Origin of the sequence: Desulfobulbus alkaliphilus, from assembly GCF_016918545.1 — a bacterium.
GTDB classification, from domain to species: Bacteria; Desulfobacterota; Desulfobulbia; order Desulfobulbales; family Desulfobulbaceae; genus Desulfobulbus; species Desulfobulbus alkaliphilus.
Genome location: NZ_JAFFQC010000029.1, coordinates 1 through 46,148, shown reverse-complemented (window position 1 = coordinate 46,148; position 46,148 = coordinate 1). Strand labels below are relative to the sequence as shown.

Here is a 46,148-nt window from a genome sequence, read left to right as displayed (position 1 = left end):
GTCAGGGAGGGCGGGGGGAAAATCCCCCGGCCAACGACGCGACAGCCGGCACGGATACCCATGGGCGACGCCGATGTCGTCATTGTCCACGGCACTCCCCATCATACCCGTTCCGTGATCAGTTCTTCCTTTCGCCTGGCCATGGCGGGTGCTCTTCGCGGAATCTGCATCATGACACCCTATTTTGTACCCGGCCCGCGGATCGTGCGGTCCATGCTCCGAGCGGTTCGGAGTGGTGTCAGGGTACAGCTGATCATACCCTCGGTCAGTGATCTCCCTCTGGTGCAACTGGCGAGCCATGCCTATCTGGCTCCGCTGCTCCGGGCTGGTGTGGAGATTTTTGAACGTCAGGGAACTATTCTCCATGCCAAGGTGATGCTCATTGACGACTGCTGGGTTACTATGGGCTCGGCCAATCTCGATTACCGCAGTTTTCATCGCAACCATGAAATCAATGTCATCATCGACAGCCGGGACTTCGGGACGCAGGTGCAGGCGATGTTTGCCGAGGATCTGCGGCAATCCCGGCGGGTCATCGGGGGCGAGTATGAAGGGAGAAGCCTGTTGGAACGGGTGCTGCAATGGCTCCTCAGTCCGTTGAGCCGTTTTCTTTGACCTGAATACGTGAGCGAACGTCCCGAAGGGCGGCTGGTGAAGGGTATTGACACGGATTCCGCGGCAAATATAATTTGAGGACAGCAAGATATATCCAAAAATAGATCCAAAACAAGAGTCCAGTCGTCACGGATTCAAGGAATAAGGAACAGAATGACAACATATAGCCTTGGCATCGATACCGGCGGCACATACACCGATGCCGTTCTCATGCAGACAGAGAACGGTGAGGTCGTTGCCTGGAGCAAGGAGCGGACCACGCCCCATGACCTCAGCATCGGGGTAGGCCGGGCTCTGGCCGCAATCTTCCGGCAGGAAGTCAAGCCGGAGAATGTTGCGCGCGTGGCCGTCTCAACGACCCTGGCAACCAATGCCGTGGTCGAGGATCGGGGGGCCAGGGTCGGGCTGTTTGTTTTTGGTCATGTCCGTCATTTCAAGTTGCCGGTGGTGGCCAATATTTTTCTCAAGGGTGGGCACACCATTACCGGTGAGGAGGATGAAACGCTCGATCTCGAGGGGTTGGTGGACACCTTGGCCGGCCTGGCCGGTGAAATCGACAGTTACGCGGTCTGTGGGGCCATGAGCATCAAAAATCCTGCCCACGAACTGGTCGCCCGGGAAGCGATTAATCTGATTGACCCTAAACCGGTCTTCTGTTCCCATCAGGTCTCCAGTCATCCCGGGATGCTGGAACGCTCGGCCACCGCCTGCCTCCACGCTAAACTGATGCCGCTTATGACCGAATTCCTTGCTTCGATTCAGCGCTCGATGCTGGCGGTCGGGTTGTTCTGTCCGGTCACCATCATCCTTGGCAATGGTCGCGGGGCGGATCTGGAGCAGGTCGTCGACCGGGCAGCGGTCACCATGGCCAGCGGGCCGGCGGCCACCGCCCGTTTTGGCGCTGCTGCCGTTCAGGGCAATGCTCTGGTGGTTGATGTCGGCGGTACCACCACTGATGTCTGTCTGATCCGGGAGGGTGTGCCGCAGCTCAATCACGAGGGTTGCGTCATCGGTGAATGGAGGACCCATGTTGAGGCGGTGGACATGTACACATCGGGGACAGGTGGAGACAGTCAGGTTGTCTGCCAGCGGGATGGCACCATCAGCTTGAAAAAGACCCGGGTGCAGCCGCTGGCTATGACCGCGAATCTTCCAGATCCCAGTGAGTGGCTGGATGGGGAGTTCGAGGCCTGCCTGATCTTACCGGTTCCGGGCCTGGACAGGACCCTGCTTGCCGGCGACCAGGTGCTGGCGTATCTTGATCGGCAAGGACCAGCAACACCGCGTCAGCTGGCACAACAGACAGGTCTTTCTCTGATATATCTGGAAAAAAAACTGGAGCGTCTGGCCTTTCTCCAGCAGATTGTGGTGGCCGGCTTCACACCCACGGATGCCTTGCATGGGCTGGGCATCCTCACCATTGGCGATGGCAGGGCCAGTTGCACGGCGGCCTCGATCCTGGCCCAACAGGCCGGGCTGACAGCGGAGAGGTTTTGTCGGCACGTGGTGACGGAAACCGAAAAGGCGATTGAAGGGATTCTGCTCACGTATCTCTGCCGGACGATCTGGGCGGGTGACCAGGCGGTTCCCCTGCTTGATCGTCGGGACAATGAGCTGTTCTCCATGCACTTTTCTCTGAAGCTGCCCCTCATCGGCATCGGGGCCGCGGCCCGGTGTTTTCTGCCCGGAGTGGCCCAGAGGCTGGGCACGACGGTTTCCTTTCCCCGGTACTGTGAGGTGGGCAACGCGGTGGGAGCGGCCCAGATCGGTCTGGATGCCTGAAAAAAAGAGGTATGACCGGTAGGTGGTAGGTTGCGGGTGAGGAACGAACCCCAACAGAAAGACCGTTGTTTATTGCCGCCATTATCAGGGCTCCTCGTCTTCTGGGATCACCTCATAGGCCTGGAGCACTTCCTCGGGAATGGACACCGGCCGGCCGCTGTCGATATCGCAGAAAAGGAACAGCGTGGCCGCGGTCGCCAGGACGGTCGCATCGTCGGGTCGGTAAAATTTGAATTTTCGCAGGGATCGGATTCGGGCAAAGGAAGACACCCAGGTGTGGATACGGATGGTCTCGCCGGCATAAGCCGAGTGACGATATTCAATGCTGTGGGAACGGACGATCCAGGTCCTGCCCATCGTGGCATACCGTTCCTGAGGCCAGCCGAGTTGTGCCGAATGGAAGATGGCCGCTTCCTGCATCCACTGCACGTAGCGGACATTGTTGACATGCCCGTTGCTGTCGATGGCGTCCACCGGCACCACCAGTTCCATGGTTCCGATAGCGGGCATGGCTACTCCCTGGCGGCAGGGGGAAAGGCATCCAGATTGCGTCCCGTGGCGGCCAGCAGCTGCTGTTCGGCGAGGTTATAGGCGACCAGCGACAGGGCCAGGCGTCCGAGGGTCGTGTTGAGGTCACGCTGCGCCTCGTTGAGCCGGACCAGGGACGCCTCGCCGGCTTCAAATTCGCTTTCAGCCAGATCACGATTCTGCTGCACTAATTCCACCGTTTCTCGCTGCAGATGGACCTGTTCCCGGGCCGAGGCCAGCAGGGCCAGATCCTGCTGGATTTCCGCGGCCACTGCATGACGTAATCCTGCCAGGGTATAGGCAGCTTCTCTTTTTACCTGTTCCGATTCCACTCGCCGGGCGGTGTCGGCCCCACCGGAGTAAAGATTCCAGCGGAGCCGCACCCCTACCAGGCTGCCGAAATCATCGCTGGTTAAACCGGTATCTCCCTCACGCAGACCCTCGACGGCGCCGACAAGCTCTAGATTGGGATACAATGGGGCTTTGGTCTGGCCGGTGACAGCCTCGGCCTGTTTGATCGCCAGCTCCAGGCTGCGGATATCCGGGCGGATGGCCAAGGCCTCAAGGATCAGTGGGGCAGGATCTTCTCCCAGCTCCGATACGCGGATCTGCTGTTCCTGGTCCAGGGGTTCCAGGCGGACATGGGCTGGGAGTCGGGCATCCGGCAGTCCCATGAGGGCGGCCAGTCCATAGCCGGCAGCCTCGAGTTCGCGCTGAAAGCGAATCAAATCGTTGCGGGCGGAGTTGAGCTGGATTCTGAAATTGAGCACATCTCCCCAGCGGCCGGCACCGACCTCGTAGCGATGTTGCGCGTCTTCGAGTTGGCGTAGATAAAAGGCCTCGTCGGCCCGGGCGATATCGATATTGGCCTGGGCCAGCTGGGTGTTGAGATAGGCCGTGGCCACGGACGCGACCAGCAGGCGGCGAGTGTCGAGCAGACGTTCGTCGGCGGATTGGGCGCCGTAGGAGACCTCCCGATCCTTGAAGGTCCGGAAAAAACCGTCAAAGAGAACCCAGGTGGCCTGAAGACCGGCGGCGTAGGTGTCCGTGGTTCGGTCGGCGCTGCCACCCATCAGCGCGGCCAGCGCCTTATTGTCTTCGTAACGTGCATCGGCCAGCCGTTGCCAGGTTCCGGATCCGGAAAGATCGAGACTTGGCCGCCAGGCGGCCGAGGCCTGGCGGACTCTGGCCCTGGCCTGTTCGATCCTTGTCCTGGCGGCGGCGATGTCGGGATTTTCCGCCAGGGCAAGGCGCTGCGCGGTATGGAGATCAAGCAGCTCCACCTCGGCAAGCGCCGCTGCGGCAAGCGTTTCTTCTTCGGCCTGGCCCGTTGTGGTCAGGCAGCAGAGCAGCATGGTCAGTGCTGCCAGTAACCGTTTCATGATAATCTCCGCTTGAGGTGGTCTTGGGCTGTGCCGTTTGAGGATGGCTGGTACAGGGTATTGTCAAAGGGTTTTTCGGGAACTATAATTTTAAAACAGTGCTATATGCCCAAGACAAGCGCCCAGTCGTCACGGATCCAAGTGGTTCTCTCGATTTCAGTACAGGTCGAATTTTTTCAGCAGGTAGATGGCTGTAAAGAAGGAAATGATGATAACAGCCACCCAGGTAACAGATAAAAAGATGCTCATTGTTCCCTCCGAAGCGGGCGGTGAAAAGTTCACACGAACTGCCCGGTGCGGCAGTCCGTGCGGATTCAGTTTATCCTGAATCCGTGAGCGTTCGTCCGTGCGTCAGCTTCGTTGTACGTGACCGTTCGATTAAAGTACACTTTATCGGACGGTTACGGGCAATGAAGATGGCGTGCGGACGGATGCCCCGAAGGGCGGCTGGAGAAAATTTTTATCAAGGGTTTATCTGCAATTATACTATAATTACAGCAAAATATGCCCAAAACAAGCGTCCAGCCGTCACGGATTCAGGTCAACGTCAATACGAGGAACGGTCCTCGGTATCCTCGATGGTCATTTTCTTTCTGTCCATGAGCCACCAGACATAGCTGATATAGGCGAGGACCAGGGGAATCACCATGGCCACGTAGGTCATCACCGTCAGAGTGTACGGGCTTGATGAGGCGTTATAAATAGTCAGGCTTGATTGCGGGTCGGCAAGGGAAGGATAAAACGGGGTGCGATTCAGGGCCGGCAGGAGGAAAACCGTCAAACCGATGAACACTGTCCCGGGACCGCTGAACCAGATTCCTCTTGTTTCGCCGACAATACTGGTCTTCCAGGCACCGACGAGCAGCAGGCCCACGCCGCCGACCAAGAGCAGAATGAGCCACGGATTGGCGATGAGATTACGCAGAAACTTGAAGGAGATGCTTTCGATGGTGCCCTGATCGTCAACGATTCCATATCCGCGCATGAACAACAGGGAGCCGACAATGACGAGGAGAAAGGGCAGGGAAATGAGACAGTTCAGCCGGCAGGCAGCCCGCAGTCGGCCGGCCATTTCCGGCGCATGGCCGAGTTCGATATTGCTCACCAGGTACATGGCGCCCAGGGTCCGGGCATTGAAAACCAGAAACAGGCCCAGGGAAATATTGAAGACACTGGCCAAAGACAGGCTGAAAACGGCTTCAAGTCCTCGGTACGGATGGGTCCAGGTGACAAAGTTATTGGCGTCGAGGACAAAGTTGGCCCCGGTGTACAGGGTGCCGACCGCCGCGCCAATGAGCAGAATGCCGAGGACCCCATTGATGAACAGGAAAAATTCGTAGACGGAACTGCCGAAAATGTTCCATGGCTTCTTGCGGAATTCGTAGCTGACCGCCTGGATGATGAAGGAGAAGAGAATCAGCATCCACACCCAGTACGCACCGCCAAAAGAGGTCGCGTAAAATTTGGGAAAGGAGGCAAACAGAGCCCCGCCGAACAGGACCAGCGTGGTAAAGGCCAGTTCCCATTTGCGGCCCAGGGAATTGATCACCAGGTTTTTTTCGGTTTCGGTCTTGGCAACCTGCCAGAGCAGGCTCTGCCCACCTTGGACAAAGGTGAGAAAAAGAAAGAGGGAACCGACCACGGCCACGATCAGCCACCACAAATGCTGCAGCGTTGTGTACTCGAATGCAATCATGTTATTTTTCCTCCGGGCCGATGATGATCTGTTTGGTCAGGATGCTGATCTTGGCAAGAAACAGCAGCGTGAACAGGGCAAGAAACAGGAAAAAGGTGGTCTGTACCGTTCCGGTGGTCAGGTTGGTCCGTGCTATGGTTACCGGCAGCAGGCCCTGGATGGCCCAGGGCTGACGACCGACCTCGGCCACGATCCAACCGGCCTGGGAAGCGATCATGCCGAGGACATAGGTGATGGTGCCGAATCCCAGCAGCCATTTCCTGGTCTCCAGGGTCCCCTTGTAGGAAAAATACAGATAGGCGAGGAAAATTAGCGGGAACAGGGTGCCGAGAGCCACCATGATATGGAAGGCATTGAAGGTGAGTGCCACCGGCGGGATAGCGTCTTCCGGTCTGTCGAGATACCCGTAGCCAAGGAATTCCTTGAACTGGTTGAATTCGGCGAGGTGGACGGCGGCAGCCTCCGCGTCGCCGTTGGCCCGGGCTTCTCTCAAGGCGTTCAGGCTGGCGACCGCCTGCTTGCCCCGGTACATCTTCTGCGCTGATCCAAGGATGTTTTCCTCGGCATTGCCATACACCAGATCTTTCATGCCTGGCACAAAGGAATCAATGGAGCGGTTGGCCAGGAGTGACAGGGCCCCGGGGATTTGGAGTGTCCGGCCGACAAAGGCTTCCTGCTCGTCGTATACCTGCTTATCCCGGTTGATGATGCCGAAGGCCACCAGACCGGCTCTCCGTTCGCCCTCGTACAAGCCCTCGAATGCCGCCAGTTTCATCGGCTGCACCTGGGCAATTTCATAGGCGGATTCGTCACCGTTGAAGATGGTGAAGGCCGAGGCGAAGAGACCAAAGATCGCGGCTACCACAATGGAGCGTTTGGCCAGCAGCACATGACGTCCCCGCAGCAGGAACCAGGACGACACCGAGAGGACGAACAGCGAGCCCATGATCATCGAAGAGCTGGTGGCGTGGACGAACTTGTTGATCGCATAGGGAGAAAAGATCACGGTGAAAAAGCTTTCCATTTCAAAGCGCGCTGTCTCCGGATTGAAGACCTGGCCGATCGGATACTGCATCCAGGAATTGGCTATCAGAATCCACACCGCGGACAGGCTTGAAGCTGCAGCCACCATCCAGGTGGAGAAGAGATGGAATCCTTTGGAAACCCGGTTCCAGCCGAAAAACATGACCGCAAAGAAGGTGGCTTCCAGGAAAAAGGCGACAATGCCTTCAATGGCCAGCGGGGCACCGAAGATGTCGCCGACCATCCAGGAGTAGTTGGACCAGTTGGTGCCGAACTGGAATTCGAGAATGAGGCCGGTGGCAATGCCGATGACAAAGTTGACGGCAAAGAGTTTCATCCAGAATTTGGTGAGCCTTCTCCACTCCTCACTGCCGGTTTTGAAGTAAATAGTATGATAAAAAGCCAAGATCCATGACAAGCCCAGCGTCAATGGTACAAAGAGCCAGTGGTACATGGCGGTCATGGCGAATTGCGCCCTGGCCCAGTGAACCATGCTCGGATCAATATTTTCGACCATAATTACTCTCCTTCCCGGGGATAGATGGAACCTTGGACTGATTGATGGTATTGATTCTTCGGTCGTATAGTCGGTCGTATAGTTGGTCGCCGGTGGCCACCGGTTCGGTATGGGATCAATAGACTTTCGTATATTTGATTCGATTCAGGCTGTCAAGGAGTAACCGTTCCCTTGTATCCGTGAGCGTTCATCGGCACCACAACTGCAGACAACCAACGTGTAAATGATAGTCACCTTGCCGCGTTCTGTCCACTCATGGCCCCGAAGGGCGGCTGGTGAAAGGTATTGTCAAGGGTTCAGCTACAAATATAATCTGCTGACAGCAAGATATATCCAAAACAAGCGTCCAGCCGACACGGATTCAGGGTATCCAAAACAAGCGTTTAACCGTCACGTATTGAGGATGACCGCGATGGTCAGGCGGTTTGTACCCGACCTTCCTTTTTGAGCATTTTTTTTCGTACTCTGCCCATCTCTTCCATGTCAAGCAGGTAGGTGTCGGCCCGGTCGAGGTAAAAAGACAGGGGCCTGGCAAAATTTTTCCCGACCAGACCATCGACGAAAATCCGGCTGATTTCCTTCTGCCGCTTGAGGATCAGTTGTGAACGATAGAAAATGAGCCATTCCTCATTAGACATTTTCGCCACGGTCATTTCAAGGGCCTTGCGCGCCCTGGGCTGATACATCCAGATATACATGAGATCCAGTGCGTTGACGATGAACACTTTTTTCAGATCGCGAGCTTCCTGGCGAATGGCAGTGATCATGTCTCGTGGTGATTGCAGTCGGTCGAGCACATCTTCCTCGGGAAAAAGGACTTCGAGTCGGGCGTACACGGCAAACAACCGGGAGATTTTCTCCCGGTAATCCTTGAGACGAATGCGGATATTGGTCTGGCGGTCAGCCAGGCCCTCAATCACCCCGGCCACACAATCAGAGGCCAGTTTGGAAATTACCGCGGCCCACTTCTGCAGTTCCTGCTCCACTCCAGGAACCGAGGCCATGTGCAGCAGGAAACCGATGGTGGCATTAAAGAGAATCGCCAGGGGGATGGAAAGGATTGAGCGGAAAAAATTGCCCACGGCCGCACTCTTTGGTAATCCGCGGAGGATATTGTGGCTGGTGATGTAGATTCCGTTGACCAGGGCCATAACCGAATAGAGCAGTACCGGGTTGGTGGCGGTGGTGACCGCGAACTGCTGCTCCAGCAGCAGGGTTTTTACCAGATAATCGAGCAGGGGGACGGAAAACCCTGTGAAAAAGAGGGATTCGGCAATCCGGCTCCAACTGACCAGAGAATTCCAGGGGAGCAGGGGCGAGCGTTTCAAGCCGCCACCACCAAGAATGGACTGAATGATGTTCCGTCCCCCGGTGATACCGAACCAGATGAAAGCTCCCATATAGGCGAGCACCCACCAGTCCTTGGTGAGGCTGAAGGTGAGGAAGGCTGGAATGAACCCGATGATCACCAGCAGTATATTGCGGAGGTGGGTGTTGAGATATTTGTCGGGCCGATCGATTTTTTCCGTGGTCCGTCCGGACAACGGTATCTCCTCGGGATGGACACTGGTGCGGAGGCCCCCCAGGGTCGCTATGTTGCCGTCAACCCCGGTATGGATATCAAATCTGTCCAGGCTCCAGTCCTGCCAGTGACTGCCGGCCCGTCCTCTCAGCGAAAATCGGTTGCGGATTTGTTCCAGCCATGACAGGCTCACCGTGTTGCCGGTGCGGACATGGTGGTGGCTGATCATATGCGCCGTCACCGGAATGAGTTTGCGCTGACCCTCCCGATGAGCCGAGAGCACCCGTTTTCGGGCCTGTGGGGGCAGGGTATTGAGGACTACCAGGCCCATGCCGAATTGAAATTGCGATTGTCCGGTGGACCCGGTGCCGATACGGCTGCCAAGATATCGCTCGTTGTAGTAACTATGAAACGATTCGATATTGAGCAGAATGTCGACCAGCAGATCCTTGCGTTGATTCATCTCTGCCAGTTCCACTCCTCTTCTCTCCCGTGACTCGTCATCGCAGGTCGCGTAGAGTTTCTCCGCCCTTTCCCGGGACTGTTCAAAATCCCAGATGATCGAGCGAATCACGCTTTTGAGACTGATGACATTGTCTTGGTTGAGGGCTTTCTGCAGGGCATGGATTTGCTGATAATTGTGCTCCGGATTGGTAATATCCACGGCGCTGCCGGCGAAGCCGCTGTTCTTGACCGCTGCCTGCGAGGTCATGCCGTAGGCGAAATCCTTGAGGTTGAACGCTTCGACATGGGTGATCCGCCCCTTGCAGGTATACAGCAGTTCCAGGGTGTCCTCGATGGTGAGATTACTCAGGTTGAGCGTAAAACGGGAGCTGGAATGCATGGCCGCCAATCGGCTGAGCAGTTCGGGAGGCCTCAGCTGCATGAGGGCCGGCATCCCTTCTTCGTGGGGGACGGAGGGGTCGTGCAGGCTTGGATTGCGGCTGGGATGGAGGAATCGGCTGATCAGTGTTTCCTGAGCAAGAGCGGCCATCTTGGTGGCAGCAGCGTTCAGCAGCGCTTGCCGTTGTCCGGCTTGGTCGGGATATCCGGTCTCGACCTGCTGGAACTCTTCCTCAAGCAGGGAACGGAAGTTGTTCTGGATAAAGGTGGCCAGGTGAAGGAGCGAGGGTTGGCCGGTGCCGACGAAGTGGATGAAATCCTTTTCCTTAAGTTCACCACACTGCAGGGAAAGCTCCCTGTTCAAGACCGGACGGTGCGTGGTGTTGAATTCCTGAAGCACGTCAAAGACGTAGCGTTGCTGGTAGAGCGAAATCCGCCTGCCCTGTTCCATCATCTCCTCAACCACCGCTTCATTGAGAAACTGGAGGAGATTGCTGGAGTTATAAAAACCATCCAGCTCCCAGATGAAACGAACAAATTTATTGCGGAACGGGGCAGGTAATTCAATGCCGATGCGGACATGGATATCAAGGATGGCTGCGGCTTCCAGCAGTTCCTCGGCCACTTCCCGGTCGATATGATTGTAATAGACGACCGTCAGTTTACGAATGCCCTTGATCCAGGCGTCCATGATCAGGTGGGTCGGTGATTTTCTTCCCTTGGTATTGGCATCGTGGACATGGTCGTCAAAGGCAAACTGGTTCCATTCTTCAGGCATTTCAAGCAGATGATATTTTTCCAGTTCTGCCCGCACCAGTCGTGGCTTGCCCGTGCAGACCATACGGAAGTCATGGGCCAGTTTGAGCTGCCGCAGTTCGTTGCCCTTGCTGCGCACCAGTTCCTTCATGATCTGGGTCAGTACCCGGGCGGTATTCTGGGCATAAAAAGTGGTGGCGGAACTGAACACCTCGGCGCGCAGGGCACGGAGGGCTATCAGGCGGTCCCTGGCTTTGTCGGCCTCAAGCGACCCCAGCAGTCCGGCAATGGCATAGGCCACACGCAGGCCGATGGGCGCCGCCATCTCCTTGATGCCGTGGGGATGCATGTACGGTGCCATCAGTTTGCTCACGGACCGGGGTTTTGCCTCCCGTTTGAGCACGTCGTTGACGATGTCGAGCAGTTTATGGTCGTTGAGGTCAAAAAAGAGCCGCGAAGGCTTTTGGTCCATGAAAAACAGCTCCTGGAGTGAAACGAAGGATCTCGGGTTTATGTCAATATCCTGGATCCGTGAGCGTCCAGCCGTCACGGATTCAGGAATGTGTTACAAATGATCACAGCATAAATACAACCCAAACAAAAGTCCAGCTATCACGAATCCAGGGCGCCTGAAGCCGCGCACGGTGGGGGCCTGAATCAGCAGGCATCCCGCTCGGTTACGAGATATGCTAAGATGGAGTCGGCGGGGACCGGGCGGGAAAAGTAATAGCCCTGGGCCTCCTGGCATCCCAGCGCAGCCAGATTGTTCAGCTGGGATAGGGTTTCCACGCCCTCGGCCACGACATTGAGATGCATCTGGTGGCTGATGGCAATGATGGTGGCGACAATACCATTGTTGGATTCCAGATCATCAATGAACTGTTTATCGATTTTCAGGGTGCTGACCGGCATCTTGTTGAGGTATCCCAGCGAAGAATACCCGGTGCCGAAATCGTCAATGGAAAAGAGGATGCCCATACTGCGCAGTTTGTGCATGATGTTCAGGGTATGCTCGACATCCTTCATGGCCGTGGTTTCAGTGATTTCAAATTCGATGAAGCTGGGGTCGACCTGATAGCGTTTGAGCAGATCCTCGACAATGTCGATAAAATCGGCATTGAGGAATTGGCGGGGGGAAATATTGACGCTGATCGGCACCGCAACCCGCTGTGCGCGCATGATGGCATGGAAGGCACAGCTTTCCTCCATGACAAACAGGCACAGGTCATCGATGAGGCTTGATTCCTCGGCTATGGGGATAAAGACGGCGGGACTGATGATTTTGTTGCCTTTTTGCCAACGGATAAGGGCTTCCAGAGAAGAAGTTTTCCCTGTGGCTATGTTGACTTTGGGTTGATAGTAGACGATAAATTCCCGGTGCTGCAGGCCAAAGCGGATGCCGTTTTCGGTGCGTAATTTGTGGTACAACTCGGCATGCATCTCCTGGGTGAAGAGGACGTAGCGGTTCTTTCCCTCCCGTTTGGCCCGGTGCATGGCCATGTCGGCGCTGCGAATCAGCTGCATGCTGGTTTCGCCATCACCGGGATAGATGGAGACCCCGATACTGGCGTTGATATAGATTTTTTTAAAGTCGAGGAGAAAAGGTTTTTTCAGCAGCCCGAGGATGCGGTTGGCGGTTATATAAATCAGGGCGTCATGATCGACCTTTTCCAGCAGGAGAATGAACTCATCACTGCCAAGGCGGCATAGGGTGCCGTTTTCACCCAGTAAGGCGGATAATTTCTGGCTGACCTGAATGAGCAGATCGTCGCCCAGGTGGTGGCCAAAGACATCATTGATGTTTTTAAAATTGTCCAGGTCGATGAAAAAAATGACCACCTTTTCACCTTCGGTCCTGGCCTTGATCAACGCCTTGCCCAGTTTGTTTTCGAGAAAGGTTCGGTTGGGCAGGCGGGTGAGCAGGTCGTGGTAGGCCATGAAGGCAATTTGCTTCTCCCGTTTTTTCAACTCGCCGATTTCGAAAAAGGTGGCAAAGTAATAGAGAATCTCCTTACGTTCGTTGCGGATGGAATTGATGGCCAACCACTGCGGATAGACGGTGCCGTCCTTTTTTTTATTCCAGATTTCTCCTTCCCAGCGTCCTGTTCTGGTCAGGTTGTGCCACATCTGGTGATAAAAAGCGGCGTCATGATGGTTGGACTTGAGCAGGTTGGTGTTCTCTCCGAGCGCTTCACTGGCCTCATATCCGGTTATGGAGGTGAAGGCGGTATTCACCGCCAGGATTTTAGCGGTGTTATCGGTGATGAGGATCCCTTCAGTGGCATTGTCGAAAATGGTCTTATAAATCCGCAGGAAGCGTTCGGCGCTTTTGCGGAACTGAACTTCCGTGTCCAGTCGGGCGTTGGTTGTTTGCAGTTCGCGGACATACTGGTCGAATCGGGAGACCAGAAAGGTGGTTTCGCAGCCGCCTTCATAGGCGGTGTGCGCGTTTGTATCCGGCACTTCAAGCCGTTGCGCAAACCGATGCAGCGGGGCGGCGATCAACCTGCTCAGAAAGAGAGCAGCGTAGATCGACAAAGACGCACCGGTCAGCAACATCAACATGATCATGGTCCTGGCAGAGAACAGTCCCGGCTCGATTGCACTCTTGGGAACGGTCAGGCCGACGACGAGACCGAACTGGGGTATGGACCGGACTAACAGTACGTTCTCCTCGTGTCCTGGTTGAGTTGGTTCCTGCCATTGAGAGGGGAGCAAAAGGGTGTTATCGGCTGCCAGGACGATATTGTCAGTCTGCATCCGCGCTGTCCACTCGATTTCGTTGGTGGGGCGATCGCGGTGCGGATGGGCAAGCAGTTCGCCTTGATCACTGAGCAGGAAGGCGTATCCGGATCCGCCATAGCGAAAATCGGTAATCCGTTTTTCGATGGCCTGGAAGTCGACCATGTCGGCGAATTCTTTCCGGTAGCAGGCAACGGCAATGATCCAGTCCCACGGTTTGAAATGGACCATCTGCACAGCCTTGGGTTGTTCCGTGCCCTTCGACGGGTGCTGCCATGCATATTCGAGATAGCCGTTTTTTGTTGCAACCAGCAGGGAGATCAAAGGCTGGGCGTACTTGTATTCCTCATGCTCAAAGACGTTTTTGCCTGTCAGTTCAGTCATGGGATGCAATTGGATGACACCCTGGGAATCAAGACAGTAGATATATCCGGAAGGGCCTATTTGCTCAGCGCGGAAAAGGTCGATGACCATCCGGCGAGCCTGATGTTCACTGATCTCTCCCTCCAGGTATTGCTGATGATACTTTTCGGCGATGTGCAGGTTTTTTTGGGCAACAGCGGAGAGATATGCGTGGATAGATGCGTCGATCGATGCCTCGATCATGTCAACGATGGCTGTGCCTGCGGCTTCCATGCCCGTCCGAGTTCCGGCGTGGAGACGGTCAACGATATGGTGGAGCGTGAGACCGGATAACAGCAGCAGCGGCAGGATAAGGAAGAGGATATTGCCAACGACTATTTTTCTGCCCAGGGACCATTGGCGCAGACTCGGCATGAAGAGGGCAAATGGTGAGAGTCGCATGATGGGTGATCTTGCCTGAAAAAGGAACACAGAAGGCCGGATGCTCAGCAGCCGAAAAAAGAGACCTTCTTTTAAAAAAAGTGTATCGCACCGGCATACGGACATGAAGGATTTTTTTGACAAAGAACACACTCATCCGAATCCATCACCATTGAGGCCCATCATTCACCGGGTGAGCAGGGATGCAAAGACCTTGAAATCCGTGACAGCGGGGTTCTTGTTTTGGATATATTTGTCTGTAATCAGGGTATGAGTGGAGATGGATTGCTCATGGTACGCTTTCACCCGCCGCCCTTCGGGGCGTCCGTCCGTCCGCCATCTTCATTGCCCGTGCCCGTTTGATGCAATCTACTTTGATCGAACGGTCATGCACCACAAAGCTGACGTACGGATGAACGCTTACGGATTCAGGAAAAAGGATTACTTTTTTTCCGGATACCGGGCCATGAAGCTTTTTTCCGCCTCAGCCGTACCGATGAGAATCATTTTATCCTTGGGATCAAGGATTATGGTGGGTTCGGGATTGATGATCAGATGACCGCCCCGGAACAGGGCGATAACACTGCAGCCGGTGGTTTCCCGGATATCGCTGGCGATCAAGGACTTGCCGGCCAGGTGGGGGTGGACTTGGCTCCGGAAGATATTCAATCCTTCGGTGAGCATGAGAATCTTGCCCGGGGTGAGGACATTGATGATGATATTGGCGGCCATGGAGGCGTGGGACATGACCAGGTCAGCGCCGGCGGCGTGGAGGACGCTGATGTTCCGGTCCATGGTGGCCCGGCTGATGATCTGGATATCCGGACGCAACCGCCGGCAGTAGATGGTCAGATAGATGTTCACCTCATCACTGTGGGTGGTGATGAAGACCGAGGGCGCCTCGTAGATCCCGGCTTTGGCCAGGGTATTGAGATCGGCGGCGCTGCCGATGATGTAATTTCCAGCCTCGTCGCCCAGACGCCGGTTTTTCTCGACAATGCGGTAGGCGATCCCTTGTTCACGCAGGGTTCTGGCGGCTGCCCGGCCCACCCGGCCGCCGCCGAGGATAAGCACCGGAGCTTCGGTGCTGTCGGATTCACCGGCATAGGCATCATAGGCGGCCAGCTGTTTTTCCGATCCGGCCAGGACGAGAACAGAACTTGATTCGATCCGGGTCTCGGCGGTGGGCAGGCTGAAGCGGCCTCGGTCCCAGAGACCGACCACGGTGATGCCGGTGGCCTGGCGCAACTGGATTTCCCGAATGGTTTTGCCCACCAGAGGGGTGCGCATCGCCGGTGCCTCGGCAATGACCAGTTCTTCAAAGCGGCCGACAATGTTGGAGCGGGTTCGAGCGCCCAGGGTCCGCCGTGCCAGGGACTGGCCCAGTATTTTCATGAACTGGAACACATGGCTGCAGCCGGCAAGATGAAGGATGTCCACCGATTCATTCTGATCGGCATTGGCGGCGATGGGGACTCCGGGGGCCGTTTCCCGGACGGTGTAGGCAATGCTGGTGTTGCGCATGTCGTCGTTCATCGCCAGGACCAGGGCGGCCCTGGCCGAATGGGCCCGGTGATAGGTATCCGGATCATCAAGGTCCCCCACCAGCACCTTGTATCCCTGGTCGACCAGGTCAAGGGCTTGCTGCACTTCGGCAACAAGAATAATATAGTCATAGTTGTATTGGCGCAGGCGCTCGACCAGGGCGATGGTGACGGGGTCAAAGCCGGTGATGATCACATGGTTGCTGACGCTGTCGGCTATCTGCCTGGGAACCCGGGATTTACGCTGAGCCTCAAGCCAGGGTGCGTAAAAGAACTGGATAAAGGTGAAGGGCAGCATCACCAGCAGAAAAATGATGCCGGAAAGCAGCACCAGGACGGAAAAAAGTTGGCCAAGGTCGCTTTCAAAGACGATATCACCAAACCCCAGGGTGGACATGGTGACCAGGGTCCAGTAAAATCCGGTGATCACCGAGTATTCCCGCCCTTCCTGGGCCATGAGAATATGGAAAATGATGTTGTACACGGTGACCATAAAGGCCAGCGCCAGCAAAAATTCGCACATGCCGCGGATGTTGCGCTGTGCTCGCTTGTTGCGGAGGAGCAGACGCAGCTGGGTGGGGAGCATTTTCATGGCTGCAGAGACATCCAGGCCTCAATACGGGCGCCCTGTTCGCTGGTGACTTCGATCAGTGCGGTTTTCTTCTTGGTTGGCCTTGCCGGGGCTTCAGTGCTCCAGGCAAGGAGGAGCAGGCTGCAACCGCAGCCGATACAAAGGATCAGACGCAGCACCAACAGCATCAGGTGTCTGAATTGACGGCAGTAGTGATCCATGAGAGTTGATGACGGAAACAGAAAAAGAAATTGCGACAGCGGCCACTGTAGGGGAAAAAAAAATATTTGACAAGGATATACCTGTTACCTGAATCCGTGAGCGTTGGCCAGCGCTCACGGATTTAAGGATTGTCGCAACTTCACCGTTAACTCGTTCTGCTGGCGAGACGATTAACCTGGGTCATGGTTTCGGCAAGGTCGATGGTCAGCAATTTTCGTTCGTGAACCACCAGGCGACCGTCGACGATGACGCTACGGACAGCCGCGGCACAGCCGCTGTACACAAGGAGATCACTGCTGTACCAGGGCTGGAGATTCGGGCGATTGGTATCAAGCAAAATCAGATCGGCGGGACTGCCCGGGGCCAGCATGCCGGAGCCCGGATGCAGGCCGATGACTTCGGCGGTGCCGCGGAGGGCAAGGTCAAGGATGCGCTGGGCCGGGACCGCCACCGGATCCGGGGGCAGGATTTTGTACATTTTGGCGGCCAGATCCATTTCCCGGAACAGGTCGAGGCTGTTGTTGGAGGCTGCTCCATCGGTGCCCAGGCCTACCCGGATGTTTCTGGCCAGCATGGATGGGAGCGGTGCCCGACCGGAGGCCAGTTTAAGATGACTCTGCGGGCAGATAATCACTCCTGCCTCCCTCCGGGCAAGAAGGTCAAGGTCCTCTTCATCCGCCCAGACACAATGGACGCAGACAGTCTCCCGGTCGAGCAGACCGAGGGCATCGAGATGGCGGATCGGGGAGGCGGCAAGGGGAGTGCTGATCTGCTCGATCTCACCTTTTGTTTCCGCAACATGGATGAAAAGCGAAGTCCGGTATTGGCGGGCCAGTTCCTTGGCTCGGGTAAGGGTGCGGGGCGAGCAGGTGTAAGGGGAATGGGCGAAAAGCGCTGGTTTGATCAGGGGGTCTCGACCCTGCCATTGGTCGAGAAATGTGGTTGCCACGGCGATATTGTCTCTTGGATCGGCCACACCGGGGGCAGGGAAGTCAATGATTCCCTGGGCGGCAACGCAGCGGAGTCCGACTTCGGCACAGGCCTGGGCAACGTCTGCTTCGAAAAAATACCCGTCGGCTACGCAGGTGATTCCGGCCAGCAGCATCTCGGCGGCGGCCAGTTTAGTGCAGGGATAGACCATGGCCGGGTTGACCAGCCGCGCTTCGGCGGGGAAGATGTGGTCCTGCAACCATGAGGACAGGGCAAGGTCATCGGCCAGGCCGCGAAACAGGATCATGGGGGCATGGCAATGGCCGTTGACCAGACCGGGCAGGACCAGTTGTCCTTGTCCGTCGAGCATTGTCCCAGTGCCGACTGGAGGGCATTGGTCCATCGGTCCGATGGCGGTGATGTCGCCGCCGGTGATGGCGACAAAGCCCCGGGCAATGATTTCCTGCGTTCCCGGGAGGGGCAGGAGGGTGCAGTTGGTGACCAGCAGGTCTATTTTCATAACTTCTTGCACTGGCAGGGAGTGATGGTGTATCACAGGTGGACCGGCCCATGGAGCCGGAAGGCGGAGCCACTATACTCGAAAGACGGCAATGAGCCAAGGGTACCGTACAGAAGCATAAAGCTGACGCACGCACGGATGAATTTTCATGGACCCAGGGCCGATTCAGGGGGGGCAGGTGCACCCTGATGAGTACCCCGGGAGCGGTTGACCGGATCGGTAGGCAGATGGAGGAAAAGGAAGCAATGGACAGAAACAATGAAAAACATATTTTTGTTTCCCAGTTGACCGCCGGGCAGCAGCTTGAGGAGGTTTTTCTTGTTGCCAGGAAGACCCTGGCCGAGACCAAGGCAGGCAAACCGTACCTTGCCCTGGGGCTTATGGACAAAACCGGTGAGATCGAAGCCAGGGTCTGGGACAATGCCCTCCAGTTCGATCCGTTGGTCGAGGAAGGTGCGTTTATCCGGGTCCAGGCGGTGGCCAGACCCTTTCGCGAGCAGTTGCAGCTTGGGGTGAGTGGGCTCCAGCCGGTGGCGGAAAACCGGATCAATCCCGGTGATTTCATGCCGGCAAGCCGGCGGTCCTCAACGGAAATGGCCCGTGAACTCGCGGCCGTTATCAACGGGATCGGCGATGGGGCGATCAAGGCTCTGCTCCAGGAAATATTCCAGGGGGATATTCTCGAGCGATTTCAACGGGCTCCGGCGGCGAAGCGACTGCATCATGCCTATCTCGGTGGCCTGATGGAACACACCTTGTCGGTGGCCGCCATGGCCGAACAGTGCGTCCGCCATTATCCGCTCCTGGACCGGGATCTCCTCCTGGCCGGGGCCCTGCTCCATGATCTGGCTAAAATCGACGAGTACGAGTACACCCGGCCACCCTTCAACTATACCGACCGTGGTCGTCTGGTCGGCCATATCGTTCTTGGCGTGGAACTGGTGCGCCGGGCAGCGGAGAAAGTGTCGGCTGTTAGCAGTGACCAGGTGGATCAGCTGGTGCATATCATTCTCAGTCATCACGGCCAACTCGCCTACGGTTCGCCGGTGCTGCCGATGACCCCCGAGGCCATTCTCCTGCACCACCTCGACGATATGGACGCCAAGATGAGCACCATGGATGAATTACGGCGGAAAATGTCCGGCAGCGGTTGCCAATGGACCGAGTATCAGCGGCATCTGGAACGGTACCTCTATCTGCGGGGCAATGAGGACGGTGAGAACACCGGCCCAGGGGAGGAGATCGGCGCGGGGACAGGGCGTGGATCCGGCCGTTCGCCGGTGCGGGAAGCGGTACCAACCGAACTGCCGGTACGGCAGCGAACCTTGTTTTGAGTCATGCCGTTTGCGGAAATACTCGGTCAGGTCAAGGCTCAGACCCTGTTGCGCAGAGCCCTGGCCAGCGGCCGCCTCGCCCATGCCTACCTTTTTGCCGGCCCGGACGGGGTGGGAAAAACCACCACCGCCCTGGACCTGGCCGCGGTGCTCTTATGCCGACAACCCGTTGCCGATGAGGCCTGTGGTTCCTGTCCCGGCTGCATCAAGTTCCGTTCCGGAAATCATCCCGATTTCATGCGCATCCGTCCCGATGGCGCTGCCATAAAAATCGAGCAGATCCGTACCCTGAAAAAGGCGCTGACCTTTGCTCCGCTTGAAAGCAGCCGGCGTGTCGTTCTCCTCGATGACGTCCAGACCATGCGCAGGGAAGCCGGTAACAGTCTGCTCAAAATCCTTGAAGAGCCACCCCCGGGCAACCTGCTGCTGCTGATCGGCAACGCCACCGGAGCGCTCCTGGGCACCATTGTTTCCCGGTGCCAGGTCATCCCCTTTTCGCCCCTGCCCACGGAATTGGCGGCGACGATCATCGTGCGTCATCGCCCAGAGATGGACCGGACCGCCGCCCTGTCTCTGGCAACTCTTGCCGACGGTTGTCCCGGGCAGGCCCTGACCATGGAAACCGGCGGCGTCCTCGAACTGTATTATGCGCTGCTCGATGCAGTGCTTGCCGGCGACGGGAGTCCCGCGGAAAGAGTGGAGCAGGCCCTGGCTTTCGCCACCCGGCTCAGCGACAGCAAAGAGAGGCTTGAACCGCTTTTGACGCTGGTGAAGATATTCCTGAAAAACTGCATGGCTGCAGCCGTTTCAGCCATTGGCCCTCCGGAAGCCCTGCGGGCAAGAGAACGCTGGAATTTGCAGCAGCTATCTGCTAAGATGGCCACCATCAGCCTGCTGGAACAGGCTCTGGCAAGAAATTGCAATCGCGCTTTGATCTGTGAAGTGCTGCTTCTGGACCTCTTTGATTCCTGAATCCGTGAGCGTTCGTCCGTACGTCAGCTTCCTTGTTCGTAACCTTTCGATTAAAGTATTCTTTATCGGACGGTTACGGGCAATGAAGATGGCGTGCGGACGGATGCCCCGAAGGGCGGCTGGTGCAAGGTATTTTCAAGGGATCAGCTGCAATTATAATGTTATTGCAAAATGATATATCCAACACAAGATCCAGCCGTCACGGATTCAGGTGACTGCAATGCGGCGACCAGCGGGTCCTCTTCTCCATGACAAGGGAAACGGTATCGATTTCGGGGTTGAGCCAGTTTGATGAACCAATCCTCGCAAATGTACCGTACCTGGATCCGTAGGAGCCCACCCCTGTGGGCGATATTGCTTGATCCATTTGTTCGACAGCTCTCTTGGCCACAAGACTATAAGGTGCTTACGGTACTTAAGGTGCTGCACGGGTCGTGAATATTCAGGTCCAGGTCACCAGGTGTTCCTGAAAAAGAAAAACATGCAACTGGCATGATTTACATATAAAAAAGAATGAAAGTTCAACAGAACGAACCGCAACCGAGCGCCGACCCTTCCCGCGATGATGAAGACGCCGGCGATCAGGAGATCCGCGCGTATTATAAAATCCGTTTCCGGGAACAGGGGCAGGAGCATACCGCCGAGACGACCCTCGCCGATCTGGTTGCGGGAGAGCGGGTCATGGTCCGTACCGAACAGGGAGGCGAGCCGGCCATGGTCATGAACCGCTGTTTTGGGGTGGAAGCGGCCTGGTGCAAGCGTAAAGCTCCTCTGCGGATTCTGCGGCGGGCCAATGCTGAGGAGCTGGAGAAATATCGGCTGCTGCCTCTGCAGGAACAGGATGCCTTTCGCCTTTGCCGTGCCAAGGTGGAGCAGCTCGGCCTGTCCATGCATCTTGTCCGGGTGGAGCGGTTTTTTAACGGCTCGAAAATCATTTTTTATTTTACCGCCGAAAGCCGGGTCGATTTCCGGGAGCTGGTCAAGGCCCTTGTCCAGGAATTTCGTACCCGCGTGGAGATGCGCCAGATAGGGGTCCGCCATGAAACCCAGATGACCGGTGGACTCGGTGCCTGTGGCCGTGAACTCTGCTGTACCTCTTTCCTGGTCAAGTTTGATTCCGTGTCGATCAAAATGGCCAAAACCCAGGATCTGCCGCTCAATCCGGCCAAAATCTCCGGGTTGTGCAACCGCCTGCTCTGCTGCCTCACCTATGAATACGATGTCTATCGGGTCATGAAAAAAGGTATGCCCCGGGTCGGTCGCACCATCCAGTTCGAGGGCAAAAAATACCTCGTTACCCGGCAGATTCCCCTGCTGGGCAAAGTGGCCGCGGTTTCGGGCGGAGAGGAACGCTTATTCACCGAAGAAGAGTGGCAGGCGGCGGACCCGCTGCCCAAAGTGAGCAGCCGCAAGGGCCAGGGGAAAAAAGGCGGCGGATCCGCTCGACAGCGATCCATCGATATCTGGGGCATGCAGGATCACAACGAAGACGAATAGCACCCAGCGTGCACGCTGTTCGCCGCGGCCGATGTGCCCGGCCCATGGACGAACGGTTGCAGCCGCAGCCGCGGGCCGTTGCCGGTACAGATCAGAACCTGAATCCGTAGGACGGCTGGTGAAGGGTATTATCAAGGGTTCAAATCCAATTACAATCTGATTACAGCAAGATATACCCAAAACAAGAGTCAGAGTCCAGCCGTCACGGATTCAGGCAGGAAACATAGCTACCATGACCACCTACGTCACTACCCCGATTTATTATGTCAATGCCCTGCCCCATCTGGGGCATGCCTACACCACCATTGTCACCGATGTCTACAGCCGTTTCCGCAGGCTTTGCGGTGATGAGGTCCGTTTTCAGACCGGGACCGACGAACATGGCGAAAAGATCGCCGAGGCCGCGGCCAAGGCCGGGGAAACACCCCGGCAGTATGCCGACCGGATAGCCGCCGCCTTTGCCGAGACCTGGCCACATCTTGCCATCCAACCGGACCACATCATCCGCACCACCGATCCGGTCCATGTCCGCACTGTTCAGGGTATTCTCCAGCTGGTGCACGACCGGGGTGATATTTATTTCAGTGAATATGAAGGATTGTACTGCCAGGGCTGTGAACGTTTCCTCACCGAAAAGGAGCTGGTGGAGGGCAACTGTCCTGATCATCAAGCCCCACCGAAGCTGATCAACGAGCAGAATTACTTTTTCCGGATGTCCAATTATCAGGAGTGGCTCATTGAGCATATTCACCGCAATCCGGAGTTCATCACTCCGGAGCGGTACCGCAACGAGGTTCTCTCCTTTCTTTCCGAACCGCTGGAGGATCTCTGCATTTCCAGGCCCACCTCCCGCCTGACCTGGGGGGTGCCGCTGCCTTTTGATGAAAAGTTCGTCACCTATGTCTGGTTTGATGCCCTGATCAACTATCTCACCGGCATCGGCTATCCCGATGGCCCTGATTTCCCGCGATACTGGGCCGAGGCCGAGCATGTCATTGCCAAGGATATCCTCAAACCCCACGCCATCTACTGGCCGACCATGCTCCGGGCCATGGGGCTGGCTCCGTTCAAACGTCTCCATGTCCATGGGTACTGGAACGTGGACGCCACCAAGATGTCCAAGTCCCTGGGCAATGTGATCCGGCCCGTGGAACTGGTTGCCACCCACGGGGTCGATACGGTTCGCTACTTTGTTCTCCGGGAGATGAGTTTCGGTCTCGATGCCTCTTTTTCCAGCGATGCCATCCTGGCCCGGCACAATTCCGACCTGGCCAATGATCTGGGCAATCTGTTTTCCCGGTCCCTGACCATGATCGATAAGTATGCCGATGGCCGTATGCCGGTCCGCGAAGCCGAGGCGGCGTGCACCCCGGATGATCAGGAGCTGATGAGCGCCATGTCGGCCATGATGGTCCAGTACCGTGACAACATGGATGGATTCCGTTTCCATCGCGCCTTGCAGGCGATCTGGGAGGTTATCGGCCTGCTCAACCGGTACATCGTCAATAACGCCCCCTGGGAACTGGCGAAAAATCCCCGCCAGGCCGAGCGGTTGCAGACAGTGCTCTCGTTTCTCGGCGAGGCCCTGTGGAAGATCACCGTAGTCCTCAAGCCGGTTATGCCGGAGACCGCCGGGAAGATGGCAACGGCCCTGGGCATGAGCGAATCCTTTGTCGCCGTGACCATCGACGATATCAGCGGCTGGAACAGGCTGCCCGCCGGCGTTGTCATTGACAAGGGCACCCAGCTCTTTCCCCGTCTGGAGAAAAAGGCGCCGGCCGATGGGACCCAGGTGGCACCCAAGGGGCCAGGGAAAAAAAAGGAGTCGCCCGGCGATGGAGCTGGGCTGATCACTTTTGACCAGTTCAAGACCGTGGAACTGCGGGTCGGGGAAATTGTTGCCGCTGAAAAGGTCGCTAAATCGGAACGTTTATTGAAACTGACCGTTAAGGCTCCGGAGGAACGGACCATTGTTGCCGGCATTGCCGCCCAGTACAGCCCCGAGGCCCTCATTGGACAACGGGTTATCGTTGCCGCCAATCTGAAACCGGCCAAACTCATGGGCATTCTCTCCCATGGCATGGTGTTGGCCGCCAAGGAAGAGCAGCCTGACGGTACGGAGAAACTGGTCCTGGCCACCGTGGCCGGGCCGATTGCCCCCGGCAGCCGGGTGGCCTGAGTCATCAGGGAGGCCGATTCCTGAGTTGTCCCTGTTACTCTGCTGACAGGGTCAGCCATCTTCTTTTTCATTGAAACCAGTTCGATACAACAGGAACCACTATGTTTTTACTTGGTAATTTTATTCTCGCCGTTGCTAAATTGATCAATTTCGCCCTCAGTGTCTATATCTGGGTGATCATCGCCAGTGCCGTCATTACCTGGGTCAATGCGGATCCCTATAATCCCATTGTTCGCTTTCTCAGGCAAGTGACGGAACCGCTGCTGATGCGGATCCGGCGGTTTGTGCCGATCATGGGAGGCCTTGATCTGAGCCCCATGGTATTGATTTTGATCATTATTTTCTTGCAAAGTTTTATCGTCCCGACCCTGCAGCAGATTGCCATGAGTCTGCAGTGAAAATTAGGGACACTTCCCCTATTTTTTCCTTCTCCTTTCCTTTGGAGAAGGAAAAAATAGGGGAAGTGTCCCTAATTTTCCCGGATTCAGGCTGTATGCAAAGCACTCACAGGTGCCCCGGGCTTGTACAGACGCCGCTGACCGCTAGAGTCCTCCTCAGCGGGCAGCCGAGTCCGTGCACAGATGGGGTGCCTGTGACCGCGTACAAAAACCTATGCCTTATGTCCACAGCCAACCTGACGGTTCACTGCTCGTCCGTCTGCATGTCCAGCCCCGCGCCGCTAGCAACGGCCTGGCCGGCCTGCGGGGTGATGCCCTCCGGCTCCGTCTGACCGCACCACCGGTGGACGGTAAGGCCAACACAGCGGTGATCGCCATGCTGGCCAAAATCCTTGGCCTGCCCAAATCCGCCGTGAGCCTGAAAAGCGGGCACCAGAGCCGGACCAAGTCCGTGGTGGTCACCGGCATCGATGCCCACCGGCTGCGCGCCCAGGTCCAGGCCGCCCTCAAAAATTAGGGACACTTCCCCTATTTTCCTATTTTCTGTTTCTCCAAAGGTAAGGAGAGACAAAAAATAGGGGAAGTGTCCCTAATTTTCACTAATTTTCCATGGATTTCCCTAATGCTTGCATATGGATAAGCCCGAACAGCCTGCTCCTCGACATATCCGTAGACGCCTTGTCTGGTTTTTTCTCTGGTTTGCGCTCCTGTCTCTGGTTGTATTCGGCATCATTGGCGGCCTGGCACTGCTGACCCCGAACAGCGATCACCCCGCATCTCCCCCAGAGCGCATCAGGGTCCCGGAAGCTCGTCTGCTCGAGCGCGACAGCCTGCAGCAGGCACACCCCTGATCGCAACCCAGTCCCGCACCAAAGATGAACCCGGCAAGGGAAAAGATGAGGAACTTCAAACAGTTTCGGCTCTGGTAGGGTGGGCAAACGGCAGTATCGTTTGCCCACGCGGTAAATGTACTGCACAACTTACATCCAATATATCAAAGCCCCGCAGGGTCGGCAAACAGTCTTATCGTTTGCCGACCCAGCAGGAACTGCACCATAATTCAACAAAGCACAAAAAGGAAAAAATGAAAAAAATCATCCTGGCCAACTGGAAGGCCTACTTTGCCCCGGAACGAGCCCTGCAATGGTGCGAAGCCTTTGCCGCCTCCTATCAACCCAATAACGCGGTGGAGGTGGTACTCGCCGTACCGGCGCTGTATCTTGCGCGGGTTCAGGAAAAAATCAGTGACCTGGAAGGCGTCTATCTGGCCGCCCAGAGCGTCTCGGCTTTTCCCCAAGGGGAATACACCGGCTCCCTGCCGGCGGCCTGGCTACGCGGTCTGGCGACCTATGCGCTCATTGGCCATCAGGAACGCCGCCGTTATTTTCATGAAACGATCCAGGATGTGGCCAGGCAGGGATATGAAGCCCTGGCAGAGGAACTCCAGCCCATTGTCTGTGTTGATGAGAGCCTGGTCAGACAACAGGCAGCGGCTTTTGCGGTCAGTGAACTGAAAAACCTCATCTGGGCCTGTACTCCAGAAACCAAGGTCTCGCTGGAGATGTCCCGGAGCATCGGAGACGTTGGCGCCATGGTGGCCAAGATCGCCGCGAAAACCGAGAATCGTCCCATCCTCTACGGCGGCGGAGTGACGGTGACCAACGGTCCGTCAATCTGGCGACGGCCGGAGGTCTCAGGCATGATGCTCGGCAAGGGATGCCTTGACGCCACCGCCTTCGCGACACTGGTCAACAGCCTCAAGTAAAGTAATGAATGAATCCGCGTGGGCAGGCAAACAGACGCCTGCCCACCCTAAAAAGTCTTCGATATTATTGAACAAAAAGAAATAAACGCCGATGCCCGGGTAGGGTGGGCAAACGGCCGTATCGTTTGCCCACGCGGATGTTTGCCGGTGCCACAAAATCCTCATTTCTCTGCTCCAGGAAAATTAGGGAAAATTAGGGACACTTCCCCTATTTTTATTGCTTCTGCGATAAAAATAGGGGAAGTGTCCCTAATTTTCTGGGGAAGTGTCCCTAATTTTTTCAAACCAAGAAGGGGAGGCCGCATCAACGACCTCCCCCCTTGCCACCCCTCCCCGGTGGAAAACAACCTGTGCCGGCTCCTTTACTCTATCATCTCCAATATGGCTTTGACAACGCTATCGGCGCCGTCGGCGATCTGGTCGATCCGCGAATCGAGCATGTAGCAGGGCGTGCTGACAATTTTCCGGCCTGGATCAATGGCGATCTCACCCTGCAGGGTTGCCACATGCTTGGCTCCCATGGCCGCCAGGTTGTCGGCGGTGCCGCTGTCCTGACCGATGGTCAGGGTCACGTCGCCAAGAATTCTGGCGAGAATAACCGGGGCAATACAAAGGGCGCCGATGGGCTTGCCGGCGGCATGCATCTCCTGGACAGCTTTGGTGACATCGGCCTGCACGGTACATTTGGCCCCGTCAAAGGCATAGCTGCTCAGGTTTTTGGCGGCTCCAAAGCCACCGGGCAGGATCAAGGCGTCGACGGAGTCGGCCGAGAAGCTATCCAATGATGCGATCTTGCCCCGGGCGATCCGGGCTGATTCAATGAGCACATTGCGTTGCTCGTTCATTTCCTCGCTGGTGATGTGATTGATCACATGGTGCTGTTTGATATCCGGGGCATAGCATTGGAAATCAGCCCCGTTTTTGTGAATGGCCCACAGGGTGAGGGTTGCTTCATGGATTTCCGCGCCATCCTGATGGCCGCATCCGGAAAGGATCACGGCAATATTTTTTTTTCGCATCAAAGCCTCCATTGCTAGTGGTTCACGTCATCCCCGGCCCATTGGGAAACCTGCAGACCGGGAGAAGTCAGGGGCCATCCAAAAACGAGATATTTTATTCCGCATCGATGCACGCTGGCAAATTTAACCACAGGCTCAGAATTAATCTTCCGAGCAGTAACTGCACCAGCGCACCAACAAATCTGGGAAAAAGTACCGCTTCTGGATGGACACAGGTTATTCAACTTGTAAGGTGTAAATCGCGGGAAGATTACGATATTTTTCTCCATAATCAAGCCCATAGCCAACCAGAAAACCCTGGTCGAGGGAAAAACCAATATAAGCTGCCGTCACAGGAACACGACGTCGCTCCGTTTTATCGATAAGGGTGCAGATCCGAACCGTATCAGCGCCGCTTTGGCCAAAATGTTCCAGCATCCAGGCCATGGTGGTCCCGGTATCCACGATATCCTCGACCAAGAGCACGTCTTTGCCGGTCAATTCAATGCTCGGTTCCTTGAGCAGCCGGATTTTGCCGGAGGATTTGCTTGCCGTTCCATAACTGGCAACCCGGATAAAATCAATTTCCAGATCAAGAGCGATGGCCCGACAGAGATCGGCCGCAAAAACAAAGGCTCCGTTCAGCACCCCCAGTAAGACCAGTTGCCGCCCCTGATAATCATGAGTGATCTGGCGGCCGAGTTCATCGACTCTGGCCTGTATTTCCAGGCTGCTGATGATTTCTCGCCGTAACGCTTCCCGCATGGTTCGTGTGCCTATTCAGCCAGCCATTGCCGCAGTGTCTCTTCGGCCTCTTCCCGTTCCTCAAAGGGCTGCTCCTGACTCAGGGCCAGTTCCAGTTCCTGGATGGCCTCCTCAATCCGGCCTTCGCCATAATAGGCCAGGGCCAGGTGATAGCGGAGCACGGGCATATCACCCTGCAGCTGCACCGCCTGCTCAAATTCGTTGCGGGCCAGGCTGTAGGACCCCCGTTTGTAATGCACCCATCCCAGGGTGTCAATGATATGCACGCTATCGGGCGCCTGCTGCCGGGCGATCATCGCCAGGCGAAGCGCCTCGCCCAGGTCCGGATCCTCGCTTTCAGCAATCATCCAGGCCAGGTTGTTGGCGGCCGGGGCAAAGTCGGGTTGGATGTCGAGAATTTTCCGGTAGGCGTCCTTGGCCAGCGCTGTTTCCCCCTGCTGGTCATAGATGCTGGCTAATCCCATGTAGGCGCCGATGGCTCGGGGCTGTTGGCTCAGCAGTTCCTTGTATTCGGCAATGGCCTGCTCGGTTTTGCCCTGCCGATTGAGGATCATCGCGCTCATGGCATACGATTGCGGATTTTCCGGAGCCAGCTCCTGAACTTTTTTAAAGGTCTCAAGGGCCTGATCCGGCTGATTGGCGCGAAGATAAAGATTACCCAACATAACCCACAGACCATCACTCTCCGGGGCCTTGTCGATCTGGGCCCGGGTCATGGTGATGAGCTGATCTGTGTCAGCGCCTTCCTTTTGCGCCATCCGCAGAACAAAACTGAAGGCCCGTTGGTTGCCGGGCTGCAGGGCAAGCAGCTTGGCAAAGGCCTCCTTGGCCTGGTCATCCTGATCCAAGGCCATGTGCGCCAGACCAAGACTGCCAAGGACCTCGACATTATTCGGCACCTTGTCATGCAACTCGCTGAACATGTTCACCGCTGTTTCATATTCACTGGAGAACAGCACCCCCTTGGCCAGGGTGAGCGCGGCCTGGAAATCGCGGGGATTGATCCGCAGGGCCTGGGCCGATTCCTGCTTGGCTGTTTCGAAATCTCCTTCCTGCAGCGCCAGAACACCGGCCAGTGAATGGGCCTTGCTGAAGCCGGGGCTCAACCGGATAGCCTCCTGGACTGATTCCTTGGCCAGTCGTGTCTCCCCGAGGTTGCCGTGGGCCAGGGCCTTGACAAAGTGAAGTTCACCCCATTGCGGATAATCGCGGAGCAGGGCGGCCACTTTTTCCAGCGCCTCGCGATTCTTTCCTTCCCGAACATCGAACTTGGCCTGCACCATCAGGGCGGTGGCATTGCGGGCATTCATGGCCAGAACCTTATCCATTTCCTCCCTGGCCTGGTCAAATCGACCATGATCAAAGTAGAAATTGGCCAGTTGGGCGTGAAAGTCCTCCGGTTCATCAGCAACTTCGATGGCTTCCCGATAGAGTTGTTCGGCCTGTTCAAGCTTACCCTGGCGCGAATAAAAGTTCGCGGCAGCGGTTTTCAGTTGGGCGTTATCGGGATCAATGGTCAGAGCCTGGGACAAATGCGCCTCGGCAGCCTCGATATTGTTCTGCATCAGCTCCAGGTTCACCATCTGCAGCCACGGCTGCGGAGACTCCGGAAACTCCTTGGTCATTGTTTCCAGCGTGGTCCGGGCCATCTCTAGATCCCGACGCTCGAGAAAAAACGCCACCAGACTGGCGTGGTTGCTCATCTTGGTGTTGTCCAGTTCAACAGCCCTGCGCAGGGCCCGTTCCGCATCCGGATACTGCTCTCTGGTATTTAGAATCCGTCCCTTGAGCACCCAGAGCCGATCCTCATCCGGCGCAACGGCCAGGGCCTTGTCAATGGCCTCGATGGCTGCATCGGGGTTGTTGTCGCTCATTTCCAGATTGGCGAGCAGGGCCAGGGCGTCCTTGTTGTCCGGGTCCTGAGCCAGGACGCTTTCGATATTACTCCGGGCTTCGTCCCTGTTTCGTCCCAGCAGCTGGAATTCAGCCGTCTTGATGAGAGCGTCCAGGTTGCTCGGATCCAGGGTGGCCGCTCGTTGCAGCTCAGCAAAGGCCTGGCGAACCTCGCCAGCTTTCAGATAGAGTAGTCCCAGCTGGTAGCGGGCCTCGGCATACCTGGGATCGATCTGAATGGCGTTGCGCAACTCGATGATCGCTTCCCGCTCCTTGTTTTCTTCCAGGTACACCATGGCTCTTTGAAAATGCAGCTCCTTGTCCTTGCCCTCGTCAGAGCAGCCAGTGAGCAGCAGGAGAAGAATGGGGATGAAAAGCGCGGCAAGCAGCAGTGGTCTTCTGAAATGCATGGGGACCCCCGTATTGAAAAGGAATGGACGTGGAAAAAGGAAATTTTTTCACTCCTCTCTTTATAAACCAACTTGTCTCAGTTGAGGAGGGAAAAAGTCAATTATCGGGTACCAGGTGTGATGGAGACCTGAATCCGTGAGCGTTCGTAAGTCCAACCGTCACGGATCCAGATTTCCTTTTGTGGTAGTCAGGGCCACGTTGCGGGTGCATCAGTGAAAATCAATCAGTGCTGCGCTTTTTTTTTGACCTGTCTGCGCGATAAAGGTAGGATAAAACGATGAAATCAGTCGTATCAACGTAGATTGAAAGCAAGGGAGCGATATGAAAGCCTATTTCAAGCCAATGTTGCAGTTTTCTGTTTTTATGATGTTGTTGTCGCTTTTTTTTGTCGTTCCGGTCCCTGGAGCCCAGGCCGCCGAATCAAACCGTGACGTGGCGGTCAGTGACGAGACCAAGGAACAATACCGAATGGAAATCCTCGGCGATCGCGCTCAGATTCCCGTTGACCCCGAGTATGTCATCGGCTATCGGGATATTCTCTATGTGGAGGTCTACGGGGAAGGTTCCATGGCCGTCTCCGCCGGCAGCGCAACAGTGGGGCAGCCGGGTGAAGCGCAGGATTTCATTCGCGGCCGCGGCACAGGCGCCGAGGTGGGCACCGATGGCCGTGTTTCTCTGCGCCACATTGGCGATGTCTACGTTGTCGGCATGACCCTGACCCAGTTGGCTGATTACCTGCAGCGGTTGTATCGCTCGGTATATGGCGATCCCATCATCACCACCTCGCTGGTGCAGAGCAACAGCCGGCAGTACACGGTGATGGGGCAGGTTCGGGGGCCGGGGGTGTTTCATCTCGATTACCCCATAACCGTGGTCAAGGCCATTGCCCGGGCCGGTGGATTCACCGAATGGGCCAATAACAGGGTCACCATCATTCGCCAGGTCAGTGAGCTGGTGCCCGGCGAGGCTGGCGATCAACACCTCGATCAGGGGCAGCGCTTCGATTTTGATTACAGAGATTTCCTCAGGGGCAGAAACATGGAGAGCAACATCCGGCTTGAGCCCGGTGATGTAATTGTCGTCCATTAAGAGGTCATGCCATGTCACAACACTTCCTCCTCATCCCCATGGCCTCCTGCTGCGCACTGCTTGTGGCGTTGTCCGTCACCCCTGCCGCAGCCCGTCAGACCACGGTAAGCGGCACCGCCGGGGTCAGTTATGACCACCAGGAGCGTTCCTATGACGACCAACTGCTGGACGCCAGCGATGACGGCGATCGGCGGAAAATCGGGGTCGAACCAGGCGTTCTCATTGTCTCCCGGGGGCTGTATGATACCTTCAGTTTTCGCTACGCGCCCCTGATCAACCATGATTTCGTCACCGAGAACACCGAGGTCGATCATCGCCTCAGTCTTGTTGCGGACCGCTCGTTGAGCCGTAACTGGTCCCTGTCGCTCAGCAATGATTTTGTCCTCTCCGACGATCCGGGCCGCTCGACCGTATCCGCCATCGCCCCGGATCCCGTCGGACCCGATGAGCAAGCGCCTCCCGTCGGTGAGCAGCCCCTCGGTCCGGAGAGCGACATAACCGACGGCCTGCCAAGTCAACAGGCCCCCCCTGCAGGTGACGACCTCTCCCGCGACCTCAGCGGTCAGCGCTACTGGACCAATACCGCTTCGATCCGTACCTCCGGCGCCCTGGCGGAGCAGACCCGTCTCGGTGGCGGCTACAGCTACACCGTGCTGCGTAATCAGGGCGACAGCTCCGGGTATAACGAATATGACAAGCATGCTTTCACCGCTGATTTTTCCCAGGGATTTGGCCCTTCCTGGCGAACCGACCTGGTTCTTGGCTATGTTTTAGGCCTGTATACCGACGAGGATGCCGACACCGCGGCCTCACCGGATGTCCAGGAATACAATGCCCGGATCGGTCTCGAGCATGTACGCAGTATCCGCGATTCCTTTCCCCTCTCCTATTCCTTCTCCGGCACCGCCTATGATGGCGACACCCGTCGCGACAGTCAGACCCATGCCTGGTCGGCGGGGTGGAACCATGCCTTTGATCCCCAGACCCGGATGGCTATCGCCGGTGGGCCTTCCTACGCCAAGGTGGACGGCCTGGAGGGCGAGTGGGGCTACAACGCCTTCCTGGCCCTGAACAAAAGCTACCAATATACCACCTACGGGCTTGTCTTCAGCAAAGACTATCAAACCCGTAATTTCACCGGCACCGATGAATCCGGGCTCACGGATACCTATTCGCTCCAGGCCACCTGCACCCATCAGTATTCCCAGGCCCTGGCCCTGAACCTGTACGGCCGCTATACCTGGCAATCCTCCCTGGACCCCCAGGGGGCCTTCCGGATAGCCGCCATCGAGGACGAAGGCGGGTTGGCTGCGGAGGATGGCATCGGCGATCTCACCTACGACAAGAACACCTATGAAATCGGTGCCGGCCTCAGCTATTCCTTTGGCCGCTGGTACACGGCCGGGGTGCGGTACAGCTATTATGTTTCCGATGGCGAACTGCCATCAGATCAATACAACGATCATCAGGTGCTTGTTACCCTGAGCGCATCCAGGGAATTCTGGCGCTGGTAAACGGCAATTTCGTCCAACAATCCATCCGCCAAGCGGTTATCGTCCCATGAAGATATCTCCCCTTCGCTGCTTCGTTGTCCTGCTTCTCATTGCCGCTTGCTTTTTTCTTCTCCGCGATGTCACCGGCACCCACCGAACCCCCATCAAGCAATCTCTGGCATATTTCCCCGCCACCCTGGGGGAGTGGCAGGCTGTTGCCTCCCGGCAGTCATCCCAGGCGGTGATCGACATGCTCAAGGTCGATGACTATATCGAATACGATTATGTCGGCCCAGCCGGACCGCCGGTGAATTTTTACGCTGCTTTTTACGAGTCCGTGGGCACCGGCGGTGGTTATCACTCCCCGCGCAACTGCATCCCCGGCGGCGGTTGGGGTATTGATTCCGTACGGACGGTGGAGATTATTCCCGCCGGCAGTTCCGAACCGGTCCGGGTGACCGAAATGATCATCCGCAACCGGAACGAGTATCAAGTGGTGACCTTCTGGTATCAGAACCGGGGCCGCATAATCCATTCCGAATACTGGGAAAAGATCTATCAGGTGCTCGACGCCATCCTCCTCAAGCGGCGGGACGGCACCTTTGTCCGTCTCCTCGCCCCGGCCCCGGAGGGCGATATTGAGGAGGCCGCCGCCACACTGCGCCGATTCGCGGCCCTGGCGATCACGGAACTGGACAACTATCTTCCCGGGAGGTGACACCCATGTCGGCCGATGCGCTCCAACCCCGATTCCGACCCGCTGAGATAGCCTGTCTTCTCCTGGTCCTGGCCGCCCTCATCGGGCTGTATTTTCCGGTGCTGGCCTCCATGGCCCAGGACTGGGCAACCAACGACAACTACTCCCACGGCTATTTCATCCCGCTCATCAGTGCTTATATGATTTTCTCCATGCGGGATGAACTGCACAAAGCGGGTTCCTCTCCCGCCAACTGGGGCCTGCTGGTGCTGCTGCTCGGTCTGGGGCAATTGTATCTTGCCAAGGTCGGCTCGGAATACTTCCTTCAGCGCAGCTCGCTTATCATTGTCCTGCTGGGGGGCACTCTTTTTATCCTGGGCACGGCCGCCACCCGTAAATTGCTGCTGCCCATAGCCTATCTCATCTTCATGGTGCCCCTGCCGGCGATCCTCTGGAACAAAATAGCCTTCCCCATGCAGCTGTTTTCCAGTGCCATTACCGAGGATGTCATTCGCCTGATCGGCATCCCCGTTTTTCGCGAAGGCAATGTCCTCCATCTCGCCCAGACCACCTTGGAGGTAGTGGACGCCTGCTCCGGGCTGCGTTCCCTCACCACCATGTTCGCCCTCAGCGCCGTCCTCGCCTGGTTGAGCGGCTATCCCGCCTGGAAAAAATGGCTGCTCTTTTTCGCCGCCGCCCCCATCGCCATCTTCGCCAATATCGTCCGCCTCACCGGTACCGCCGGCCTGGCCAGCATCTATGGCGAACAGGTGGCCCAGGGCTTCCTCCACGACTTCTCCGGTCTGTTCACTTTCGTGCTGGGCCTGCTGCTGTTGCTGCTGACAAGCAGATTCCTCCGGGGGAAGACCTGAGCAAGTACTTCCATGTCGGCACAACCGCTTGGCAGCAACCTGCCCCTCTTGCACGTTCAGCAACCTGTTGGTATTATTGGCGTAAAAACAAGCATCCTCAGTGCTCCGGTAGGGTGTGCAGGCGTCTTCTTGCCTGCACACGCGGTTTTCAATAAAAGCCAAAAGCAGACTTGACCCCTCGCTTGACCCCTCGCTCACTTTATCGGAGGGTTACGGGCAATGAAGATGGCGTGCGGACGAATGTCCCGAAGGGCAGCTGGTGAAAGTTTTTTTCAAGGGTTTAGCTGCAATTATACTATGCTTACAGCAAGATATATCCTAAACAAGTGTCCAGCCGTCACGGATTCAGGAATTAATCGTGAACAACAGTCAGCTTGCAACCAAGCGCTTTGGTGACCTTGGATATCGTGTCAAATCGTGGACGGCCACCATCGGCAAGTGATTTGTACAGGCTCGCCCTGGTGACTCCGGCTTTTCTGGCTATCTCGGTCATGCCTTTTGCCCTGGCTACCGTGTTGAGCGCATGGACAAATTCTTCCGGGCTGTCTTCGGCGGCGTCCTCGAGAAAAAAAGCTATATCCTCATCGCTCTCGAGATGCTCGGCAACATCAAAATGTTTTGTTTTCAGTTTCATTCATCTTCCTCGGATATTTTCAAGAGTTCCCTGGCTTTTTTTATATCCCGGGATTGCGTTGATTTATCACCACCGGCCAGCAGGATAATAATAGCTCTTCCTTTGACCGTGTAATAAACGCGATATCCAGGCCCGAAAAACAGGCGAAGCTCGAAAAGATTGGCCGCAACGGCCTTACAGTCGCCAAATGAGCCAATAACCAGCTTGTCAACCCGGCGAAGTATACGGGAAAGAGTCTGTCGATTTTTGATACTCGCCAGCCATTTATCAAAATATTCAGTGCTTCGCAATTCGTACTGCATTTAATATTTGTATCCAGGTGGAAACAATTTGTCAAGGAGCGCTGGGGAAAACGTTTCAGCTTGTCCCGTGGATGCTCTTGCAATCTGACAAAAAACTACCATTCATCCAGCGTCATCTTACTGGTTAAAAAAATGATAACTCTGCTCAACAAAATAGTATCCTGCTGCTACCTGCATCTGAAAAAAGCTGGCTTGATCCTGGTTTCCAGTGTTGGATAGTTCTTTAATAATCTTCGTACGTTGGTGGCAGAGGAATTGTAGGGGGTGCCGGCGTCTTTCTGCCTGCTCACGCGGCATCTGCGCTCACGTAACCTCGTCAGTCAATCGGTAACTTGTGCTACGGCCGCCACCGGAGTTCTGTACAAAAATACCTTGTGCTGTCAAATATTGAATATCTCGCAATGCTGTGTCCTTCGAACACTTGACCAGTTTCGCATATTTGGATGTGTTCATTTTTCTCCTGAAATCATCTTCCAACATGCGATTGATGATCAAACGTTGCCGTTCATTGATCGGTATCCTATTGATCCTATTCCAAAGCCGTGCTTTGGACATGATACTGCCGTGCGTCTTCTCGGCACTCGATATCGCTCGGCCTAGACAATCCAAAAACCATTCGAGCCACCCAGTGATTTCCGGCGTGCTGCGTTGTTGTTCCAGTTGGACGTAATAGATTGTACGCTCAATCTCAATTTGCTTAGTCATGCTATAAAAACGATCCGGTATGCCATCGGCTCGCGCCAATGCCATATCGCTGATCGCTCTGGCAATACGACCATTACATGTAGTGAATAGTGCAATGGAGATATCCCGCGTGGGCAGGAAACAAATTTAGGGGAATTTGGGGTCGGAATTCAGGGTCGAGTTTGCTTTTGGCTTTGTAACAGTTCATCGATCGCACCAGATCGCCGATGCTGCTTCTTACGGTTGGCTGCAACTGGCTGGCCAGACCGGAGGCCTTGCTCGCCAGGTCAAGGGCGAGATCTTCCAGTTTGCGTTCTCCGTCAGGCGGCAGCATGGGCTCCATTACCCCTATGCCTTCCGTGGTTTCCACCTGAATCCGTGACTGTTGGGTTCTTGTTTTGGACATATTTGTCTGCAATCAGGTTTAAAGCGAGGAGGAATTTTTCACGATCCGCCTTGACCAGCCGCCCTTCGGGGCGTCCGTCCGCACGCCATCTTTATTGCCCGTAACCATCTGATAAAGTTTACTTTAATCGAACGGCCACGAACAACAAAGCTGACGCACGGATGAACGCTCACGGATCCAGGATTTTTAAATGTGAAAACCATCCCCTAGCCCATTACGACGAGGTCGAAAAGTAACGCTCACCTCGATGTTTCCATCAAGTTTTTCGAGTATCATGATCATCCGATCAAGCGTAAACCGGCCAAGCCGCGCATTGCGAATGCGAGAAAACTCTGAGTGACCGACTCCCGTCAGTTTCTCAGCTTCGCGGGTTGATAGCCCTTGTTTATCAAGAACGCGAATGATTTCAGCCGCTAGGATAGCGCGTGTTTGCTTGACACTTGCGTTAGGCCTGTCAAAGTCCTGAAAAACATTGCCGCTACCGCGTACAAGTTCAAAATCGTCTTTATTCATTGCAGTGCCTCCTTCAATCTCTTCAAACGTTCGCGGATAGTGTCAACATCCATCTGGGGTGTTTTTATGCCTGTTTTAGATTTCTTCTGAAAAGCATGGATCACCCAAACATCCGTTCCAATTTTAACCGCATAAATCAAACGGAAAGCGTCTCCCCGATGCTTGAGGGCAATTTCAAAAACGCCGCCATCAATCCCTTTAAATGGTTTAGCCTTGTCGGATTTGGTGCCCTCGGCTGCAATCGTAAGGGCGCTAAGCATGTTTTCTTGTACAGCTTCTGGAAACTCTTCGAAGTCTCGCCTAGCTGCCTTGATCCACGAAATCGGACGTGTATTTCTCATTTTACCTCAAAACTTACCGGCCATTTACCCTGTAAATGGTGACACATATGTCAACACATTGCAAGGAGATTCCTCGCCCTTTTCTTGTTTCCCCGCGCCCATCATTTTGTCTAATGTTTGGGATGGAAAAAGGGTCAAGTCTGCTTTTGGTTCTATTGAAAACCGCGTGGGCAAGCAAAAAGACGCCTAGAGCTGCTGGACTTATAGTAAAATAAATATTATAATTTTTTAAAATTCCTTGGCAATTTCTAACTTAAAACGCTTGCAGAAGTGAATAGTTGGATGAGGAAAAGAGAAACATACGGAGTCTAATGCTCCATGTTTTTTTATTGAGTCATGCAAGGAGTGAGAACAATGGGTACGTGCAGATGACAATGCACTAAAGAATTTCCTCAAGCAGGCCCTCATGGAAGCACTAGAAGAGAAAAAGGACGTAGTGCGTGATCTCCTGATGGAGGCCATGGAAGATAGGGCCTTAATCCATGCCATCCAGCAGGGCCAGCGCACGAAAATTCCTATGATCACAAAATTCAGTTGGGCTGAGTAATATCAAGTGGTTATCGGACACTCGCATGCTATACTTAATTACTGCCGTCTACAGTTTCCACTGTACTCATGCTGCCTTGTCGAGATGAAGGATCTGCTTAACACACCGAAAACAAATCAAATAACTCGGAAAGATCCCCGGTGCATACCAACACGGGGGGAGTTGCTCGCAAGGCATTTTTATGATAAAGTATTGCACGAAAGCGAGCTTTTCGGATCTTTATGCAATACTTTATCAAGGGGTCCCCATGCCGTCCGATCCGATGCCGCCAACGCAGTGCCTTGCCTCTTTGTTTACCCAACAATCCTGCTGGATGATCGAACCGCTTGCCGCCGAGTTGGGGTACTCGGTGCCATCGGCGCGGCGGTTTTTATGCGAAGCCGGATACTACAGCTCTTTCACGCACAATGGCCGCTGGTACACTCTGCGGTCGATCCCGCGATTCAACCGCGACGGTCTTTGGTTCCACGATCGCATCGGTTTTTCGCGGGCCGGCAGTTTGACCGCCACCATTATCCATTTGGTTACGCGCAGTCCAGGGGGGATGACCGCTCAACAACTGGGCGAAAAACTCCACAATCGGTGTCATTCGGTGCTGGTGCAGTTATGGCGGCAGGGCAAACTCGAGCGCCGCAAATCCGGACGCCTTCATGTGTACCTCGCTGTCGATCCACCCGTTCAATCCGGTCAACTGCTCGTCCTGGCCAACGAGGATCATCCCGCCGCCCCATTGCCGGCGGAGATAGCGGTCTTTATTCTGGCCGAGGTTATCCGCCATCCCGAGTTCAACTTCGAGCAATTGGCCAAGGTCGTGGGACGCCGCCAAAGAATTTCCCTCAAGGCAACGCAAGTCGAAGCGCTTTTCGCTTTGCACGGTTTAAAAAAAACGACCCAGCCTGCTGCGCCATTGCCGTAGGGGCCTTGAAATACTGGCAGGAGCAAACGGTGCGTGAGATCGCCCCTGCGGTGTTGTTTCCACGACCGCCGGTGCTTCGTTTTGCGCCGGCGGATACGTGCCAGCAACAGAATTGACCCTCCGGTAACAAAATGCGGTTGATACTGAGTGACAGTGCATATAAATCTAGGTATGATTTTATCATACTCACCACAGGGAGCTCAACCATGCAAAAAGAAAATGCGGAAAGGGTCACGATCACGCTGCCGCCCGACATGCTCGCTACGATTAAGGACAAGGTGCAATCCGGAGCCTACGGATCGACAAGCGAGGTTATCAGGGAAGCCTTGCGCTGTTGGGAAAAGCAACAAGAGGAGCACGCGACGCGGATTGCGCTCATTCGCAGTCGCCTGACAGCCTCGGCGCAAAGCGGCAATCCTGTGCCGGTTGAAGATGCCTTCAAAGCTATCGAGCGGATGCACCAACAGCGAATGAAACTGGCGGTTAATGAAAAAATATGATGTGTATCTGATGCCGGATGCTGTCAACGACCTCGAGGCCATCTACGGTTTTATTGCGGACAAAAGCGGTTTCCCTGAACGGGCATGGGCATACATCGAAAAGCTCCGCCAGAAATGTTATGAATTGGAAACCGCTCCTCTTCGGGGGCACCGTCGCGACGATCTCATGGAGTATTTAAGGGTCGCGCCTATCGATAAAAAAGCGGTGGCGGCCTTCATCGTGGATGAAGCAAGACAGGCCGTCGTTATTCTCAATATCTTTTATGGGGGCAGAGATTATGAAGCCCTCTTGATGGAATTTCTTCAAGGCACCCACAAAGTAGGGAAATAATTTGCCAAAAGCGGCCAGACCATGGTCGCCATCAGCAGCATTGACTCGCCCCCTTGTTCTGACCCAATCAGCTTACAAAAAGAGGAGATTATAATGAAAGCAGAATTTACCGCCATAATTGAGCCGGCACCTGAAGGTGGCTTTTGGGCTATTTGCCCGGAAGTGCCAGGCGCAAATGGGCAGGGCGAAACAATAGAGGATGCGAAAAATAATCTTCGAGAGGCTATAGAGTTACTTTTAGAAGACCGAAAGGCTGACATTATTCGCGGACTTCCAGACGATGCTATCCAAGATACAGTGATGGTAGGATGAAGCGTCGAGATTTGGACAGAAGATTGAGAATAGCGGGTTGCTACCTGAAACGAGAAGGCGCTTCACATGCACTTTGGATAAATCCGAAGAACGGTGCGATTGAAACTGTTCCTCGGCATAACGAAATAAAAGAACCCTTAGCAAAGAAAATTTTGAAGAATCTCAACGCAGAATAAATAAAAGATACTTTGTCTGATTCTGTCCGGAAAGAGAAAGTTGTAACGTGGGCAAACGGCCGTATCGTTTGCCCACGCGAAATCTCAATTAAAGCCAAAAGCATACTTGACTTCTTTTTTTGTCCTTTTTTTGATCTTACAATCTTCTAGGCCTGACCCTCTTTTTTGCTACGCTCATCAGTGCTTATATGATTTTCTCCATGCGGGATGAACTGCACAAAGCGGGTTCCTCTCCCGCCAACTGGGGCCTGCTGGTGCTGCTGCTCGGTCTGGGGCAATTGTATCTTGCCAAGGTCGGCTCGGAATATTTCCTTCAACGCAGCTCGCTTATCATTGTCCTGCTGGGGGGCACTCTTTTTATCCTGGGCACGGCCGCCACCCGCAAGTTACTGCTGCCCATAGCCTATCTCATCTTCATGGTGCCCCTGCCGGCGATCCTCTGGAACAAAATAGCCTTTCCCATGCAGCTGTTTTCCAGTGCCATTACCGAGGATGTCATCCGCCTGATCGGCATCCCCGTCTTTCGCGAAGGCAATGTCCTCCATCTTGCTCAGACCACCTTGGAGGTAGTGGACGCCTGCTCCGGGCTGCGTTCCCTCACCACCATGTTCGCCCTCAGTGCCGTCCTTGCCTGGTTGAGCGGCTATCCCGCCTGGAAAAAATGGCTGCTCTTTTTCGCCGCCGCCCCCATCGCCATCTTCGCCAATATCGTCCGCCTCACCGGCACCGCCGGCCTGGCCAGCATCTATGGCGAGCAGGTGGCCCAGGGCTTCCTCCATGACTTCTCCGGTCTGTTCACTTTCGTGCTGGGCCTGCTGCTGTTGCTGCTGACAAGCAGACTCCTCCGGGGGAAGACCTGAGCAAGTACTTCCATGTCGGCACAACCGCTTGGCAGCAACCTGCCCCTCTTGCACGTTCAGCAACCTGTAGGTATTATTGACGTAACAAGAAACATTCACAGTGCTCCGGTAGGGTGTGCAGGCGTCTTTTTGGCCTGCACACGCGGTTTTCAATAAAAGCCAAAAGCAGACTTGACCCCATTTCTGACCCCCTTTCTTCGACCCTATGGCCGGGATCGTCCGGAATATGCACCTCTCTTTTAGGTTGCAAAAAAGTATAAAAAATATACCTTAAAAGCATGAAGTTCGAATTTGATTCCCAAAAAAGCGAAAGCAACAAACACAAGCACGGGGTCGATTTTGTTGAAGCGCAGAGCCTGTGGGATGACTTGGACCTGCTTGAAATCCCTGCCAAGACGGTTGAAGACGAAGGGCGTTGCCTTGTGATAGGAAAGATCGGTGGAAAATATTGGTCAGCGGTTATTACGTATCGAGGCGACACTGTCAGGATCATTTCAGCGCGCCGGTCGCGCGAGAAAGAGGTGGAGTATTATGAAAGCTCAGGAATTTGATGCAAAATTCGAAGCTGGCGAAGATATAACCAGTGAATTGGATTTTTCCAAAGCTCGCCGTGTGAACCAAGAAAGCAAGCGGGTGAATATCGATTTTCCCTCATGGGTAGTCGATGGCCTTGATAAGCAGGCTAAGCGTTTAGGAATTTCCCGCCAAGCACTTGTCAAAGTATGGATTGCAGAGAAGCTGAAAGAGGTCCATTGACCTGTTTTCCTGTTGCTGCTTGGCGGCGACAAATCCACCCAGTAAAATGACTGGACAAAGCATTCCGGCGCTACGTCGCAAGGGACCAGCAGGAACGTTTCGCATTGGGATCAAACTCGTAATGCTCCCCATTAATATATTGATCTTCAACACCGCAGGGTATATATTAATAATATATATAAAAGGAGGGCGCGATATGGAAACCGCTAAACTTTTTCAAAATGGAAATTCACAGGCTGTACGACTCCCAAAAAAATTCAAAATGCCTGGGAATATGGTAAAAATATCTCAACGGGGCAACCAAATCATTCTGGAGCCGCTGGAAACAACATGGGATTCGTTATTTGAGTCACTTGCCGATTTTCCTGAGGATTTCTTGGCAAGCGGACGAGAACAGCCGGATATGCAAAAGAGAGATTCTTTTTGATACACTCCTGGATCCGTGAGCGTTTGTCCGTGCGTCAGCTTCGTTGTTCGTGACCGTTCGATTAAAGTAAACATTATCGGACGGTTACGGGCAATGAAGATGGCGTGCGGACGAACGCCCCGAAGGGCGGCGGGTGACGAGATATTGCAAAGAAAATCGCCGCATTTGTAACCTATTGACAGTGAAATGTACTCCAAACAAGACTCCAGCCGTCACGGATTCAGGACGCTATCTGCTTGCTACCAACATCTGTATCTATCTTATTAAAAAACGACCACCGGAAGTCCTTGAACAATTCAGGCAACACTCACCGCAAAACGTTGCCATCTCTACCATCACGCTCTTCGAGCTTGAGTATGGAGCACAAAAAAGCCAACAGATCCAACGGACTCTGGATGCCCTTGCCAGGTTTCTCCTGCCACTTACCCTCCTTGACATAGACCGTCGTGCCGCTGCCGACGCTGCGGTCATTCGGGCTGATCTTGAAAAAAAAGGCACTCCCATCGGGCCCTACGACCTCCTTATCGCGGGGCTGGCGAGATCACGGGATATAACTTTGGTGACCAATAATACCAAGGAATTTGCCAGAATTGACAATCTGCGCCTGGAAAATTGGATTCAATCCTGAAAAAAGGGTAACCATTCGACACCGAAGGAGTTTGGTAGGGTGTGCAAACGGCTGTATCGTTTGCGCACGCGGATTCTATTCAAGCCAGTTTTCCACTGTTAACCCCGGAACACGGGAAAAATCTCCAACATTCGCGGAAACGAGGATCAGGTCGAGCGACCGGGCGTGGGCCGCAATGAGCAAGTCATTGGGACCTATGGGAGTACCCGCCGTTTCTAATGTGGCACGAATCTGGGCATAATGAAAATCTGTATCGACATCCAAGGCAAGGACATCAAGGACCGTGAGCAATTCTTCAACTCGCGCACCAAGGACTGCAGATTTTTTTTTCTCCGCTCCAAAACGTAATTCACAAGCCACAACAATGCTTGTGCACACCGTATTTTCACCCTTTTCAGCAATCCGCCGGGCAACACTACCGGCCGGATGGCGTAGCAGATTGGAGAGGATATTGGTATCCAAAAGATAGGTAAAATCTACCATTTCACAACTCGATATCATCCAATGGCAATAACTCTGCATCAACATCAGGGAAAGTTTCAGGCAAAGGCTGCCAGCTGGCTATGACCTTCAACAGGGAACGATGTTGAACAGGTTCGATAATCAATTTGTTTCCTTCTTTGCGTATCACCGCCTCATCTCCCGGCAATTCATACTCACGGGGTATACGCAGCGCCTGGTTTCTCCCATTCTTGAAAAGCTTGACGTGTCTTTCGGTTTGCATGATTTCCTCCATCTCAAAAGCATTGGCCTTGGCATATGTTATTAATAATGTGGACCGCCTGGTGGAAAGAGGCAAGGGTAGATTGTAGCGCCAGCCTGGATCTGTGAGTTTGTAGTTGTAGGGGGTGCCGGCGTCTTTCTGCCTGCTCACGCGGCATCTGCGCTCACGTAACCTCGTCAGTCAATCGGTAACTTGTGCTACGGCCGCCACCGGAGTTCTGTACAAAAATACCTTGTGCTGTCAAATATTGAATATCTCGCAATGCTGTGTCCTTCGAACACTTGACCAGTTTAGCATATTTGGATGTGTTCATTTTTCCCTTGAAATCATCTTCCAGCATGCGATTGATGATCAAACGTTGCCGCTCATTGATCGGTATTCTATTGATCCTGTTCCAAAGCCGTGCTTTGAACATGATACTGCCGTGCGTCTTCTCGGCACTCGATATCGCTCGGCCTAGACAATCCAAAAACCATTCGAGCCACCCAGTGATTTCCGGCGTGCTGCGTTGTTGTTGTTCCAGTTGGACGTAATAGATTGTACGCTCAATCTCAATTTGCTTAGTCATGCTATAAAAACGATCCGGTATGCCATCGGCTCGCGCCAATGCCATATCGCTGATCGCTCTGGCAATACGACCATTGCCGTCTTCAAAGGGATGGAGAGTCACAAACCAGAGATGGGCAATGGCGGACTTAATCACCGGATCAATAGTACCCTGCTTGTCAAACCACTCTAAGAAAACCGCCATCTCATGTTCCAGCCTCTCGGCACTCGGTGCTTCGAAATGGACTTTTTCTCGGCCTATTGGGCCTGAAACAACCTGCATGGGGCCGGCGCCACTTGGGCGCCAGTCACCGACTGTAATACGGCGCATACCACTATGTCCAGTTGGAAACAGTGCTGCGTGCCAGCCGCAAAACCGCTCTTTGGTCAGAGGTTTTGCAAACAACTGTGTAGCATCGAGCATCATTTCGACAATGCTTTCGACATCACGGCCGGCAGGGACAAGACCTGCGATATCAAGGCCGAGACGGCGGGCAATGGATGAACGTACCTCGAGTATGTCCAGGTGTTCACCCTCAATGGCCGACGATTTCACTACATCATTGGTCAGCGTGCTGAGGCTTGCTTCGCGCTTAAGTTCAAAACCAAGCCCCTCCATGCGGCCGAGTAATCTGCCTTGTCGATGGCGAATGTCGGCAAGCTTGAGCGCCAGTGCACCAGCTTCCCAGGTGAAGTGTGGCCAGTTTTGATGGTTGTGTATCCACATATTAATCACCGCATTATTTAAGGTGATTATAGATGCTTTTCGCCGCAAGAGCAAAGCAAAATTCCGTATTATTGAGGCAAATAGTTGCTGCCATTGATTTTTGCCAATTGGTTTTCTACAATGGCAAGAAATGATACGTTCATCGGGTTCAAGCAAAAGGCTGCATGGTGACTGCACCGCAGCCTGCTCGTCCGTAGAGGGTGCACTGAGAAATCACCGGCTATTGTGAACGTATGGCCCGCAACGTCGTTTCAGATCTAATCAAAAAAGGCTATTTTAAGTCCAGTACTCCCGTGCTCCGCTCACGCTGGCTTTTCCGAATGATGCAGTCGAAAGATAGTTTCCGAGATTATACCCTGGCGTATGATCATCTATTTCGGCCGTACACTGTCAGCCTGATCGTCCATGGATAGAGTGCTGGCGAACGGTTACCTGGTTCTCAGGTCAGATGATCTTTTGCCTGGACCCGGCAAGTGGTTGTAGTGGTTGTAGGGTGTGCAGGCGTCTTTTTGCCTGCACACGCAGTTTTCAATAAAAGCCAAAAGCAGACTTGACCCCTCTTTTGTCCTTTTTTTTAATAAATTCACGGAAAGAAGCGATAGATTTTTCTACGGTGCAAGAATCTGACAAAAGTGATCAGGTCGTTTTCGATGGTTAGGCCAAGACGATAATCGCCGATCCGGATCCGATGGTACCGGCCCTCGGCCTTCAGCTGTTTGAGATTAGTCACTTCAATGATAGTTTCAGCTTGTTCGACCTGTTCGATAGCCTTTTGAACCTGCTGGAGAAGGTTTTGATTCCTCCTTTGATTGCGCAGGTCTTTGGCGAAGCTCTTGGTGAACCGAACCTTCATGAAGTCCTTTGGACTCCTTGTAAGATCTCGAAAATTTCATCTCTATCGGCCTCACCGGAGCTTTCCCCTTCCTCGATGGCATGGATTAAGGCCGTATCTTCCATGGCCTCCATCAGGAGATCACGCACTACGTCCTTATTCTCTTCTAGTACTTCCATGAGGGCCTGCTTGAGGAGATTCTTTAGTGTATTGTCATCTGCCAGCGTACCCATTGTTCTCACTCCTTGCATGACTCAATAAAAAAACATGGAGCTTTAGACTCCGTATGTTTCTCTTTTCCTCACCCAACTAATCACTTCGGCAAGCGTTTGAAGTTGGTAATTGCCAAGGAATTATCAAAAAGTATAATATTTATTTTACTATAAGTCCAGCAGCTCTAGGCGTCCTTTGCCTTCCTACGCGGAATCCAGGCTCGCATCGACGACCAGTCGTGATCAAAGGTGAGATTGGCGATTTTATTGGGTACAAGGTTTTCCTGGCGATCCACAAAATAAAAATCTGTGTCCTTTCGGTAAGCCTGCCATGAAGAGGCAATGCAGTTCGGTTACAATCGGTCCTTCATTTTAATTCATGGAGGATTGCCGATGAAAAACTCTCCCACACTTTCCCAGTTATCCATCACCGAG

Annotated in this window: 47 protein-coding genes and 1 pseudogene; 25 read left to right on the top strand and 23 right to left on the bottom strand. The window is 54.7% G+C overall.

All coding sequences use genetic code 11. The annotated features are described in order from the left end of the window. Together JWG43_RS13975 and JWG43_RS13970 are read left to right on the top strand one after the other, a co-directional pair. Positions 1–615 (top strand): phospholipase D-like domain-containing protein (locus JWG43_RS13975; RefSeq protein ID WP_240193597.1); only part of this gene is annotated, 615 nt, incomplete at its 5' end. A gap of 153 nt (positions 616–768) precedes the next feature. Next, positions 769–2,397: a hydantoinase/oxoprolinase N-terminal domain-containing protein gene (locus JWG43_RS13970; RefSeq protein WP_205243562.1), complete on the top strand. Its 1,629-nt coding sequence runs from the start codon at positions 769–771 to the stop codon at positions 2,395–2,397. 84 nt (positions 2,398–2,481) lie between these two features. Here the strand turns inward: JWG43_RS13970 and JWG43_RS13965 are convergent, their stop codons facing one another. The 9 genes from JWG43_RS13965 to JWG43_RS13925 all read right to left on the bottom strand — a co-directional run bounded on the left by JWG43_RS13965 (position 2,482) and on the right by JWG43_RS13925 (position 17,976). Beyond that, a complete protein-coding gene (locus tag JWG43_RS13965) occupies positions 2,482–2,907 on the bottom strand; it encodes an acyl-CoA thioesterase (protein ID WP_205243561.1) in 426 nt (141 codons plus the stop codon). Positions 2,908–2,909: 2 nt separating this feature from the next. Next, the gene (locus tag JWG43_RS13960; RefSeq protein WP_205243560.1) at positions 2,910–4,307 is read right to left on the bottom strand and encodes a TolC family protein; all 1,398 of its coding nucleotides are present in this window, start codon (positions 4,305–4,307) and stop codon (positions 2,910–2,912) included. Between the two features lie 547 nt (positions 4,308–4,854). After that, positions 4,855–6,003: a cytochrome d ubiquinol oxidase subunit II gene (locus JWG43_RS13955; protein ID WP_205243559.1), complete on the bottom strand. Its 1,149-nt coding sequence runs from the start codon at positions 6,001–6,003 to the stop codon at positions 4,855–4,857. Position 6,004: 1 nt separating this feature from the next. Beyond that, the gene (locus JWG43_RS13950; RefSeq protein WP_205243558.1) at positions 6,005–7,543 is read right to left on the bottom strand and encodes a cytochrome ubiquinol oxidase subunit I; all 1,539 of its coding nucleotides are present in this window, start codon (positions 7,541–7,543) and stop codon (positions 6,005–6,007) included. 416 nt (positions 7,544–7,959) lie between these two features. Then, the gene (locus JWG43_RS13945; protein WP_205243557.1) at positions 7,960–11,136 is read right to left on the bottom strand and encodes a hypothetical protein; all 3,177 of its coding nucleotides are present in this window, start codon (positions 11,134–11,136) and stop codon (positions 7,960–7,962) included. 185 nt (positions 11,137–11,321) lie between these two features. Continuing rightward, complete coding sequence (locus JWG43_RS13940; RefSeq protein WP_205243556.1) at positions 11,322–14,210, bottom strand: bifunctional diguanylate cyclase/phosphodiesterase; 2,889 nt, start codon at positions 14,208–14,210, stop codon at positions 11,322–11,324. A gap of 420 nt (positions 14,211–14,630) precedes the next feature. Continuing rightward, entirely contained in the window at positions 14,631–16,319 is a 1,689-nt protein-coding gene (locus tag JWG43_RS13935; protein ID WP_240193596.1) for a potassium channel family protein, read from the bottom strand. Between the two features lie 2 nt (positions 16,320–16,321). Next, a complete protein-coding gene (locus JWG43_RS13930) occupies positions 16,322–16,525 on the bottom strand; it encodes a hypothetical protein (protein WP_205243554.1) in 204 nt (67 codons plus the stop codon). Positions 16,526–16,671: 146 nt separating this feature from the next. Then, positions 16,672–17,976, bottom strand: a complete 1,305-nt coding sequence (locus JWG43_RS13925; protein ID WP_240193595.1) for an amidohydrolase — start codon at positions 17,974–17,976, stop codon at positions 16,672–16,674. Positions 17,977–18,164: 188 nt separating this feature from the next. On the opposite strand from JWG43_RS13925, the gene JWG43_RS13920 reads away from it, so the two are divergent. The 8 genes from JWG43_RS13920 (at position 18,165) to JWG43_RS13885 (ending at position 26,121) form a co-directional block, all read left to right on the top strand. Beyond that, positions 18,165–19,310 carry a 3'-5' exoribonuclease YhaM family protein gene (locus JWG43_RS13920; RefSeq protein ID WP_240193594.1) on the top strand — a complete coding sequence of 382 codons (1,146 nt, stop codon included), beginning with the start codon at positions 18,165–18,167 and terminating at the stop codon, positions 19,308–19,310. Between the two features lie 3 nt (positions 19,311–19,313). Continuing rightward, entirely contained in the window at positions 19,314–20,282 is a 969-nt protein-coding gene (holB, locus tag JWG43_RS13915; protein WP_205243552.1) for a DNA polymerase III subunit delta', read from the top strand. Between the two features lie 513 nt (positions 20,283–20,795). Next, positions 20,796–21,779 carry a PSP1 domain-containing protein gene (locus JWG43_RS13910; RefSeq protein WP_205243551.1) on the top strand — a complete coding sequence of 328 codons (984 nt, stop codon included), beginning with the start codon at positions 20,796–20,798 and terminating at the stop codon, positions 21,777–21,779. Between the two features lie 232 nt (positions 21,780–22,011). After that, positions 22,012–23,958, top strand: a complete 1,947-nt coding sequence (metG, locus tag JWG43_RS13905) for a methionine--tRNA ligase (RefSeq protein ID WP_205243550.1) — start codon at positions 22,012–22,014, stop codon at positions 23,956–23,958. Positions 23,959–24,059: 101 nt separating this feature from the next. Beyond that, on the top strand, positions 24,060–24,356 hold the full coding sequence (locus JWG43_RS13900; RefSeq protein WP_205243549.1) for a YggT family protein: 297 nt from the start codon (positions 24,060–24,062) through the stop codon (positions 24,354–24,356). A gap of 214 nt (positions 24,357–24,570) precedes the next feature. After that, positions 24,571–24,873: a DUF167 domain-containing protein gene (locus tag JWG43_RS13895; RefSeq protein WP_205243548.1), complete on the top strand. Its 303-nt coding sequence runs from the start codon at positions 24,571–24,573 to the stop codon at positions 24,871–24,873. A 115-nt stretch (positions 24,874–24,988) separates the two neighbouring features. Next, on the top strand, positions 24,989–25,207 hold the full coding sequence (locus JWG43_RS13890) for a hypothetical protein (RefSeq protein ID WP_205243547.1): 219 nt from the start codon (positions 24,989–24,991) through the stop codon (positions 25,205–25,207). Positions 25,208–25,440: 233 nt separating this feature from the next. After that, a complete protein-coding gene (locus JWG43_RS13885) occupies positions 25,441–26,121 on the top strand; it encodes a triose-phosphate isomerase (RefSeq protein ID WP_205243546.1) in 681 nt (226 codons plus the stop codon). Positions 26,122–26,483: 362 nt separating this feature from the next. Here JWG43_RS13885 and elbB read toward each other — a convergent pair whose 3' ends face one another. The 3 genes from elbB to JWG43_RS13870 all read right to left on the bottom strand — a co-directional run bounded on the left by elbB (position 26,484) and on the right by JWG43_RS13870 (position 30,187). Then, the gene (gene elbB / locus JWG43_RS13880; RefSeq protein WP_205243545.1) at positions 26,484–27,140 is read right to left on the bottom strand and encodes an isoprenoid biosynthesis glyoxalase ElbB; all 657 of its coding nucleotides are present in this window, start codon (positions 27,138–27,140) and stop codon (positions 26,484–26,486) included. 216 nt (positions 27,141–27,356) lie between these two features. Then, a complete protein-coding gene (hpt, locus tag JWG43_RS13875) occupies positions 27,357–27,884 on the bottom strand; it encodes a hypoxanthine phosphoribosyltransferase (RefSeq protein ID WP_205243544.1) in 528 nt (175 codons plus the stop codon). Positions 27,885–27,895: 11 nt separating this feature from the next. Then, complete coding sequence (locus tag JWG43_RS13870) at positions 27,896–30,187, bottom strand: tetratricopeptide repeat protein (RefSeq protein ID WP_205243543.1); 2,292 nt, start codon at positions 30,185–30,187, stop codon at positions 27,896–27,898. Between the two features lie 322 nt (positions 30,188–30,509). Between JWG43_RS13870 and JWG43_RS13865 the strand changes: the two genes are divergently transcribed. Genes JWG43_RS13865 through xrtA form a run of 4 tightly spaced genes read left to right on the top strand, consistent with a single transcriptional unit; the run spans position 30,510 to position 34,339 of the window. After that, complete coding sequence (locus JWG43_RS13865) at positions 30,510–31,277, top strand: polysaccharide biosynthesis/export family protein (RefSeq protein WP_205243542.1); 768 nt, start codon at positions 30,510–30,512, stop codon at positions 31,275–31,277. A gap of 11 nt (positions 31,278–31,288) precedes the next feature. Continuing rightward, on the top strand, positions 31,289–32,791 hold the full coding sequence (locus JWG43_RS13860; protein WP_205243541.1) for a hypothetical protein: 1,503 nt from the start codon (positions 31,289–31,291) through the stop codon (positions 32,789–32,791). A 46-nt stretch (positions 32,792–32,837) separates the two neighbouring features. Further along, positions 32,838–33,488, top strand: a complete 651-nt coding sequence (locus tag JWG43_RS13855; RefSeq protein WP_205243540.1) for an exosortase C-terminal domain/associated protein EpsI — start codon at positions 32,838–32,840, stop codon at positions 33,486–33,488. Positions 33,489–33,493: 5 nt separating this feature from the next. Further along, positions 33,494–34,339, top strand: coding sequence for an exosortase A (xrtA, locus tag JWG43_RS13850; protein WP_205243539.1), 846 nt, complete (start codon positions 33,494–33,496; stop codon positions 34,337–34,339). A 352-nt stretch (positions 34,340–34,691) separates the two neighbouring features. Here xrtA and JWG43_RS13845 read toward each other — a convergent pair whose 3' ends face one another. The 6 genes from JWG43_RS13845 to JWG43_RS13820 all read right to left on the bottom strand — a co-directional run bounded on the left by JWG43_RS13845 (position 34,692) and on the right by JWG43_RS13820 (position 37,219). Next, positions 34,692–34,973 carry an addiction module antidote protein gene (locus tag JWG43_RS13845; RefSeq protein WP_205243538.1) on the bottom strand — a complete coding sequence of 94 codons (282 nt, stop codon included), beginning with the start codon at positions 34,971–34,973 and terminating at the stop codon, positions 34,692–34,694. Further along, on the bottom strand, positions 34,970–35,275 hold the full coding sequence (locus tag JWG43_RS13840) for a type II toxin-antitoxin system RelE/ParE family toxin (protein ID WP_205243537.1): 306 nt from the start codon (positions 35,273–35,275) through the stop codon (positions 34,970–34,972). Before JWG43_RS13840 ends, JWG43_RS13845 begins: the two co-directional genes overlap by 4 nt. A 303-nt stretch (positions 35,276–35,578) precedes the next feature. Continuing rightward, entirely contained in the window at positions 35,579–36,025 is a 447-nt protein-coding gene (locus JWG43_RS13835; RefSeq protein ID WP_205243536.1) for a Fic family protein, read from the bottom strand. A gap of 28 nt (positions 36,026–36,053) precedes the next feature. After that, the gene (locus JWG43_RS13830) at positions 36,054–36,365 is read right to left on the bottom strand and encodes a hypothetical protein (protein WP_205243535.1); all 312 of its coding nucleotides are present in this window, start codon (positions 36,363–36,365) and stop codon (positions 36,054–36,056) included. Between the two features lie 186 nt (positions 36,366–36,551). Beyond that, a complete protein-coding gene (locus JWG43_RS13825; RefSeq protein WP_205243534.1) occupies positions 36,552–36,878 on the bottom strand; it encodes a helix-turn-helix domain-containing protein in 327 nt (108 codons plus the stop codon). After that, complete coding sequence (locus tag JWG43_RS13820) at positions 36,875–37,219, bottom strand: type II toxin-antitoxin system RelE/ParE family toxin (protein WP_205243533.1); 345 nt, start codon at positions 37,217–37,219, stop codon at positions 36,875–36,877. The genes JWG43_RS13825 and JWG43_RS13820 overlap by 4 nt, the downstream gene beginning before the upstream one ends. A 376-nt stretch (positions 37,220–37,595) precedes the next feature. Between JWG43_RS13820 and JWG43_RS13815 the strand changes: the two are divergent. The 11 genes and pseudogenes from JWG43_RS13815 to vapC all read left to right on the top strand — a co-directional run. Next, positions 37,596–37,766 (top strand): annotated as a pseudogene (locus JWG43_RS13815) (hypothetical protein); the annotation flags it as partial. Positions 37,767–38,013: 247 nt separating this feature from the next. Continuing rightward, positions 38,014–38,682: a hypothetical protein gene (locus JWG43_RS13810; protein ID WP_240193593.1), complete on the top strand. Its 669-nt coding sequence runs from the start codon at positions 38,014–38,016 to the stop codon at positions 38,680–38,682. 206 nt (positions 38,683–38,888) lie between these two features. Further along, positions 38,889–39,182, top strand: a complete 294-nt coding sequence (locus JWG43_RS13805; RefSeq protein WP_205243531.1) for a type II toxin-antitoxin system ParD family antitoxin — start codon at positions 38,889–38,891, stop codon at positions 39,180–39,182. Further along, entirely contained in the window at positions 39,169–39,513 is a 345-nt protein-coding gene (locus JWG43_RS13800) for a type II toxin-antitoxin system RelE/ParE family toxin (RefSeq protein ID WP_205243530.1), read from the top strand. The genes JWG43_RS13805 and JWG43_RS13800 overlap by 14 nt, the downstream gene beginning before the upstream one ends. Before the next feature lie 93 nt (positions 39,514–39,606). Next, a complete protein-coding gene (locus JWG43_RS13795) occupies positions 39,607–39,825 on the top strand; it encodes a type II toxin-antitoxin system HicB family antitoxin (RefSeq protein WP_205243529.1) in 219 nt (72 codons plus the stop codon). After that, positions 39,822–40,001: a type II toxin-antitoxin system HicA family toxin gene (locus tag JWG43_RS13790; protein WP_205243528.1), complete on the top strand. Its 180-nt coding sequence runs from the start codon at positions 39,822–39,824 to the stop codon at positions 39,999–40,001. Before JWG43_RS13795 ends, JWG43_RS13790 begins: the two co-directional genes overlap by 4 nt. 152 nt (positions 40,002–40,153) lie before the next feature. Continuing rightward, positions 40,154–40,861 (top strand): exosortase/archaeosortase family protein, encoded by a 708-nt coding sequence (locus JWG43_RS13785; protein WP_371925199.1) that lies wholly within the window; start codon positions 40,154–40,156, stop codon positions 40,859–40,861. Between the two features lie 278 nt (positions 40,862–41,139). Next, on the top strand, positions 41,140–41,412 hold the full coding sequence (locus JWG43_RS13780) for a BrnT family toxin (RefSeq protein WP_205243526.1): 273 nt from the start codon (positions 41,140–41,142) through the stop codon (positions 41,410–41,412). Further along, positions 41,393–41,617 carry a type II toxin-antitoxin system BrnA family antitoxin gene (brnA, locus tag JWG43_RS13775; RefSeq protein ID WP_205243525.1) on the top strand — a complete coding sequence of 75 codons (225 nt, stop codon included), beginning with the start codon at positions 41,393–41,395 and terminating at the stop codon, positions 41,615–41,617. Before JWG43_RS13780 ends, brnA begins: the two co-directional genes overlap by 20 nt. 196 nt (positions 41,618–41,813) lie before the next feature. Then, positions 41,814–42,044 carry a type II toxin-antitoxin system antitoxin VapB gene (vapB, locus tag JWG43_RS13770; protein ID WP_205243524.1) on the top strand — a complete coding sequence of 77 codons (231 nt, stop codon included), beginning with the start codon at positions 41,814–41,816 and terminating at the stop codon, positions 42,042–42,044. 181 nt (positions 42,045–42,225) lie between these two features. After that, positions 42,226–42,672, top strand: a complete 447-nt coding sequence (gene vapC, locus JWG43_RS13765; RefSeq protein WP_205243523.1) for a type II toxin-antitoxin system tRNA(fMet)-specific endonuclease VapC — start codon at positions 42,226–42,228, stop codon at positions 42,670–42,672. Between the two features lie 75 nt (positions 42,673–42,747). Here vapC and JWG43_RS13760 read toward each other — a convergent pair whose 3' ends face one another. The 5 genes from JWG43_RS13760 to JWG43_RS13740 all read right to left on the bottom strand — a co-directional run bounded on the left by JWG43_RS13760 (position 42,748) and on the right by JWG43_RS13740 (position 45,734). Beyond that, positions 42,748–43,155, bottom strand: a complete 408-nt coding sequence (locus JWG43_RS13760; RefSeq protein WP_205243522.1) for a type II toxin-antitoxin system VapC family toxin — start codon at positions 43,153–43,155, stop codon at positions 42,748–42,750. A gap of 1 nt (position 43,156) precedes the next feature. Beyond that, positions 43,157–43,396: an antitoxin gene (locus JWG43_RS20270; RefSeq protein ID WP_240193598.1), complete on the bottom strand. Its 240-nt coding sequence runs from the start codon at positions 43,394–43,396 to the stop codon at positions 43,157–43,159. 163 nt (positions 43,397–43,559) lie between these two features. Further along, entirely contained in the window at positions 43,560–44,669 is a 1,110-nt protein-coding gene (locus JWG43_RS13750) for a Fic family protein (protein WP_371925198.1), read from the bottom strand. A 583-nt stretch (positions 44,670–45,252) separates the two neighbouring features. Then, positions 45,253–45,522: a type II toxin-antitoxin system RelE family toxin gene (locus JWG43_RS13745; RefSeq protein WP_205243519.1), complete on the bottom strand. Its 270-nt coding sequence runs from the start codon at positions 45,520–45,522 to the stop codon at positions 45,253–45,255. Beyond that, on the bottom strand, positions 45,519–45,734 hold the full coding sequence (locus JWG43_RS13740) for a hypothetical protein (RefSeq protein WP_205243518.1): 216 nt from the start codon (positions 45,732–45,734) through the stop codon (positions 45,519–45,521). Before JWG43_RS13740 ends, JWG43_RS13745 begins: the two co-directional genes overlap by 4 nt. Between the last annotated feature and the right edge of the window lie 414 nt (positions 45,735–46,148).

Excerpts from the sequence above, each read along its gene's own strand:
- JWG43_RS13940 (WP_205243556.1), bottom strand. The coding sequence starts at position 14,210 with ATGCGACTCTCACCATTTGCCCTCTTCATGCCGAGTCTGCGCCAATGG.
- JWG43_RS13805 (WP_205243531.1), top strand. The coding sequence starts at position 38,889 with ATGCAAAAAGAAAATGCGGAAAGGGTCACGATCACGCTGCCGCCCGAC.
- JWG43_RS13825 (WP_205243534.1), bottom strand. The coding sequence starts at position 36,878 with ATGAATAAAGACGATTTTGAACTTGTACGCGGTAGCGGCAATGTTTTT.
- JWG43_RS13745 (WP_205243519.1), bottom strand. The coding sequence starts at position 45,522 with ATGAAGGTTCGGTTCACCAAGAGCTTCGCCAAAGACCTGCGCAATCAA.
- metG (WP_205243550.1), top strand. The coding sequence starts at position 22,012 with ATGACCACCTACGTCACTACCCCGATTTATTATGTCAATGCCCTGCCC.
- JWG43_RS13810 (WP_240193593.1), top strand. The coding sequence starts at position 38,014 with ATGCCGTCCGATCCGATGCCGCCAACGCAGTGCCTTGCCTCTTTGTTT.
- JWG43_RS13860 (WP_205243541.1), top strand. The coding sequence starts at position 31,289 with ATGTCACAACACTTCCTCCTCATCCCCATGGCCTCCTGCTGCGCACTG.
- JWG43_RS13820 (WP_205243533.1), bottom strand. The coding sequence starts at position 37,219 with ATGAGAAATACACGTCCGATTTCGTGGATCAAGGCAGCTAGGCGAGAC.
- JWG43_RS13790 (WP_205243528.1), top strand. The coding sequence starts at position 39,822 with ATGAAGCGTCGAGATTTGGACAGAAGATTGAGAATAGCGGGTTGCTAC.
- JWG43_RS13890 (WP_205243547.1), top strand. The coding sequence starts at position 24,989 with ATGGATAAGCCCGAACAGCCTGCTCCTCGACATATCCGTAGACGCCTT.
- JWG43_RS13855 (WP_205243540.1), top strand. The coding sequence starts at position 32,838 with ATGAAGATATCTCCCCTTCGCTGCTTCGTTGTCCTGCTTCTCATTGCC.
- brnA (WP_205243525.1), top strand. The coding sequence starts at position 41,393 with ATGAAAGCTCAGGAATTTGATGCAAAATTCGAAGCTGGCGAAGATATA.
- vapB (WP_205243524.1), top strand. The coding sequence starts at position 41,814 with ATGGAAACCGCTAAACTTTTTCAAAATGGAAATTCACAGGCTGTACGA.
- hpt (WP_205243544.1), bottom strand. The coding sequence starts at position 27,884 with ATGCGGGAAGCGTTACGGCGAGAAATCATCAGCAGCCTGGAAATACAG.
- JWG43_RS13740 (WP_205243518.1), bottom strand. The coding sequence starts at position 45,734 with ATGGGTACGCTGGCAGATGACAATACACTAAAGAATCTCCTCAAGCAG.
- JWG43_RS13870 (WP_205243543.1), bottom strand. The coding sequence starts at position 30,187 with ATGCATTTCAGAAGACCACTGCTGCTTGCCGCGCTTTTCATCCCCATT.
- JWG43_RS13830 (WP_205243535.1), bottom strand. The coding sequence starts at position 36,365 with ATGTCCAAAACAAGAACCCAACAGTCACGGATTCAGGTGGAAACCACG.
- JWG43_RS13760 (WP_205243522.1), bottom strand. The coding sequence starts at position 43,155 with ATGGTAGATTTTACCTATCTTTTGGATACCAATATCCTCTCCAATCTG.
- JWG43_RS13840 (WP_205243537.1), bottom strand. The coding sequence starts at position 35,275 with ATGCAGTACGAATTGCGAAGCACTGAATATTTTGATAAATGGCTGGCG.
- JWG43_RS13945 (WP_205243557.1), bottom strand. The coding sequence starts at position 11,136 with ATGGACCAAAAGCCTTCGCGGCTCTTTTTTGACCTCAACGACCATAAA.
- JWG43_RS13885 (WP_205243546.1), top strand. The coding sequence starts at position 25,441 with ATGAAAAAAATCATCCTGGCCAACTGGAAGGCCTACTTTGCCCCGGAA.
- JWG43_RS13960 (WP_205243560.1), bottom strand. The coding sequence starts at position 4,307 with ATGAAACGGTTACTGGCAGCACTGACCATGCTGCTCTGCTGCCTGACC.
- JWG43_RS13795 (WP_205243529.1), top strand. The coding sequence starts at position 39,607 with ATGAAAGCAGAATTTACCGCCATAATTGAGCCGGCACCTGAAGGTGGC.
- JWG43_RS13845 (WP_205243538.1), bottom strand. The coding sequence starts at position 34,973 with ATGAAACTGAAAACAAAACATTTTGATGTTGCCGAGCATCTCGAGAGC.
- JWG43_RS13780 (WP_205243526.1), top strand. The coding sequence starts at position 41,140 with ATGAAGTTCGAATTTGATTCCCAAAAAAGCGAAAGCAACAAACACAAG.
- JWG43_RS13955 (WP_205243559.1), bottom strand. The coding sequence starts at position 6,003 with ATGATTGCATTCGAGTACACAACGCTGCAGCATTTGTGGTGGCTGATC.
- JWG43_RS13835 (WP_205243536.1), bottom strand. The coding sequence starts at position 36,025 with ATGGCATTGGCGCGAGCCGATGGCATACCGGATCGTTTTTATAGCATG.
- JWG43_RS13920 (WP_240193594.1), top strand. The coding sequence starts at position 18,165 with ATGAGTACCCCGGGAGCGGTTGACCGGATCGGTAGGCAGATGGAGGAA.
- JWG43_RS13865 (WP_205243542.1), top strand. The coding sequence starts at position 30,510 with ATGAAAGCCTATTTCAAGCCAATGTTGCAGTTTTCTGTTTTTATGATG.
- JWG43_RS13930 (WP_205243554.1), bottom strand. The coding sequence starts at position 16,525 with ATGGATCACTACTGCCGTCAATTCAGACACCTGATGCTGTTGGTGCTG.
- JWG43_RS13965 (WP_205243561.1), bottom strand. The coding sequence starts at position 2,907 with ATGCCCGCTATCGGAACCATGGAACTGGTGGTGCCGGTGGACGCCATC.
- JWG43_RS13970 (WP_205243562.1), top strand. The coding sequence starts at position 769 with ATGACAACATATAGCCTTGGCATCGATACCGGCGGCACATACACCGAT.
- holB (WP_205243552.1), top strand. The coding sequence starts at position 19,314 with ATGCCGTTTGCGGAAATACTCGGTCAGGTCAAGGCTCAGACCCTGTTG.
- JWG43_RS13950 (WP_205243558.1), bottom strand. The coding sequence starts at position 7,543 with ATGGTCGAAAATATTGATCCGAGCATGGTTCACTGGGCCAGGGCGCAA.
- JWG43_RS13750 (WP_371925198.1), bottom strand. The coding sequence starts at position 44,669 with ATGTGGATACACAACCATCAAAACTGGCCACACTTCACCTGGGAAGCT.
- JWG43_RS13925 (WP_240193595.1), bottom strand. The coding sequence starts at position 17,976 with ATGAAAATAGACCTGCTGGTCACCAACTGCACCCTCCTGCCCCTCCCG.
- JWG43_RS13800 (WP_205243530.1), top strand. The coding sequence starts at position 39,169 with ATGAAAAAATATGATGTGTATCTGATGCCGGATGCTGTCAACGACCTC.
- JWG43_RS13935 (WP_240193596.1), bottom strand. The coding sequence starts at position 16,319 with ATGCTCCCCACCCAGCTGCGTCTGCTCCTCCGCAACAAGCGAGCACAG.
- elbB (WP_205243545.1), bottom strand. The coding sequence starts at position 27,140 with ATGCGAAAAAAAAATATTGCCGTGATCCTTTCCGGATGCGGCCATCAG.
- JWG43_RS20270 (WP_240193598.1), bottom strand. The coding sequence starts at position 43,396 with ATGCAAACCGAAAGACACGTCAAGCTTTTCAAGAATGGGAGAAACCAG.
- JWG43_RS13900 (WP_205243549.1), top strand. The coding sequence starts at position 24,060 with ATGTTTTTACTTGGTAATTTTATTCTCGCCGTTGCTAAATTGATCAAT.
- JWG43_RS13910 (WP_205243551.1), top strand. The coding sequence starts at position 20,796 with ATGAAAGTTCAACAGAACGAACCGCAACCGAGCGCCGACCCTTCCCGC.
- JWG43_RS13895 (WP_205243548.1), top strand. The coding sequence starts at position 24,571 with ATGCCTTATGTCCACAGCCAACCTGACGGTTCACTGCTCGTCCGTCTG.
- xrtA (WP_205243539.1), top strand. The coding sequence starts at position 33,494 with ATGTCGGCCGATGCGCTCCAACCCCGATTCCGACCCGCTGAGATAGCC.